Consider the following 57,671-nt stretch of genomic DNA (forward strand, 5'->3'; position numbering starts at 1 on the left):
TCCTGAAAATCAGATTGATAAAGTAAATCAAATCGCCAAAGCAACGGCAGAAAAAGTGGTGGTAGGATTGCCTCAAAATGATGACACAAATGTGGGACCGATGGTGAGTGTAAAACAATTTGAAAGAGTTCAGAATTACATAAAAATAGGATTGGAAGAAGGGGCAACTTTATTAGCCGGAGGAGAAGGCAAGCCTGAAGGATTGGAAGCCGGAAACTTTGTAAAACCGACCATTTTTACCAACGTAAGCAATACAATGAGAATTGCTCAGGAAGAGATTTTTGGCCCTGTGTTGTCCATTATCCCTTATAAGACGGAAGAGGAAGCGATAGAAATTGCAAACGATACACCTTACGGTTTGGCGGCTTACATCAGTTCATCTGATGTTGAAAAAGCTCAGAAAGTAGCTTCGCAGATTGATGCCGGAAGAGTTTGTATCAACGGTTTCAAGCACGATCCGATGGTTCCTTTTGGCGGTTTCAAACAGTCTGGAATTGGTAGAGAATACGGTGTGTATGGTTTGGAAGCTTATCTTGAACCTAAAGCTGTTCTGCAATAATATTTTGTACATTTGATAAAGCGTTGTTTCAAAAAATGACGCTTTGTTTTTTAGCATTCAATTAAAATGGAAAAATCTGATATTGTCTATTCCTGCTATCACGAGGTAAGCCGGAAAGGTGAAAATTTTGTTCCTCAGCACGTCCTTGCTTTTCAAATTTCGGGACAATTTGTGTTATCTGACGGTCAGGAAAAATACATTGCGAAGGAAGGTGATTTTAATTTAATCCGGAAAAACCAGTTGGTGAAATTTACCAAATGTCCGCCCGAAAACGGAAGTTTTGAAAGTCTGAATATTTATCTGAATCAGGAGGTTTTACAGACTATGGCAAAAGAATATCATTTTTCATCCAACCATTCTGAAACTTCAAAACCTATGGTTTCTATAGAAGTGAATGCTGTGCTTCAAAATTACATCACCTCATTGCAGACCATTCTTGAAAATCCGAAACTGTTGACCAAAGATTTTATTGACCTTAAAATTAAAGAGTTATTATTCATTTTAATCGAGATTCAGCCTGAGCTCAAAAATATTCTCTTCGATTTTTCAGAGCCTTTTAAAATTGATTTGGAATCTTTTATGATTCAAAATTATAAATACAACGTCAATCTCGAACGTTTTGCTTATCTCACAGGAAGAAGCTTAGCAACTTTCAAACGCGATTTTGAGAAGATTTTTCACTCTTCACCGCACAAATGGATTTTGCAGAAACGGCTGGATGAAGCTTATTTTTTAATGAGAGAAAAACAGCAGTCGCCTTCGGAAATTTATGTGGATTTAGGCTTTGAAGATCTTTCTCATTTTTCTTATGCCTTTAAAAAGCAGTTTGGATTTAGCCCGAAAAATATCGCAGCAACACTTTAAAGAGTTAATTAATTTTGCTCAGGAAACTGTTTTCTGAAGTGTAACGGAGAAATTCCGGCTTTGGTTTTGAAAATTTTGGTAAAGTGAGAGGGATGTTCAAAACCGAGTTCGTAAGCAATTTCGCTTACCGATTTTGTCGTTCCCAAGAGGGTGTTTTTTGCCTTATCAACCAACTTCAGATGGATGTGCTCTATCGTCGTTTTGCCTGTCAATTTACTGAGCAAATCTGATAGATAGTTGGAAGAAAGATTCAGTTTTTCGGCAAAATATTTTACTTCGGGAATGCCTTTTTCAATCAGATGGTCATCATTAAAAAAATCATTAAGGAGAATTTCAAAACGCTGTGTTATATCGTTTCCTGTTTTGTTGCGGGTGAAAAACTGCCGGTCGTAGAATCGGTCGGAGTAATTCAAAAGCATTTCAATCTGGTTTAAAATTAATCCCTGCGTATGACGGTCGATATTCTGGGAATATTCTTTTTTAATTCTTGCAATCACTTCATCAAGCAGAATTTTTTCATCTTCCGAAATATGAAGCGCCTCATTGCTTTCGTATTGAAAAAAACTGTATTTCTGAATTTTTTTACCTAAATCTGAACCGTAAATAAAATCAGGATGAAATGCCAGAAACCAACCTTCCTCAATCTCTGTATCCGCACTCGGACTCATCACCTGATTCGGAGCGGTAAACATCAAAGTGCCTTCCTGAAAATCATAATTTGAGCGTCCGTATTTTAAACTTCCTTTAAATTTTTTGTAAACAATCGTGTACAAATCAAGGATGTACAGATAGTCTGCGAAATTTTCGTCGGAACGGCTTACGTTTTTCAGATCAATCACCGTAATCAAAGGATGTTTTGGACTTCTGTAATTGTAAAAATGATGAAGGTCTGCAACAGATTTTATGGAAATAAAAGCTTCTGACATTTTTCTGATTTTAGTTAAATTTAAAGATAATATTCATTACACGACATTTTTTACCGCAAAAGTCTCAAAAGAAATATTTGAAAAAATTGAATTCAAAAGTTTACAAAATGTTATGATTAATTTACTTTATCAAAGTTTTGTTAGCTTTTTTAAAGCTTATTCAATATTAAAATCTTTTGTGACTTTTGCGGTTTAAATTACAATGATTAATTCTGCATCAGTTTCAGAAAATCTTCTTCAGAATTTTTGTTTTTCAAATCAATGTAAAACTGTGCATCTTCGCCAATCACATATCTTAATTTGGAAAGTTGATCCGTCGCAGCGCCGAAAATAGTTTCTGCAACTTCTTCTGCGCTTGCTTTCGGAAGATGTTCTGTCCGTTTGGTGAATTTCGGGATAAATGCTACCAGTTCCGTATTATATTCTTCAATCATATTCTGAATCATTTCGATTCCGCTTCTGAAATTGGTGGCAATACTGCCCGGTTCTACGATTTTTACATCAATTCCAAACGGAGAAACTTCAAAATGTAAAGCTTCGGAAAATCCTTCCACTGCAAATTTCGAGCTGTTGTACAAACTTGCAAAAGGTCCCGCTGTAATTCCTCCGAACGAAGAAATATTAATGATTGTCCCTTTTTTCTGAGCTCTCATTATCGGTAAAACGGCTTTCGTCACATTCATCAGACCAAAAACATTCACTTCAAATTGTTTTTGAATCTGTTCAGGATTTGAAGATTCGAAAACGCCCATCAATCCATAGCCTGCACTGTTCAACAAAACATCAATTGAGCCGAATGTTCCTGTTCCTTTTGTTATCGCTTCCTGAATTTGCTGTGGATTGGTGACATCCAGTTTTACCAATAGAACATTTTCAAGAAGATTAAGTTCTTTTTCGTTTTCCGGCGAACGCATTGCAGCGATGACATTCCAGCCGTTTTGCTGAAATAATTTAGCGCTTGCTTTTCCCAATCCCGATGACGCTCCGGTGATCAATACTGTATTTTTCATAATGAATTTGTTTAAAATTTCTCAGGCAAAGTTCCGATAAGCAAACACGAATCGCTTGTCGATTTTACGGAATGTCTTATACATTTCTACGATTTCGGTTGGGTAATTCTGTGCTATTCTTCCGCTGAAATGAACTACACTTTAGGCTTGAAGCAGATTTAACTTTGTATCAACAAAACGAAACAATTTAATAACACTTAAAAATTAAAAAAATGGAAACTTCAACTCAAACATTGGTCAATAAAATTTTAAACGCTCACGGAATTAAAAGTGCTGCGGAATTTCAGACAGTAAAAATCCATACCCAAATCGGTGGCGCGGTGTGGGGAATGAAAGGACACGAAAATGCATTAAGCGATGTACAGTTTGTCGGTTCTTTAAAAGAGCAGAAAAGCATATGGGAAAATATTTTTAAAGAAAACTACACCTCATCTTTTGAACCCGGAAAAGTTCAGTTATTTGACGAAAACGGACAACTTATAGAATCTTTGGAAAATCCGAGGGAATCTTTTAAAGGTCATACGGTGGAAACGCCTTGGACGAAAGCTCAGTTTATTTATTTCTCCAGCTATGCAACCTGGAATTACGCAACGGCTCCTTTTAATTTTCTGGTTCCGGGAGTGGAAATCAATCATCTTGGATTTTGGAATGAAAACGGTGAAATATTGGATAGACTGGAAGTGATTTATCCCGATGGTTTCGCTACGCACAGCAAAAGACAGATCTTTTATTTTAATGAAGACGGGCTTTTAAAACGCCACGATTACTGGCCTGAAGTGTTGGGCGGTTCTTCTGCAACACAGATTATTGAGGACTACAAAGAATTTCAGGGAATAAAAACCGGAACTAAAAGAAATATTTATGTTCTGAATGATGAAGATAACTCTTACAACAAAGATTTTGTACTGGTTTCCATCGATATTCTGGATGTAAAATTTGAAAAATAAATTATAAAAAATAACATTAAAAATCATAAAATGAAAACAATTTCAGTACCTGAAAAAGAACAGCTAAGTTTTGGTGCACAGAGCATTTTAGAATCTGTAGAGAAAAAAATGGGGAAAATTCCTAATCTGTATGCAACCATCGGTTATTCTTCATCCGCTTTAAAATCAATGTTGGAAACCGAATCGTCTCTGGCTCACGATTCATCATTTACCGCAAAAGAAAGAGAAGCTATCAATCTAATCGTTTCACAAGTTAACGAATGTGATTACTGTTTGGCGGCGCACACAACATTAGCGACAATGAGAGGCTTTACAGAAGAAGAAACGCTGGAAATCAGAAAAGGAAGTTTTTCAGAGGGAAAATTAGACGCTGCGATCAAGTTGGCTCAGTCTATTGCCAACAATAAAGGCAACGCAGGAAACGGAGCTTTAGAAAATTTCTTCAACGCAGGCTTTGATGAAAAAGCTTTGATTGAACTGACGGCTTTGGTGGCGTTGAGAAGCTTTACCAACTATGTATTTGCCAACACTCGGATTCCTATTGATTTTCCTTTGGCACAGGCTATTTAAGAAGTGTTTTAATAATAAGTATTTAGTTTTAAGTGGAAGTCTTCCGGATGTATTTTCGGGAGGCTTTTTTAAGCAACAGTGTTCTTGCTAAAGTTCATTTTGATCGTATTACAAAATCATAAAGTTAGAAAACTGACCTTTTGAACAAAGAAAAATTGACCTTTTAAACAAAATAATCACTGCGATTAATTCTCAACTTTGCTTAATAAATTTTAATAATGGAAAATACACAGGCAAACAAAACCGTTTTGGTAACAGGAGGAACCGGATTTTTAGGAATTCATATCATTTTACAGTTATTACATCAAGATTTTAATGTGAAAACTACGCTTCGATCATTGTCTAAAAAGGATGTAATTATTAAAGCATTACAACAAGGCGGAATCGAAGATTTTTCTAATCTTTCTTTCTACGAAGCAAATCTTACCGAAGATAAAAATTGGGATGAAGCGGTTAAAAACTGTGATTATGTACTTCACGTAGCATCGCCCTTTCCTGCTAAAGATCCGAAAGATGAAAACGAACTTATTATACCGGCAAGAGACGGCGCACTTCGTCTACTGAAAGTGTCTCGTGATGCAGGAGTGAAAAGAGTGGTACTCACATCATCTTTTGCAGCTGTTGGTTACAGTATCAATAATGAAAACCATATTTTTACAGAAGAAGACTGGACAGATTCGAATGTAGAACTTCCTGCTTACATCAAGTCCAAAACGATTGCTGAACAATCGGCTTGGGAATTTATCGAAAAACAAGGACATGGTTTGGAGCTATCGGTGATCAATCCTGTTGGAATTTTTGGCCCTGTCATTGGAGGCATTACTTCTGCTTCACTCGATGTTGCCGTTTCCGGAATTCTTAAAGGAAATTTAGAGTACACGCCAACTTTTACAATGGGTGTTGTAGATGTGAGAGATGTTGCTGATATTCATATAAAAGCAATGCTTCATCCTCAGGCTAATGGAGAACGTTTTATTGCCACTTCGGAAGGTGTGATGAGCTTTTATGACGTTGCTGAGTTATTCAAAAAAGAGAGACCTCAATATACATCGGCAATCAAAATCCTTGAACCCATTGGAAGAGAATTTTACAAGGAGATATCTAATAATAAAGCGAGAACTATTCTCCATTGGAATCCAAGAAGCCGTGAAGAAGCACTTTTGGCAAGCGCAGATAGTTTGAATGAAAATTTTTAATTTTGTTTAGTATGAGACTCGTTCCCTAAAGCTGTTTTGGGGTTTATCTAAGTATTGCTTTGTCTTTTCTAAAAAGTAGGTGAATCACTTTTGACTGATTTAAGTTTTTTTTAGATAAAATCAATGTAAAGGAAAGGAACAAAATCAGCGCTAAGTCGTTTCAATAAAATAAATAAGATGAAATTTAATAATATACAATCTTGTCATTTGGGTCCGGAAATTTCTCCAGAGCAATTTATTCCAGAGCATTTCTTTTTGTTTTTACTGAGAGGTTCTATGGTTGCCTACGACGGTTATAAATATTACTCGATGAAACAAGGCGATTATTGTATTGCCAGAAAAAATCATCTCGTACGATATACAAAACATAAAGAAGACGGGCAGTTTGAAAAGGTCATTATTGCTTTTGATGAGGCTTTTTTAAAGAAATTTTTGGAACGACATCCTTATCAGGTCGAAGCTACCGACAATGATGATTCTTTTTTGTTTGTAAAAGAAGATAAGTTTATTAAAAGTTACATCGATTCATTAGAACCATATTATAATGGAAAAGAACAAATTGAAGCGACTTTTGTAGACGTTAAGCGTGAAGAATTGTTGATGATTTTGCTGAAAAATCATTCAAGCTTAAAAGATATTTTCTTCAATTTTAATAGTCCACATAAAGCTGATTTGGAATTGTTTATGAATAGTAATTATAAATTCAATATTAGTCTTGAGCGCTTTGCATATCTTTCAGGACGAAGCTTATCTACCTTTAAAAGAGAATTCAAGACTATTTTTGCTACTTCGCCTGGGAAATGGCTCACTCATCGCAGACTTCAAGAAGCTCGCTATCTTTTGGAGCACGAGCATAAAAAACCCAATGAGATTTATTTCGAACTTGGTTTTGAAGACCTTTCGCATTTTTCGTTTGCTTTTAAAAAACAATTTGGAGACAGCCCGAAGAATATTGTAGATAAGAAAACGATTGTACATTAATTAAAATCAATAGTTCTTATCTCAATATTTTATAAAAAGCTTTCAGAATATTTTTCTGAAAGCTTTTTTGATGATTAATTAAAGATGAACAGTCTAATTTTAAAGCCAAACTGCTATTTTATAATTAATCAGAAAATATTTTTAACGTATTTCTGTGCTATTTTTCAGCTAAAATGGGCTACCCATTCCGTTGGGTTTGATGATAACTTTGCTTCATTAAATAACACTAAAAAATTAAAACAATGAGTAAAATAGTTTTTATCACCGGAGCATCAAAAGGATTCGGGAAATTATGGGCGGAAGCACTTTTGGAAAGAGGAGACAAAGTAGCGGCAACAGCAAGAAACGTTTCTGCATTACAGGATTTGAAAGATAAATACGGAGACAATATTCTTTCTTTAAAGCTGGATGTCAACAATCGTTCAGAAGTTTTTGAAGTAACAGAACAGGTAGAAAAACATTTCGGAAGAATTGATGTTTTGATTAATAATGCAGGTTTTGGTTTATTCGGAACGACGGAAGAAACGACGGAACAACAGGCGAGAGAACAGATGGAAACCAACTTTTTCGGTTCGCTTTGGGTAGCACAGGCCGTTTTACCCGTGATGAGAAAGCAAAAAAGCGGACATATTATTCAGATTTCCAGCTTTTTGGGATTAACGACTTTACCGCTTCTAGGATTGTACAACGCTTCAAAATTTGCAGTGGAAGGCTTAATTGAAACCATCGGTTCTGAAACCGCTCATTTGGGAATCAAAACGACTTTAATTGAACCTAACGGATTTGCAACAGATTGGGCGGGAGCTTCTGCAGTTCAGACTTCTTCGGATATTGCAGATTATAATCCGGTGCGTGAAGCATTTGCGGAAAGTGGAGAAAATCCGGATACCTGGGGAAAACCGGAAGCGACAGTAGAACCTGTTTTAAATCTTATCGACAACCAAAACCCTCCGCAAAGATTATTGTTTGGTAAAATTGCTTATCACGTTGTGAATGAAGTTTACACGAAAAGATTAAATGATATTCAAAACTGGAAAGAAGTGAGTATTGCGGCTCACGGTCATTAATTAAAAGTTCTTTTTGTCATTCTGAAAGGAGCGAAGCGGATTGAAGAATCTCTATTATTCAATTAAAAGTATCTTTCAAATTATGTGGAGATTCTTCCTTCGTCAGAATGACAACTCTTTAAAATTTATACTAAAAATAAAATTGTTTTTTTGTGCTAATGTTCCGCTGATTTGTGAAATTATTTCTAACCAAATATTCTCAACTTTGAATGAGTAAATAACAAACAAAATCTTAATATTTATGAAAACGACAGCCTTAAACGCAGAAACAAAATTTGCAGAAATCAACAACAACAAAATTGCTTACAGACAATTCGGAAGCGGAGCACCATTGTTCTTTGTGAACAGATTCAGAGGAATTATGGATACTTGGGATCCTTTATTTCTGGATTTACTGGCAGAAAAAAATACAATCATTCTTTTTGATTATCCGGGCATCGGAAGTTCAGAAGGAGAGTTGCCTTTGGATATTGTAGAAGTGGCAAATACAGTTCCGGCTTTGGCAGACCATTTGGGAATCGATAAGTTTAATGTGTTGGGTTGGTCGTATGGCGGATTGGTGGCGCAGGCTGTGACTTTTCAGAATCAGGAAAGAGTATTAAAAACTGTTTTAATCGGAACCAATCCTCCGGGAGAAAATGCAATTCCAATTGAGCAGGTGTTTTTTGACCACGCTTTAAAACCGATTAATGATCTGGAAGATGAATATTATCTGTTCTTTGAGCCGGCTTCCGAAAAAAGCAGACAGGCAGCCCAGGAATCTCACGACAGAATTGGGCAGAGATTAGAGCGTTCGTTAATTCCTTCTACGATGGAGATTTTCCAGAGATATATTGCGGGTTCCGGAACAATGAAAGAAGATAAACTGAACTTCAGAGAAGGCTATAAAACCCTGAAATCTCCCGTTTTGGTTATTTCCGGGGACCACGACATCAGCTTTGCAACAGAAAACTGGTTTCCGCTGTTGAGAAATGCACCTACAATGCAGCATATTATTTTAAATGATGCGGGACACGGTCCTCAACATCAATATCCGGAGCTTACGGCAGGATACATCAACCTTTTTTTAGGATAGTATAATTTCTGTTTTAGTTTCGGTAAAATTAATTTAACTTAGATAAAATTAAACCGATGCAACATTACAAAACCCTTACCGAATTACATTTGGGTAATCATTGGGACGCTCCGGAACATCCGCTTTTCAGTATGATTGGCTGTCAGTCGGAGTGCAAATTGGGGAACAGAGAGTTTACCACAGATTGTTATGTGATTGCTTTCAAGAAAATAAAATTAGGGATTTTTATGTACGGCCGCACACCGTATGACCACGACAACGGCTGTCTGTTTTTTGCAAAACCAAGACAGATTATCGAGATGAAAAATCTTGAGTTTGAAGAAAAAGGCTATATGCTGTTGATTCACGAAGATTACCTGAACGGCCACGAGTTGTTCAAGGAAATTGAAAAATACAGCTTTTTTGATTATGAAGTAACGGAAGCTTTGCATCTTTCGCCAAAAGAAGAACAGATTATTTTGGAACTTCACTCGAAAATTCAGAGCGAATATTTTAATAATCCTGATGAATACAGCCGTGATATTATTTTAAGTCATATTTCATCGATTTTAAAATATGCACAGCGATATTACAAACGACAGTTTATCGACCGGGCACAGGTAACCGGAAAGACGGCTTCAAAATTCAATGATGCGTTGAGAAAATACATCAACGAAGGTTTATTGGAGAAAAAAGGACTTCCGAATGTCGCTTTTTTAGCCGACCAGCTTTTTGTGTCGCCAAGATATTTAAGTGATTTATTGAAGCAGGAAACGGGAAAAACCGCAATGGAACTCATTCATATTTTTATGATTTCCGAAGCAAAAAACCTGTTGAGGTTGGGAGAAAAAGGAGTCGCTGAAATCGCTTACGAATTAGGCTTTGAAAATGCTTCTTATTTCACAAGACTATTCAAAAAACAAACGGGAATGAAACCTTTGGAATTCAGGAAGTCGCAGATGAATTAAATTTTAAATAATCATATTTTAGAAAAGACTGTTTCAGAAAATGGAACGGTCTTTTTTTATTTCTGTACTGTAAATCTGTGCTATTCTTCCCCCGAAATGGACTATTTATTAAGCTGTAATGCTTCTACCTTTGACTATCAAAATCATTGAAAATTAAATAACATTAAAAAATACCAACATTATGAAAGCAATTGTATTAAAAGAAGCAGGAAGCGTAGAAAATTTAGAATATGTAGAATTGGAAAAACCAACCATTAAAGAAGGCGAAGTATTAATAAAAGTAAAAGTCATCAGCATCAATCCGGTAGATGTGAAAAGCCGCGCAGGAAAAGGTGTTTATGGAAGAATCAAAACAGAAAATCCATTGATTTTGGGTTGGGATATTTCCGGAATTGTAGAAGAAACTAAAAGTGCAGATTTTAAAGTGGGCGATGAGGTTTTCGGAATGGTCAACTTTCCCGGACACGGAAAAGCATATGCAGAATATATCGCAGCTCCGGCCAATCAACTGGCTTTAAAACCCAAAAATATCTCTTTTGAAGACGCTGCAGCTTCCACTTTGGTTGCGCTTACGGCTTATCAGGCTTTGGTTCACAATGCGAATATTCAGGAAGGGCAAAATGTTTTGGTTCACGCGGCTTCAGGTGGAGTGGGACATATTGCGGTGCAGATTGCCAAACATTTTGGAGCGAAAGTGACGGGAACTTCTTCCGCAAAAAACAAAGATTTTGTCCTGAGTTTAGGCGCAGATTCACATATCGATTATCACGGTTTCGACTGGAAATCAGCAGGCAGAACTTTCGATTTTGTATTGGATACGATTGGCGGAGACAATATCGACCATTCCCTTGAAGTGACGAAAGAAGGTGGTTCCATCATCAGTATTCCGACAGGTTTGAATGAGCAGGTGACATCAAAAGCAGAATCTAAAGGCGTAAAAGGGTATTTCATTCTCGTGCAATCCAGCGGTGAAGATATGAAACAGATTGCTTCTTTACTGGAAAGTGGTGCTATCAAAGCTCACGTCTCAAAAACTTTCCCTTTCGAGCAGATGAGAGAAGCACATCTCGAACAAGAAACAGGGAGAACGGTTGGTAAAATCGTGGTGACTTTGTAACATCAGAATTTTTATTGAGCAACTTATCCGCCTGTGATTTATTCTGAGCTTGTCGAAGGGCTCCGCTTTTTTTTCATTGCGAATCATTGAAGCAATCCGTTGAAAGATTCGCAATCGTAATAACAAAAGTTTATACTTAAATAGTAACTTATCTTCAATTTCTTTAGTTACTTTCATAAATAAAAAAAGTGAATCAATCGATTCACTTTTACTTTCTCTATATTTTTGATTACCCCTCAATAAACTCCAATAAATCTTTATTAATAGTTTCGTGCTCTGTAGTCGGCATTCCGTGAGGAAAACCAGGATAAGTAATTAACTTTCCGTTTTTCAACAGCTTTGCAGATTTTATTGCTGAGTTTTCGATAGGCACAATCTGATCATCTTCACCGTGCATCACCAAAACCGGAATATCAACAGCTTTCAAATCTTCCGTGAAATCTGTTTCAGAGAATGCTTTGATTCCATCATAATGAGCCACAATACCACCCATTAATCCTTGTCTCCACCAGTTTCTTTGGATTCCTTCTTTTACATTGGCGCCTTCTCTGTTGTACCCATAGAAAGGGAATGTAAGATCAAAATAAAACTGGTTTCTGTTGTTCAAAGTCTGATCCCTGATATTGTCGAAAACCTCAATAGGAACTCCGTCCGGATTACTTTCGCTTTTTACCATTACCGGCGGAACAGCGCTGATTAAAACCGCTTTTTTAGCTCTACCATTAGCATATTTGTTCACATAACGGATCACTTCACCGCCTCCTGTAGAGTGACCAATGTGCACTACATCTTTCAAATCTAAAAATTCAACCAATTCCGCCGCATCAGAAGCATATTGCTCAATCGTGTGGTTATAAATATTCTGACTTGATCTTCCGTGACCTCTTCTGTCGTGAGAAATCACTCTGTAACCTCTCTGTAAAAAGAAAATCACCTGTGCATCCCAATCGTCTGAAGATAAAGGCCATCCGTGGTGAAACATCAATACCGGTCCTTCTCCTTGGTCTTTGTAAAAAATCTCTGTTCCGTCTTTTAATTTTAGTGTGCTCATAATTTACTTTTTTTATTGTTGTGATTAATATTTTGTTGTCTTAATTCTTTAGCAAATGTAGGTCGGCTAAATTCAATTTATCTTAACCTAAGTTAAAATCGTTCATTTGATATAAAATTATTTAGGCAGTACAAACTGCTTAAAAGTCTTTTTGTGGTTAATTAACCGCATTCTCCCGTATCACCTGAAACAAATCCATCGCACTGCCGTTGAATTTATTACCGTTAACGAAGAATGAAGGTGTTCCGTTCACACCACTCATAATTCCGCTCTCAAAATCAGAATCTACTTTATCTTCAAGTTCGGCTTTCTGAATATCTGTTTTGAACTGAGAAACATTTAATCCTATTTTTTCAGCAAGCTCAAATAAGAAAATTTCATTCAGAGATCCCTGATTTTCATAGATCGCATCGTGCATTTCCCAAAATTTCCCCTGAAGATTGGCAGCTTCAGCTGCAATGGCGGCAGGTCTTGCGTATTGATGCATTTCCGACAAAGGAAAATTCCTGAAAACAAATTTTACCTGACTTCCGAATTCTTTCATTAATTCTTTCAAAACAGGATAAGCGGCTCCGCAATACGGACATTGATAATCGCCGTATTCTACAATCACAAGGTCGGCGTTGTCGTTACCTTGGGCGTGGTCAGTTATGCTGACTGATGGTTTTAGTGACATAATTATTTTGTGTTAAGATTTTCTAAAGCTTCTAATATTCCGTCTGCGCCGGGATTGATGGCGGTAGGAGACAGGTAGCTCCATTCGATGATGCCATCTTTGTTAATGACGAATAATGCGCGTTTGCATTCTCCTTCCTCATCATCGTAAACGCCGTATTTTTTTGCTGTTTCTCCTTTTGCTTCAAAGTCGGCCAACAATGGAAAATGTAGGTTTCTGGATTGTGAAAAAGCAAGATGACACCATTTGCTGTCCACAGAGATTCCAAAGAGTTCTGCGTCATATTTATGGAAGAACTTCAAAGTTTCGTTGTACAAAGCCATCTGGTCGCTGCAAACCGGACTCCAATCTGCGGGATAAAAAGCGAGGATGACATTTCTTCCTTTAAATTCTGATAAAGTGACTTTCTGGTCTGGTGTTGCAAACAATGTAAAATCGGGAGCAGTAGTACCTTTTTGTAACATAATATTTAGTTTTTTGTGTTATGGAACTGAAATTAATTTACTACAAGTTAGCAATAAAACTGCAGGTAAAAGCAAAATCCAGTTTCCCAATATATTTTGTAAGAACGGAGAGACCACAGCACCTGACAAAAATCCCATCCATAAGAGCAGCAAATGAACTGCATTGGCTTTAGATTGATTTTTTTCATCTCTGTCATTGCTCATCATAAAGATTGCAGTATTTCTTGCAAGGCTGTTCAAAGTGCCTGTTACAAAATCGGTATTTACTTTTTGATGTCCAACGGTTGTTACGATTGTATTCATCATTCCCATCGCAAAACCAAGAATAGCAACTGACGGAATATTACCCATTTGGAAACGGTAGTTGATGAATGTATAAAAAATCAAAATTCCCGAAACAATGTAAAAAGCAATCGTTTTAATGCTGCATTTCTTCCATAATGATAAACAGGTTCCTGCAAAGATTCCAATTAAGAAACTTCCAATTACTGTGACTGATATAATGATGACTCCATATTTTCCACTGAAAAAAGCTGCTCCCAATTGTGTGGTATTTCCACTCATAAAGGAAACATAGGTTTTCCATTTGATCAATCCCGTTGCGTCGATATATCCAGCGATGAAGGCTAAAAAGATGGCCAATTTCTCCTGTACTTTAATTTCGTCGGATGACAGAAGAGATTTTTCCGAAATCAAAACCGTTATTTTTCAGGTTGAATAAATACTTTTTTCGAAGGGAATTTTTCAATTTCGCCTTCCTTCAAACCAAAATTCGTGATGACAACATCTTTCGGATTTCCAGCCAGCCATTCGCTCAGATCAATGGATTCATAAGTTCCGCTATTAAATCCAATTAAAACTTTACAAACCGTATCGCCTGTATTTTTGATGTAATGTCCGGCTCCCATCGGAACATAACCGACATCACCTGCATTGAACTGTTCGGTAACAATCGTTCCTTCCGCTAAGAAAACCGACATTTCTGCCTGTCCGGAAATAAAATACTGCCATTCATCCGCATTCGGATGCCAATGCATTTCTCTTAAAGCACCGGGTTGAAGTTCCAGAATAGAACCAGCCATTGTTTTGCTGATAGGAAATTCTTTACTCGTTACCAATCTCTGCAAACCACCTCCGGGAATGATTCTCGGCTGCTGGGAATGCAATGGATAACGGTGAAGATTGGTTAATTCAATATCAGATTCTTCAGGTCTTGCTGTGGCATTGAAAGATAATTCATCCGGAACAATTCCTGCTGCGAAATAGACTTCTTTTTGTGGTAACGCTGCCACTTCTTCAAGGGTTAAACCTAAGTTCTGAGCGGCAATTTCCGGCGGTACACTGGATACAAAATCTGTAACGCTGAATGTGTGGTCTTCAGAAAAATTACCGTTATCAAAGATCAGAATAAAATGACACTCTTCCGTTCCTGTCGCCTGGATCGAGTGGCCGTACCCTTTTGGGAAATACCATACATCTCCCGGTTCAAAATTATCGGTATAGCTTTTTCCGTCCGGATGAATAATAGTGGTACGAACGGTTCCCGAAATCACATACGCCCATTCTGCGGCATTGGCGTGCCAGTGCAATTCTCTCATACTTCCTGGCTGCAGTCTCATAGAAACTCCGGCAATACCTATTGATGCAGGAAAATCTTTTACAGAAGCACCTCTTGTAGTTCCTCCGTCATTAGTACGTGGGTTTTGTTTTTCTAACTCGTATTTGAAGCTTAAAGTTGAAGTATTCATCATATTATTTTTTAGTGATTATCTCTTGTTCTTAATTTCTATGGTAAAGCTACTTCCAAATCTGGCTTTTTTCAGTTTCTATTCGGTGAATAGGCAAAATCAGTCGTTGAGTTTTATGATATAAAAGACAATGATTTTTTTTTCAGCTCCGTAGGAGCATTCTGTTAATAGAATGACATATTAATTTTGAAGAGTTCCGTAGGAACAACCTGATAATTATTTATTCACAGTTGTTTTTTAAATAAAAAAATCACTGGAAAATTCCAATGATTTTAATAAAATATATGTATTTCTGATTTTAAAAAGGCTGATTGTATTTGCCTGTCAAAGCCTTATTCTCAATACTTTTTGCAAAATTAGGTGTTTCTTCGTGGTTGTGAGCGTCGGAAGCCGCTTGTCTTGAAGCGGCTGCACTTGCAAGATCGATGCCGTGTTCTTTCAGATATTCAAACATTTCCGGAGTTGCTGTTGCGTGAATTTCGTTGGTGTACAAAGTCGTGTTGTCATCAATTTTTGTGGCTTTCAGCTCCCATAAAACCTGGACTTTCGTTCTTCCGTTTTTGGTAATGGAATCGGAGATTGATAACATTCTGCAGTAATCCGGGCGATACACTGTGGCTACATAATGCTGAACCATTAAAGCATCTCCGATTGTTTCAACATTTAGCGAAACTGGTTCGCCGTCGAAAGTGGTAGAAATAGCTGCTCCAATGTGCTGGGTTGAGCATCTCTGATATTCGGCATCGGGTAAGTTTAATAACCAATCTGCGATGTTAACTTTTTCGAATGGTGCATTGATAATAGCGGTTACACTTGAGTGAGACAATGCGTTTTCTGGTGTTTGTAGAATTTCCATAATGTTTTGGTTTTAATTGTTTGTATTAATTGATGATGTAAAGCTACAGGCAACTTAATGGAAAATCAATGGATGTTCGATGAACGGGCGAAAAGTATCGTTGAATCAGTACGATGAAATTTTGTAACCAATTTGGCTACTAAATAAAAAAAATCACTGCATTTCACAGTGGTTTTTAATTAATGATGTAATCAATATTAAGTTTGTTTGAAGTTTTATTTAACCACAAAAGGAACAAAAGATGAGTTAAAACGTTTATTTAAAGTAATAATATAAATGAAAAAGGTCACAATAGCTTTTAAAAATCTTTGATTTTTACTCTTTGAGAACTTTGAATATTCTGATTATTGCTTTATGATGGTCTTTTGTGACTTTTGTGGTTAATTCTGAAATTGGTTTAAACATATTATTTAAAAAGCCATTTTCTAATCAGTTTTGTATAATTCGGCATTACTACGAAAACCATTAGAAAAACAATACATCCTGAAATCAGAAGTCCGTCTGAATAATGATTTGCAGGGATTTTTAACAGCCTTAAAAAGGGGAGAAGTACCAATGGAACCAACAAAGATAATGGATAAATGGCTGACCAGGTTACCAGGAACTGTTTCCATCGCACGGGAACTTTTGTTTCATTTTCAGTTTCAAAAAGAAAATCGAGCCCCGATCTTATTTTGTAATTATCATTTTTTCGGAAAAGTGGATTGGCTTTTTCAATCAGTTTTTTTCTGTCGTCAGATTCCATCCATTTTTTGAGATTTTCAATAGTGTCAAACCGAATAATTACCGTGTAAATAAACGTAAGATGGGGAATCGGGCGCACAATCTGATGGTCAATAAAACCTTCTGAATGCTTTGTGAGCGGAACAATATGCTCCAGCCATTTTTCGTATTCTGCCTCTTTGCCGTCTAAAACGTGATGGGTAATTACGACCGATGCGCCTTGAGTTTCCATACTCTTAATTTTAAATGAATGATATTTAAAAAGCTCTTTTATACTGCCACGGAATCTCAACTTTCAATTCCAATTCTTTCGCGGAATGTAAGGCAAAATAAGGGTCACGCAAATGTTCTCTGGCGATGAAAATCAAATCTGCCTCATCATTCACGATAATATCATTTGCCTGAACAGCTTCGGTAATCATCCCGACCGCACCTGTTGCAATCCCGGTCTGTTGTCTGATAGTTGATGAAAACGGAACCTGATAATTAGGAAAAACACGGTCTTTGCTGACGTTGGCAAATCCACCGCCTGAAGCCGTGATAAGATCGACACCGTTTTCTCTAAGAATTTTTGCGAGAATAATGCTGTCATCCAAAGTCCAAGCATCTGATGTTTGCAGATAATCGACCGCCGAGATTCTCACCAAAAGAGGCATTCCGTCAGGAATTGATCTCCGTACTTCGCCAACAGTTTCTACCAGAAAACGGATTCTGTTTTGCAGACTTCCGCCATATTCGTCATTTCTTTTATTAATGACTGCGGAATAGAACTGGTGGAAAAGATAACCGTGACCGGCGTGCAGTTCTATGGTGTCAAAACCTGCCTCCACAGCTCTGTGTGAAGCTTCTACAAATTTTACTTTCAACTCCTGAATTTCATCAACCGTCAATTCCTCAGGAATTACACCGTTCATTTCTGTAGGCGAAGAGGATTTTACAGTCCAGCCACCTTCTTCTTTAGTAAGTGGCTTCATTTTTTCGTTGGGATGTTTCAGGCTTCCTTTTCCACCGGAATGCCAGAGTTGCATTCCTATTTTTGCATCCTGCTCGTGTACAAAATCGACAATGTTTTTCCACGCATCTTTCTGCTCGTCATTCCAGATTCCGACGTCGCTCAGAGTAGCTAAACCTTCTGGAGATACAGCGGTGCATTCGGTCATTATCAAACCTGCTCCGCCAACGGCTCTTCCACCGAGATGGACAAGATGCCAATTTCCCGGGATGCCGTTTTTTGCACTGTATTGTTGCATTGGTGATACCACGATTCTGTTTTTCAGGGTCAGCTGGCGCAGGGTTAAAGGTGAGAATAAGTTCATTATATTTTATATTTATAGTGATTGTAAAAATAATTTGCTTTCATCAAGTGATTTCAGCAAAATATCTCGTGTTTCTTCCAAAGTCTGTTTCGATATTGGATTTTCTTCGTTGGTTAATTCCAAAATGTTGAGTTTTTCCTCTAATAATGGTAGTAATCCCATTATGGCAATACTTGATTTCAAATCGTGTGCTCTTAATTTCAGCAATTTAAAATCGTTATTTTCATATCCTAATTTCAGTTCCTGCAAATGAACCGGGATTTTATCCAAAAACTGTTGCGTCACTGTTCTTTCAAAATCCTTATCTCCATTGCTGATGGATTTCATATAAGTAAGGTCGATGAACTCATAGCCAGAAGTAGTTTCTGTGTTTTGTGTTTCAATTTTTTTCGCTCCTTTCAATCCGAAATTTGAAATTAGCTTAAATAGTTCTTCCTCATTGACAGGCTTGGAAATATATTCGTTCATTCCACGGCTCATACATCTTTCGCGTTCTCCCGCCAATGCGTGCGCTGTCATTGCGATAATCGGAACATCGAGATTTAATTCTTCACGGATTTTTTGTGTTGCAGCGTAACCGTCCATCTGTGGCATCTGGATGTCCATTAAAACCAGATCACAATCATTATTTTTGAGATATTCTATTGCTTCCAAACCATTGTTTGCAGTGTCGAAATCAATGTTCCATTGCGACAGAAGATGCTTCATCAGACTTTGATTGATCGCGTTGTCATCTACGATCAAAACTTTCAAAGGTATATTGGATCTGTCTTTGAAATACTGTATATCTACTGCAGGAGTTACGTTAATCTGTTCTTTCGCAATGGCATAAGGAATGAAGAAATGGAAAGTCGTGCCTTTTCCCTGTTCGCTTATCACTTCAATATCTCCGTTCTGCAATTGGATTAAACTTTTCACAATGGATAATCCAAGTCCGGTTCCGCCATAATTTCTAGTTGTTGAATCTTCACCCTGGTTGAATCTTTCAAAGACTTCGCTAAGTTTTTCTTTATCGATTCCAATTCCGGTATCTGAAACTTTAAAGCCGACAATGACTTCATTTTCTGTCTGTTGTTTATTGTAAATTTCAACAGTAATGCTACCTTGATGGGTAAATTTAATGGCATTTCCGATGAGATTGACCAAAATCTGAGTGAGTCTCGTTGCATCACCATTCAAAGTGTCGGGAATGGATGAATCTATTTTGCTGGAAATCGTCAATCCTTTTTCTTTGGCGCGCTCCACAAAAAACGTTTCGACAGAATTCACCAATCCGTTGATACTGAATATTCCTTTGGTAATGCGCATCATTCCGGCTTCGATTTTGGATAAATCCAGAATATCATTGATAATGGCCATCAGGTTTTCTCCTGAGCGTTGAATGGATGATACAAATTCTTTTGAAGTTTCATCCAATGGTCTTTTCTGTAAAAGGTTGGTAAAGCCCAAAATTCCGCTCAGAGGTGTTCTGATTTCGTGACTCATATTGGCAAGAAAATTTTCTTTGGTTTCCGCGGCAACAGTTGCTTTTTTCTTAGCTACGTCCAATTCCTGAATTAATAATCGTTGACGTTTGAACTGGCGGAGAATATGATAGCCAACGATAGATCCGCTTAAAATTAAAAGAATCAGCAAGGAAATATCATACAATCTGGCTTTCTGTCCCATTTCCTCATTTTTTTTGCTGAGGTCTACCATATGAAGTTTGCGGCTTTCATAGATTTTTGCGGTGATAGAAGTGATTTCGTTTGATATTTTTCTGGCTCTTGGATTGGCAATGGAAGTCTGATCGTCCATATTTCCGAGGGTATTATAACGAAGCAATAATTTGTCCTTCGTTGTTTTCTTGTCCATCGCGAGAACACTCAACCGGTGAATTAATCTTTCTTCTTCCGCATCGGCATTGTCTTTGGAAAGGGAATCCAAAAAGTTTTCTATCTGGCTGATCTTTTGGTCGATTCCTTCAAGGTGAGTGGTGTCATTGGTGGCAATGGAAGCTCTGATTCGGCTTTCAACACCCAGAATATCACGGTCGATTTCACGCAAATGATTGCTTGAACGTAATTCGTTGAGAAGCTTATTGTTGTTACGGATAAGCTCCTTTGTATTTTGGGCTGAATTGATCTGAACGGCTATCAATAGGAGAGAACCCGCAATAAATGTGAGGATGATAAAATAGCTGAAGCGCTTGTTGTTCATTACTGAGGATATCTTTTTCATAAGTCTATTATATTGACTTTAAAATTATTGTTGACCACCCCGTCAAAAATTCTTCGAATTTTCGCCACCCCTCCAAAAGAGGGGAATTTTTGCATTGCAATTGGAACGGCGAATTGTTGCAGCCCGACTTGAGCGGAGCTCTTTTTGTCATTGCGATTGCGAATAGTTCAACAGATTGCTTCACTTCGTTCGCAATGACAAAAAAGCGGGAGCGGAAGGCGGATTAAGCGGCCCAAATCTTAAAAAACATTCATTCTCGTATTGAGTGCTTTTCGGTAAGCGTCCGCAACGGGAATGAATTTTCCATTAATCATAATTCCGCCGTCCTGAAGCGTATCAATTTTACCGACAGAAACGATGTAAGACCGATGAACTCTGATAAAATGATCTTTCGGTAGACGTTCTTCCGCCGTTTTCATCTTGCCGTGGATAGCAAACATTTTTTCTCTTGTATAGAACTTAACGTAGTCGCCCATTGCTTCTGCATACAAAATATCATCCAGTTTCAGGCGTCTTGTAATATTGGAATCCCGTACGAAAAGAAACTCGTCTTTTGTGATTTCTACATTTTCCTTTCGGCTTTCAAGAATAGCCTGTGCTTTGCTAACTGCCTGTAAAAATCTTGCCGGCATCACAGGTTTTAACAGATAATCTGCGATATTCAATTCGAAAGCTTCGAGTGCATATTCTTTATTAGATGTAGTGAAAATGATGATCGTTTCTTTTCCTGAGAGATTTTTAGTAAGTTCTATCCCTGTCATTTCAGGCATTTCGATGTCTAAGAAAATGAGATCAACAGGATGGGTCTGCAGATAATTGTAAGCTTCAATCGCGTTGGAAAATTCATTGACAATTGTAAGATTCGGAATTTGTTTTGCCAAATGTGATAATGTTGTTCTTGCAATGTCGTTGTCATCGACGATTAAAGCTTTCATAGGGATAGTTATTTATGATTTTACACAAATATAATTATTCCTTTTTTCTTTTCCCAATTATCTGAAATATGAACGGATCATCCAAGCCATTTCTTCGTGGGTTTCCATCAATCCTGTGATGAAATCGCTGGTTCCGTAATCTTTGAATTCTTCGGCAAAAGGGGTGATGTTTCCTCGTAGAAATTCAATGATGCTTTCGTGGTCGCTTAACAGGTCTTTCATATAGCCTAAACCGTCGTTGGTTCTGTCGCTGTATTCTGTAAGATGGGTTAATTCAAGGTAGATTTTCATTGTTGCAGGTGCAAAATGTCCGATTTTTCGCATACGTTCTGCAACACTGTCAATCAGTTCATCCAATTGTTTGTATTGCTCTTCGAAAAAAATGTGATTGGCGTGGAAATTATCTCCGGTGACATTCCAGTGTGCGTTTCTTGTTTTGACATAAAGTACAGTTTCATCAGCTAAAAGTTTTGCCAATTGATCTGCCACAGCTTGTGTGTTTTTTTCTGTAATTCCGATTTTTGTTTTCATAATAGTGAGATTTAAGTTGTTCTTTTTTGATGATGTAAAGTTCGGATGGAATGTTGTGGAATTGAGAGATTTTTCGGTGAATGGGCAAAATGAGTCGTTGAATTGGGTTACAATTTATAAAACCAATATATGCTTGAATGTTCCGAAAAGCTATCATTTAACTCGATTTTTTTGAACGGCTATCATCATATGGGGACTGAATGACAGGAGATATTTATCATTTTCTGTAATTTTGATGAGCTCAGCCAAGGTTTTACTTTTCTTTTCATCCAGCATGCTATTGAAATAATCTTTATCCAACCAAGCAATACCTTCAACCGCATAAAGATTAAGATATTGAAGATCGGGATGAAGAAATTCATCCTCCAGCTGTTTTGGGTTGTGATAATACGCCTCCGCTAAGATCCATGGAAAATCCGCAGGCTGATGATGCACACCGGTGGTTAGCTCTTCCCTGCACATTTCGAAAAACGTTTTCTTATGAATCAAACCGTTTAAAAGGCCTGCTAATGTTGATGCAGTATAATTAATAGCAAATCCGAGAATAATCCCTCCATTTTTAAGTATACGCCTGGCTTCGGAAATAGCCAATGATCTGTCTTCCTTGCGCTGTAGATGATAGAGCGGCCCATGCAATATCACCAGGTCTGCATAATCGTTTTGAAAAGGCAGATCTCTTGCTTCTCCCTGAACAATATGAAATTTCTTTTTTAACTTTTTGTTTCGGTTCTGAGCTATTTTGATATGTTTTGTTATAGGTTCTACCAAATGGACTTCATGTCCTTTTTGGGCCAGCCATTCGGAATATTTACCGGTACCACCGCCGATGTCTATTATTTTTAAAGGGATATTTTGAATATATTTTTCGATCAGGCTTTTTATTCTTTCAAATTCGAATATGCCCATACCTTTGTCGAGTCTTGTTTCTTCCGAAGCTTTATTGTAAAATACTTCTATGTCTCTGCTGATGAGATGCTTACTATTCATAATGTTATTGTATTGAGTGCACAATAGATGCTTTAATGCTGGTCAATATAGCCTGCATCAGATTTATGATCTTTGTGAACGTGAAAAAAATATTGGAACTTAAGGACAAAATTACCTTGCATTAAAATCGAAAGATTTAATGCTTTTAACCCTTAAAGGATCACCTTACGAAAGGGCTAGGTAATATTTAGAATAGTATAACAGACTGCAAATATACGAATACAATTAAGATTACATTTTAATTTTTTTTAATCAGCATTTGGTTTGATGATCTTAAAATAGCAGACTTAAGGGTGTAAATTCCGCTGGGATTGATAAAATATTAGATGTTTTCATAAAGAATATTTGCATATTTTTGTGAAATCAATGACTTCAAAATTAGCAGATTACAGGCGCAAGAAAGGACTAAGCCAGCAGCAGCTCGCAGATGTTTCCGGCGTGAGTGCAAGAACGATACAACGCATCGAAACCGGAAAGGTTGAAGCGCATCCCGCAACGTTAAAGATGCTTGCAGAAGCACTTGAAGTGGAAACTGAAGAACTGACGGTAATTAAGCAATTATCAAAATCTCCTGAAAGCAACAATGATTATAAAGTAAAACCCGTTTTTCACGTGTTAGCTTTAATCGGGCTTTTTTTTCCTATTTTCAATATCATTCTTCCCACTCTTCTTTGGTTTTTAAAAAAAGATGAATCCATAGTTTACGACCTTGAAGGGAAGTTGGCCATTAATTTTCAGATCACAATGTCGCTTCTCTTTGTGCCATCTGTTTTGTTGTTGATCTTTGTATTTCCAGTGGGATTTCCGTTGGTAATGATCATCTATTTCTATACTCTTGTCATGTGTGTCATCAATATTTTCAGAAGCATCAACAAGAAGGATAGCTTCTATCCTTTAAGCTATCGATTTCTAAGATAATTCGCTTTAAAGTCTTTTCCAGAGCTAAGTGGCGTCAACTTGTCGTGAAGAAGTCGTGGTAAGTTATCTTGATTTGCCACTAAATTTGTCACAAATATTTTCCACATGAAAAAACTCTTCACGCTTTCATTCCTGATATGGATGTTACTTTTAAGTGCTCAAAAAAATATAAAAATTAGACAGCTTGATGGTAAAACAATCGATTCTCAAATCCTTCAACAGCGATTGTCACGTTTAGTCGATAGCGCAAAGATTGCTGGTCTGCAGATTGCCATTATTAACCATAACAAGCTAATTTATTCATCAAGCTTTGGTTATAAGGATATTGAAAATAAAAAGAAGCTGAATGACAGTACAGTAATGTATGCAGCTTCATTAACTAAGCCTGTCAGTGCTTATATCTTTATGCGTTTGGTGGATAAAGGAATATTCAGTCTTGATCAGCCTGTTTACAAGTACCTGAAAAAGCCCATAGAGGAATATGCGAAATGGAAAGATCTGGCAGACGATCCTCAGTCTTTCAATCTGATCACACCCAGGATGCTATTGAGCCACAGCTCTGGGCTTCCGGTCCTTCGACAATTATATGGTAACAAAGTCAGCCTTATCGCCAAGCCGGGTGAAAAATTCTATTACTCCAATGAAGGCATTAATCTTTTGGGATTTCTGATAGAGGAATATACAGGAAAGAAGCTTGAAGATATTGCAAGAGAAGAAGTTTTTGGACCACTGCAGATGAGACATACAAGTATGATTTGGGAGAATAAATTTGAGAATAATTTCTCCAATGCCTATTTCAAAGATGGGAAGAAGTATGGTTCGGAAAGAAGGGAAAGTAGCAGAGCGGCAGGTTCTATGTCTACTACAGCGAATGATTATGCAAATTTTATCATCAGCCTGATGAAAAAGAAAGGCTTATCCGATAAAGCTTATTCTGAGCTACTGAAGCCTCAGATTATGGTAAAGAGTAAAAGGGGGTTTGGTCCCTTGAAAGATACCATTACTAATGAAAATAATGAAATTAATCTTGCCTGGGGATTAGGAGTAGGGCTTTTCGATTCGCCTTTTGGTAAAGCCTTTTTTCATACAGGTCATGGGGAAGCCAATCAGAATTATGCTGTGGCATTCCCTGAAATTGGAACAGCCGTCGTTATCCTTAGCAGCAGTGAGAATTTTGAAAAGAACAATGCACAGATCTTGAAACTTTGTATAGGAGATACTTATTCACCATTGAAATGGTTGGGACATCTGGATAGGGATTCGGAATAGAACTAATATCATAAAATTGCTATTAACCTTTAATAAGATATCGAACTAATAACCAATGCTTACGCTTATATACAAAAAAAGAGACAACTATCAAATAGTTGTCTCTCTTAGTACCCAGGACCGGGATCGAACCGGTACTCCTAAGAACTGGTGTTTGAGACCAGCGCGTCTACCAATTCCGCCACCTGGGCTTGTGTTACCTTGTTTCAAATTGGTGTGCAAATATAGGTCAAAAATTATTTATTCAGAAATTTTTTTTGAAGTTTTTTCAAAATTAAAATTCGATTTCCAATCCGTCAAAAGCAAGATGTACATTATCAGGAAGTTCAGTTTCGACTTCTTCGTGAAAACCAAGATGGTGACTAATGTGGATGAGGTAGGTTTGTTTTGGTTTTAGCTCTTCTACCAATTCAAGAACTTCCGGTAATATGAAATGTGAATGATGAGGTTCTGTTTTTCTCAGGCAATTAATTATAAAATAATCAAGGTTTTTTAGTTTCTTTTTTTCCTCAACATCAATTTTACTTGCATCAGTAATATAAGCCAGATTTTTGAATTTAAATCCCAGAATATTAATCTCGGAATGGATTACATCAATCGGCCGGATTTGTACTTCATCAAAAAGCGTAAAAGCATCCTCGATTTCGAATAAGTCAAAACTTGGTGCTCCGGGATATTTGTGCTCAATAAAAGCATAAGGGAAACGGTTTTTAATTTCTGCTGCAACCCGTGAATTGCAATAGATAGGCATTGATGATTTATTTTTAAAAATCAATGGCCGCAGATCATCCAGACCAATAATATGGTCATTATGTTCGTGTGTTATCAAAACCGCATCGATTTGCTCCTCGTTATTCATCAACATTTGTTGGCGAAAATCTGGCCCGCAATCAATTAATATTTTCTTTCCAGAGTCGGATGTAACTAAAGCGGAAGTACGTAAACGTTTATCTTTTTGGTCTTTGGAAAGGCAAACCGGATGATGGCTGCCAATAACAGGAATGCCTTGAGAAGTGCCGGTGCCTAAAAATTTTAAAAGCATTTTTGTTTTTGCTGTTATTTTGGTAAATTTACAAAATAAATCTAATTCTTCGTGATAAAGCCAAAACTTACCCCTAAGCAGAAAGCATTAGCCATTAATTTAGATTCATCCATCTACGGAACTTTTGCGGAGATAGGAGCGGGTCAAGAAACGGTAAGACACTTTTTCCGTGCTGGCGGAGCTTCTCAAACGATTGCAAAAGCAATGTCTGCTTACGATAAGGACTTTTCTGACGCTATCTATGGTAAAGAAATCAAAAACCGATATGTAACGCAAAATCGCTTAAGAAAAATGTTGCGTTATGAGATGGCACTGATTGAAGAAAGAATCCCAAGGGAAAAAAATCCGGGTAAAAAGTTCTTTTCCTACGCCAATACGGTTACGACAATTAATTTTGATAAGACCTCAAAAGGTCACGGTTGGGTAGGCATCAGATACCAAAACAACGAGAGCGAAGATTTTAATGAGATCGTTATTCACGTCAAATTCAAAGAAACCAATGCAACACTCCAGCAGGAGACTCTGGGCAGTCTTGGAGTTAATTTGATCTACGGTGCCTATTTCTATGCGGATAATCCCAGAATTCTTATCGAATCTTTATATGATGATTTGGCAACGGATAGGCTGGAAATCGATATGATAGATTTCAGCGGGCCAGCATTCCAATATGTGGATAATCGTTTGATGAGTCTCCAGCTGGTAAAACTGGGAATGACTGATGCTGTGATTTTCAATTCCGAAGGTAATAATATGTTGCCCGCAGATATTCTTTATAAGAAAAATATTTTTGCAGTACGAGGAAGCTTCCGACCGGTAACAAGAGTTAATATCGATATGTTTGAACACGGATTGGAGATGTTCAACCAAGATAATGCTTGTGATCACGAAAATACGCAGATTCTTTTCGAAATTACGATTTCTAACCTGAGAGCTGCCGGCGATATTGATGAAAGAGATTTCCTGGATAGAGTCGATATCTTGGGAACTCTTGGCTACACCGTAATGATTTCCAATTTCTCCGAATATTACCGTATGGTAGATTATTTCTCCACCTTTACCAATCAGCATATTGGTGTTGCAATGGGCGTTAATAATTTGCTTGATGTTTTTGATGAGGAATATTATAAAAATCTTCCCGGAGGCATTTTGGAAGCTTTTGGTAAGTTCTTCAAAAAAGATATGCGTGTTTACCTGTATCCTTACAAAGATCCGGAAAATGGAGAATTGCTGACATCAGAAAACCTGAAAGTTCACGACAATCTGAAAGAATTATACAAATATTTCAAACTCAATAAGAGAATTGTAGATATTGCCAATTATAATCCAAAATTTTTGGAAATCTATTCCAGAGAAATTCTGAAAAAAATTATCTCTCACGACTTGGGCTGGGAAGAAGAATTACCAAAAGGTGTTGCAGATATTATCAAAGATCGCGGAATGTTTGGCTATAAACAGCTGAGCTTCGAGGGATTAAACTAAACTTTATATGATAAGTGAGCATTAAACAAATATGCTGACGTTTTATACTAAAATATAATCATTACAAAATGGTAGAACTTAAAAAAAGACTTTCCGTCATATTGGAAAGTCCACAAGATACAAATACAAAGCTTCTGAAAATCTGTCAGGTTTTGGACAAAGAAATCGATTACTATAACTGGACGGGTTTTTACTTCAAAAATGGCGACAAAGATGAGTTGGTTTTGGGTCCATACGTTGGAGCTGTGACAGATCACGTTATTATTCCTTTTGGGAAAGGGATTTGCGGTCAGGTTGCGGTTTCCGGAGAAACTTTTGTGGTTCCCGACGTCAACGCACAGGATAATTATTTATCTTGCTCCATCGATACGAAAGCTGAGATTGTAGTTCCGATTTTCAAAAACGGCGAAAACATCGGACAAATCGATATCGACAGCCATAAAATTGATCCATTCACAAAAGAAGATGAAGAATTGCTGAACTGGCTTTGTGAGGAGGTTGCAAAGATTTTGTAATTTATAAAAAACTACAAAAGTCACAAAAGTTTTTAATATTATCTTTTGTGACTTTTGTGGTTTTAAACATTTTTTAGCAATTCTCTATAATATTTCCCACACTTTGCCAAGTGTGTTCCATACCAGGAAAAAGCTTCACCATCCACAATTAATATTTTCTGATTTTGACAGACTTCCCGGATTTCATCAATATGTTGTTCTTTAAAAGGAAAAGGCTCGGACGAAAGAAAAATCAGATCAGCAACCTTCAAATCTTCCAACTGAATTTCTGGATATCGTTTCTGGTTTTTGAACAGATTCTCAAATCCCAGTTCTTCCAAAATCCTCGAAATAAAAGTGTCGCCGCCGACTGTCATATAAGGATTTTTCCAAATCAGATAGGCGACTTTTAAAGGTTTTTCAGATCTAGTAATGTCAAAAGCTTCATAAGTTTTCAGATTGAAAAACTGTGCTTTTTCTTCTTTTCCGAATAGATGCGCTAGTTGTTTCAATAGATAATAATTGTCTTCCAGAGTATCAACATTCGTTACCAAAACTCTGAAATCTTTCATCAATTCCTCAACCTGTTCTTTGACGTTTTCCTCTTTGTTAGCAATGATGAGGTCGGGTTTCAGAGATTTAATTTTATCAAGGTTAAGGTTTTTTGTTCCGCCAATAATCTCGACTTCCCTGACCAAATCTTTTGGATGGATACAAAATTTTGTCCGACCAACAATTTCGTCGGTCGCTAAACCCAAATCAAACAAAGCTTCCGTAATCGAGGGAACTAATGAAATAACTCTCATAAAATAAAACGTTTCGACTCGCTCAGCGTGACAGTAATTAATTTCTCGAGATGTCAGTCTGAGGCTCTCGAAGACCTTAAATATAAAAAAAACTCTCTCAAAAATAAGAATTTCTGAGAGAGTTTAATATTCTGAAATTAATAATGATAAATGAATTGCAGAGTTTTCAAATCATCACATCAACTCATTATCATATCAAATTAATCTTCTTTTTTAGTCGCTTTTTTAGCAGCCGGTTTTTTAGCAGGAGCTTTTTCTTCTTTAGCTTCTTCTGTCTTTTCAGCAGCTTTTTTTGCCGGCGCTTTTTTAGCAGCAGGTTTTTTCTCTGCTTTTTCAGCTTTTTCCTCAGCTTTTGGCTCTTCAGCAACTTCTACAGCTGGAACTTCTGGTTTTAAAAAGCTTTCAGGCGTTATGTAACCCGCTTTTTGAAGCAAGTTGTACCACTGAGCCAATTTTTTGATGTCAGACTCATAAACTCTTTCCACATCATAGTTAGGAAGAGATTCAGCCATAAAAGCTCTTAGTTCTTCGCTGGAAGATTTGTGGTTAATCGTTGGTTTGTAGTCGTATTTTTTTGCAATATTTTCAAAAACTTCGAACAAAGGAACTTCTTTATCAAATGTGAACATTGCGATGTTGTCCAAAAGACTTACCTGGCTGGAGTTCGAGATGCTCGCCTTTTTCTTGGTGCTGATATCCTCAACGATGAATCCGTTCTTAAGCTGGGAAACCAATTTGAAAAGTCCCGGTTTTCCGGAGATTGAAATAATTTTTTCTAACTGCATTTTAATATTTTTCTTTAGTATATTTTATATTTTAAATTGTCTGATGTTCGATGATGGATGTCTGATGTTTTCAAAGTTGTAAACTTCCAGCATCCATCTTCCAGCTACTTAGGAAATCTCATTTTATAACTCACGCTAACGTCTCCGTTTGCAATTTTCTGTAGTTTTCCTTTGACGATTTTTTTCTTCAAAGCGCTTAAGTGATCTGTGAACAATATGCCTTCGATATGGTCATATTCGTGCTGAATCACTCTGGCTCTGATGTCAGAAAATGTATCGGTATGTTTAACGAAATTTTCGTCGTAATATTCTATTTTGATGGTTGATTTCCTCTTCACATCTTCACGAACTTCCGGGATACTCAAGCAACCTTCGTTGAATTTCCATTCCTCGCCGGATTCTTCCAGGATTTTAGCATTGATGAAAACTTTTTTGAAGTCTTTCAGCTCATCCGCGATATCTTCGTAATCCTCATCATCCGCAAGTGGTGAAACATCCACGATGAAAAGTCTGATGTCCAAGCCAATCTGAGGCGCAGCCAAACCAATGCCGTTCGCTCCGTTCATCGTTTCGAACATATTATCGATCAGGGTTTGTAGCTCAGGGTAATCTTTGTCGATATCGTGAGCTTTTTTTCTCAAAACATTGTCGCCAAAGGCTCTAATTGGTAGAATCATCTTTTCTGGTCTAAAAAATTTTGCAACAATATCGTTGCGCTTACTTTGTCAATCAATCCTTTTTCCTGTCTTTGTTTTTTGTTTTTTCCGCTTTGGCTGATGAAAAAAGAAGCCATTTTGGAAGTGAAACGCTCATCCAGGCGATTGATTTTTTTTTCAGGAAATTCCTTCTCGAAAACCAAAATAAATTTCTGAATCTCAGTTTCGATTTCGGACATATTTCCTTTCAAATCTGTAGGAAGTCCTATGACAACTTCGTCCACGCTATTTTCAGAAAAATAAGTTTTCAAAAAATCTACAAGTTTTGGAGTTTCAACTGTCGTCAGTCCGCTTGCAATGATTTGTAAGTCGTCTGTTGCAGCAATTCCTGTTCTTGCTTTTCCGTAGTCTATTGCCAGGATTTGTCCCATAAGTCTGCAAATTTACAAAAATTTTCAGCTTACGAAAATTGGTTTTTTCTTCGTTTAAAAATAAACCCTCCAGAAGTTTGAACTGGAGGGTCTATGACGGATAATTGTAAAAATTATTCTTTTATAATTTTTTTAGAAATAACATTGTTCTCTGTTTTGATTTTTACAACATAATTGCCCTTTTCCAATTTTGATAGATCAATATTCTTGCTATTAGATACTTTCAGAAGCTGCCCGCTCGCATTATAGATTTCGACAGATAAGAAAGATTTTTTGGTGTCTATTATAAGATTTTTTTTAACGGGGTTTGGATATATTGAAACTTCTTCACTAGATGCGTCCTCTGCTGACAGAGTTTCATTGATAGAATAAACCAAATCATCATAATAGACAGCCGGTGAAAATGTTGCCTGACTTCCCTTTTTGTATTCTACAGCAAAACTTTTAACATTAGTCCAATTTAAATCAATGTATATATAACCAGAATTTGGGAAGAAGGTTGAAGGAGGAAGGGACTTGGAGTATAAGACATTTCCGTTGATATCATATCCTTTTAAATTGAAGTATTCTAAATCATTAGTATTACTTATAAAACAATATATCCAGACTCCGTATATATTGATGTTTTTGGTTGTGCTGAGTTTTGAACTATACTCACTGGCGGTTGCGCCGTGTCCTGTTCCGCTTTTAGGATTGTAGTTTCTAATGTTATCCCAGCCGGACATATCCCAGCTCCAATTGTACCCATCTTCTGTCCAGCTTCTTGTGCCAAATGGCTCATCGAAATTGAGGGTTAAATTTTGTCCCTTCGTTTCTATATTTCCAAATATTATTAAACATACAACCAGCAGGAAACTTTTAAGCAGATATATTTTTTTCATATTAATAATTGTTTATTATGCTGTAAATCAGTAGCAATTTAACTTATTAATTTTTAGAATACAAAAAAAATATATATTTTTATTTTAAGTCTTCAACCAGTTTTTTGATTTTATCAATATATTTTCCATAAAAATGCTGAAACCACCAATTTCCTAAAAAATAGAGTGCAAATAATCCAAACAAAATAGAAATGATGAATTTGACAGCTAATAGTCCGTCTGTATATTGATGTGAATAAGGAATCGATTCTGTAATGATGATGATCTCACAAACAAAAAATGGAACAAAACTCAGATAGAACGAAAGGTAATATTGCTTATTCAATTCAAATTGGTGAAATAAATCCTTCAGAGAATCATAAGTTCCTAAAGTCGGATTGTTGATTTCCCTATAAAGTTTAAAGAATTTGCTAAAGAAGAAAACCGTCACCAAAGTCATTGAGGCCACCAGAACTTCGATGTAAAGCCTAAAACGAAATGGTATATTGAAAAACCAAATGGCGATTAAAACTATTGGTAAAAGAATAATGGTTGACCAAAATTCATTGCGCATATTTTTTCTGATTTTTTCCAGAGGCAGATGTATTTCTTTTTGTCTTTCAGTAGAGATTTCCGGTGTTTCGGAAACATCTTCTTTATTCCAAAGTGATTTAAGATTATCTAAGTCCATATCTTTGATAGTTATAGTTGATAGTTGGTCTGAGCTGAGTTGTTGGCTGTCAGGCTGATGCTCTCGAAGCCTCTTTATTAATTAATTCCTTTAACTTTTCTTTCGCACGGTTCAGCTTCACTCTTGCGTTTCCTTCCGAGATTCCCATTTGTTCTGCCATTTCTTTCCCCGAGAAATCTTCCAGGTAATAGAAGATCAGAGCTTTGTCAATCGGGTTCAGTTTTTGGATAGATTCGTACATCACTTTCAGTTTTTGTTCGTCTTCGTGGTTGTATTCGTCTTCTTTTATTTTGTAAAGTGAGACATCATCATTTTGAATGAAGTTCCGTTTTTTCTCAGATTTCAGAAAGATAATTGCTGTGTTAAGCGCAATTCTGTAAAGCCAGGTTGAGAATTCACTTTTACCTTCGAATGTCGAAAAAGACTTCCAGACCTGATAAACAATCTCCTGAAAAAGGTCATTTTGATCATCACGATTATCCATATACATTTTGGAAATCTTGAAGATGATTCCTTTATGTTTATCGATTTTCTCTAAAAATTCTTTCTCAGATGAACCCATTTTTGTTTTAACTCTGTTCGGTTAGTAATGATATCAAAAATTTGTTACAAAAAAAGTAAAGTGAAGGGTGAATCAATGGAAAATTAGCTTAGATGGTTGTTACACGAGTCGAGTAGACTGTTACAGAAGCCAAGTTGATTGTTACAGGAGTCGAGTAGACTATTACAGAGGTCAAGTAGATTGTTACAAGAGTCAAGTAGACTGTCAGAGGTCTCGAGTAGACAATCAGAAGAGTTGAGTAAACAATCAAAGGTATTAAGTAGACAGTCAAAGTAAATTAGAATACTTTCATTGCGTTGTGAACTTCAAAAATATGTTTGATGTTGTATAAAAATCTTTAGGTTCTTTGCGTTAAAATAAAACCAATCAATTTTCATATTTTTGTGAATCAATTATCATTCATCACTTATCATTTATAAATATAATCGATGTCTTTAAAAATTTCAGGACTGACTAAAAAATTCGGAGAGCAAGTTGCGCTTAATGATATCAACATAACGATTGCCAATAACGAGATTATCGGATTACTCGGCCCCAACGGAGCCGGAAAATCCACGCTGATGAAATCCATAACAGGCGTTCTGAAAATTGATGAAGGGGAAATTCTTTTGGACGAAAAAAACGTCTCAGAAAACGAAATCGAATCCAAAAAGAAAATAGGTTTCCTTCCGGAAAATAATCCACTTTATAACGAAATGTACGTGAAAGAATATCTGCAATTCGTTGCGAATCTTCATAATATCAAAAAAGAAAGGGTAGAGCAGGTTATCGATTTGGTTGGGATTACACCAGAAAAATCAAAGAAAATCAGCCAGCTTTCCAAAGGTTACAAACAAAGAGTTGGGTTAGCGCAAGCCATTCTTCACGAACCGGATTTGTTGATTCTCGACGAACCAACGAATGGACTTGACCCAAATCAAATTGTCGAAATCAGAAATGTCATCAAAGAAATCGGAAAAGAAAAAACTGTGATTTTGTCCACACATATTATGCAGGAAGTTGAAGCGCTTTGTTCGCGCGTGATTTTGATTCATCAAGGAAAAATTTTACAGGATTCTCCGATTTCGGAATTTAAAGGAAAATTTGAAAGTCTTGAAGAAGCTTTCCAAAGTTATACGGTTTGATTATCGTTTAAACGCTTCGACTCCGCTCAGCGTGACAATGCTAAATAATCAACTTTGATTTATCGAGATGTCAGTCTGAACGGAGTCGAAGACTTTAAAACTATTTCTTTCATCAATCAACCAACAACAAAATTGAACTTCGCCCAAATCATCCTTCCACTCAATCTTAAAGGAACTTTCACGTACAAAGTTCCAGCAGATTTTTTGGATAAGATTGAAGTCGGAATGCGTGTTTTGGTTCCGTTTCGTGGAAAGAAGATCTATACGGGAATTGTTGCGGAATTATTCAATGATTTTGAAGAAACTTTTGTTCCGAAAGAAATCATCAATCTTTTGGACAATCAACCAATTGTTCCAAAACAACAGTTGGATTTTTGGAGTTGGCTCAGTTCCTATTATCTCTGTAATCTGGGCGAAATTTACCGTTTGGCGTTTCCATCTTCTCTCAAGTTGGAAAGCGAAACTTATGTCAGATTGCTATCCGAAAGAACCATTGACTGGCAAAATCTGGATGCGAACGAAACTTATCTTCTCCAAGCTTTGGAAGTTCGACAAATGTTAAATCTGCAGGAGATTGAAGCTTTCATTCCCAAAAAGGAGATCATCAAAACCATCAATGCGCTGATTGATGAACGATATATTTCTGTGGATGAAAAAATCACTGAAAAATATAAGGCGAAGGAAATTGCTTACCTGAAAGTCAATGATGAAGCTTTGGTTTCAGAGAACTTGGCAATGATTCTTTTGAAACTGGATAAAGCTAAAAAACAAAAAGACCTTTTCCTCAATATCCTTTCAAAACAAATTGATAATCCCGAAAATCCAATCAGGAAATCTTTGGTTTTTGATGAAGGAAATTTTGTCAATCAACAACTTAAATCTTTGATAGAAAAAGGTTGGGTTACAGAATATTATTTGGAAAAAGACAGAATCGATTCTTACGAAGGTGAAATCGAAGAAATTGAAGAACTGACCGAGAATCAGAAAAAATCGATTTCAGAAATCAATAAAGCTTTTGAAGAAGGCAAAAATGTGTTGCTCCACGGCGTGACTTCATCGGGAAAAACACACATTTATCTTGAAAAGATTGAAGACTGTATCAACTCTGGACAAAATGTTCTTTTGCTTTTGCCAGAGATTGCTTTGACCAAACAAATCACAATCCGTATGGAAAAAAAATACGGCAAAAAACTAGGTTTTTATCATAATAAACTGACAGATTTTGAAAGAGTTGAAGTTTGGAAAAAAATCAAGAAAAATGAACTTCAAATCCTCATTGGAACTCGTAATTCTTTGTTTTTACCTTTTGAAAATCTGGGATTAATTATTGTTGACGAAGAGCACGATTCGGCTTACAGACAACGTGACCAGCATTTCTTTTTCAACGCGAAAGATTCTGCGATGATGTTGGCAGAATTTTATCAATCCAAATTGATTTTAGGTTCAGCAACGCCTTCTTTAGAAAGCTATGATCTGGCGATGAAGGATAAGTTGCGTTATGTGGTTCTTAATGAAAGATTTGGAAAAGTGGATTTGCCAAGATTTGAAATCGTTGATATCAAAGAAGCACAAAATCAGAAAAAAATCGTTGGGAATTTCAGTCAAAAAATGATTGACGAAATTAACCTTCAACTCGACCATAAAAAACAAACCATTATTCTTCATAATCGCCGTGGTTATGCCAATGTCATCGAATGTGAAACTTGCGGCCACGTCACTTATTGTAGTAATTGTGATGTGGTAATGACCTATCACAAAGCTTCTAACGAACTCAAATGCCATTATTGTGGCCATCGTTCCGGAAAGCCAACAATTTGCCCAAGCTGTCACGGTGAAAACCTGAATACAAGAGGTGTTGGCGTTGAACAAATCGAAGAAGAAACCAAAAATATCTTCTCTGATTCGGAAGTGGACAGGATGGATGTGGACTCGATGCGAAAGAAATTTGCTTACGAGAAACTCTATGAAAAACTGGAAAACGGTGAGACCGATATTTTGGTCGGTACGCAAATGATTTCTAAAGGTTTAGATTTTGATAATATTGAATTGGTCGCCATTCCAAAAGCAGATTCTCTGATTCACGTTCAGGATTTCCGTGCGGAAGAAAGAGCTTATCAATTGATTACTCAAGTTGCAGGACGAGCAGGACGAACCTCGGGGAATGGAAAAATTCTGATTCAGACTTACAATCCGTCGCATTCGGTTTTTGAATTGATTAAAAATCAGGATGTTAAAGAGATTTATAATTACTTCTTAGATGAAAGGAAAAAGTTTCTTTACCCACCATTTGTGAAATTAATAATGATTGAACTGAAACACAGGAAAGAAGACAAAATAAACAGAGCTTCTCAGTTTTTGGGCTCGATTCTCAGAAAATATATTCCGGAAGAATGCATTCTTGGTCCGGAGAAATCGCCTATAGCAAGGCTTAATAACCTTTATCAGTATCAGATTCTTCTCAAATTCCCCAAAAACAAAAACTACAGAATCTATAAAGAATTGCTTCTGAAATCTTTTGATGAATTTGATGAAATCACAGCCTACAAATCTGTGAAAAAAGATTTATTTGTTGATTTTTAACAATTTTTAACGGCTTTTCAGATTTTTTATTACGGTTAATCCGTAAATCGACGGCAATATTCTCTAACTTTACTTAGTTATGATAATAAGATTAGACAATCTTAAACCTTAATTAATAAAAATTCAATAAAAATTGTAATTGTTTTGAGAATGAATAAAATCAAAAATTATTTTTCAATCATCGCAATTGGTTTTTCCTCATTTGTGTTTTCGCAAGGGAGCGTCGCAGTTTCTACATTTCCACAAGTTGCTGATCAGCAGAATCTTGTAAAGGATATCACCGCAGAAAAGGCGCTGTTGTCTCCGAAAGAGCAAATCGAGTTTAATATCAATAAGATGTTTACAGACCCGGTTCTGAGAAATGCGAATTGGGGATTTGTGGTTTATGACCCCAAAACCGAAAAAATTGTAACGGCTTACAACGAAACAGCACCACTTATCCCAGCTTCTACAACCAAATTATTAACCACAGAAACGGCGTTTTCTTTATTAGGGACAAAGTACAGATGGAACACGCAGTTAGAATATTCGGGAAGTATTGATGTTGATGGTGTTTTGACAGGAAATCTCTACATCGTTGGAAGTGGCGACCCGTCTTTGGGCGGAAATAGAGGAGGAGCGGCAAGTTATGGACAAATTGTTAGCCAATATTTGGATGCGATTCAGCAAAAAGGAATTAAGAAAATTACGGGCGATATCATTATCCAGACTGCGATTTTTAAAGAAAACAAAACATCAGAATTACCTCAAAATATTGTTTGGCTGGAGCAAAAAAATTATTTCCTACCTGTGGGAACGACCAAAGATATTGACCCGAGAAATGAGAAATTGTTGATCAACCAGTCAAATAATCCCTTCAATCAACAGAAAAAATACTTTTATATTTCGCCTTATGCCAACAAATTGGTTTACGCAGATAAATTTGAAGGGGCTTGGGTAACGACAAAAGTGGCTGAACCGCCTGCTTTTTTGGCTAATAAATTGAGAGAAAGCTTGGTTAAAAATAAAATCGCAGTTTCAGGAAAAGTCACACCTAAGATTGTTGACAGAGAGCCTGAACCTAGAGAAATTCTGACGACTTATAAATCACCGACTTTGGCAGAAATCGTTAATTACACCAATCAAAGAAGTGATAATGGTTATGCTGAAGCATTGCTGAAATCAAATGGTTTCCAGAAGTTGGGTGATCAAACGGTAGAATCCGGAAGATTGGCCGTAACTGAGCATCTGCAATCAATCGGTTTTGATTTGAATGGACTGAATTATATGGACGGAAGCGGATTATCAAAAGCACATACTGTGACACCTATTTCTCAGGTTAAATTTTTGGCCAAGATGATGAAGTCGCCCTATTATAAAGAATATTTCGAATCTTTGCCTATCGCAGGACAATCTGGAACTTTGAAGCATATGTTTATGGTGAATTCCAACGGACAAATTTTTGCTAAAACAGGAACATTGAATGGTGTAAAATGCCTGGCAGGTTATATCAAAACCAGAAGTAATAAAACGTTGGCTTTTTCTTTATTGATTAATAAATTTTCAGGTTCTGTAGCTCAGGTCAAAGACAGAATGGAACAGTTGCTGGATCCGACTTTAGATTTGTAATAATCAATCTTTTATAAATTAAAAACTCATCTCGCCGGGATGAGTTTTTTTTGTAGCTTTGAATTGAAAATCACCAGTCTTATGAAAAAGTTTTACTTACTCTTTGTCATTTTATTTTCTAATACTATTTTTTTTAGCCAGTCTTTTAATATTGATAGGAAAGGAATTATCGAATCCGAAAAAAGGACTAATCTGAAGTCTATTTTGGATGTTAACGTCAATCCTAATACATTGAACTATGATTTGCAATATGTCAGATTAGAATTAGATTTGGATCCAACACAACAATACATTTCTGGAACAGTGACATCGCATTTCAAGATGCTGCAGAATTCGCCCGATATTTATTTTGATTTAAAGAACAATCTGACGGTTTCCAATGTAAAATACCACGGCCAGGATTTGACTTTTCAGCAATTGAGTACGGATGAAATTAGAATTAATTTTGCGTCAACATTAACTGCTCAAACAACAGATTCTTTATCTATCACATACAGCGGAATTCCATCAACTGTTGAAAATGCTTTTGTTGCTACGACTACGCCAGCCGGAGATCCGATTTTAGCGACTCTATCAGAGCCATTTGGTGCAAAACAATGGTGGCCTACAAAGCAAAGTATGAACGATAAGATTGAAAAGCTGGATATTAAAATATCCACTCCAGCTCAATACACTGTTGGTTCTAATGGGAAATTGATGTCAGAAACAATTTTAGGGAATGGCAGAAAATTGACGTATTGGCAAACTAATTACCCAATTCCGGCTTATCTTTTTGCTTTAGGAATTTCCAATTATACAAAACTAAATTCTACCATCACAACTACAAATAGTTCTTTTCCTTTCCTCAATTACGTTTATCCGTCTTGGGCAACATCGGGCACGCAGGCTAATCTCAATTGGACAGCAACCAGTATGCAAACATTCGAAGATCATTTTGGATTGTATCCTTATCGCAATGAGAAATATGGACATATGCAGTTCAACTGGGGCGGTGGAATGGAGCATGCTACAATGACGTCAATGGGTTATTATGGATTGGATTTGATTGCTCACGAATTAGCACACCAATGGTTTGGAGACAAGTTGACTTGCGGTGCCTGGAACGATATTTGGCTGAATGAAGGCTTTGCGACAATGGGAGAATACTTGGTTTACGAAAAACTATTGATGACGCCTGCTCAATTTCAAAGTTATTTACAAAACGAAATGGATGAGATTACAAGTGCGCCTAATGGAAGCGTCTATATCCCAGACAGCGACCTAAATTCTGGCAGGATTTTCAACGGAAGATTAACTTATACAAAAGGTGGTTATGTTCTTAGAATGATCAAATGGATTTTAGGCGATGATCAATTCTATGCAATGTTAAAAGCGTATCAAAATAATCCAGCGTTTGCCTATAATTACGTTAAGACAAATGATTTTCGAGATTTTTTGAGCGCATACACAGGAAGAGAGTTTACAGATTTTTTTAATGACTGGATTTATGGAGAAGGTTATCCATCCTATCAAATTAAGTGGAATCAAAATACCACAAGCAAAAAACTAACATTTCAAGTTGGACAGACGAGAAGCTCATCTACAGTTAGTTTTTTTGAATTGCCTTTACCAATCAAAGTTTCAGGCTCTGGAGGACAAACCGCTTATTTTGTTTTGGATCATACTTCCAACAATCAATATTTTACGCAAGATGTGACTTTTGATGTGACAAATGTAGAATTCAATTATGAAAAACAAATCATTACAAAAGGTTCTACGGTGACAAAAGATAACAACCTCGCTGTTAATGACATCAATCAAAAAAACATTAGTGTCTATCCAAATCCAGCTAAAACTTTCATCAAAATTTCCGGTTTACAAAATTCGACAGATTATGAGATTTTCTCAGTTGATGGAAAATTAATTAAGAAAGGAATTTCAAATCCAGATTCAGAAATCAATATTTCTACCTTAGTCAAAGGAACTTACATTTTGAAATTCAATAACCAATCGGTTAAAATTATTAAAGAATAACTCAAAAGTTAATTTATCACAAAAAAGCGCTTTATTACAGCGCTTTTTTTATTTTTGTTAAAATCGAAAATCAATAAAAATGATATCACAAAAATTCCTTGAGAACATCACAAACGAATTAACAAATATAGAGAACGACGGACTTTTTAAGAAAGAAAGAATCATCACATCGCAGCAAAGTGCAGAGATAGAAGTGGGTGGGAAAAAACTTTTGAACTTCTGTGCCAACAATTATTTGGGATTATCAAACCATCCGGAAGTGATGAAAGCGTCGCAAGATACCATCAATTCTCACGGTTACGGGATGTCGTCGGTGCGTTTCATTTGCGGAACTCAGGATATTCATAAAGATTTGGAAGCTAAGATTTCTAATTTTCTGGGAATGGAAGATACCATTCTTTACGCTGCTTGTTTTGATGCGAATGGCGGTGTTTTCGAGCCATTATTTTCAGAAGAAGACGCAATCATTTCTGATGAATTGAATCACGCTTCTATTATTGATGGAGTAAGGTTGTGTAAATCCGCAAGATACCGCTATAAAAACAATAATATGGAAGATCTGGAAGCACAATTGATCGCCGCTTCTGAAAAAAATCACAGATTCAAAATTATTGTGACTGACGGCGTTTTCTCTATGGACGGAATTGTTGCTGACTTAAAAGGTGTTTGTGACTTAGCGGAAAAATATGATGCTTTAGTTATGGTTGATGATTCTCACGCCACTGGATTCATCGGGAAAACAGGACGCGGAACACACGAAGCGAATGATGTTATGGGAAGAGTTGATATCATTACTTCAACTCTTGGGAAAGCTTTGGGTGGCGCTTTAGGTGGTTTTACATCTGGGAAAAAAGAAATCATCGATATGCTGAGACAGCGTTCCCGTCCGTATTTGTTCTCCAATTCATTGGCCCCCGGAATTGTTGGTGCGGCTTCCAAAGTTTTGGAAATGATTTCTAATAATACTTCACTGAGAGATAAGGTGATGGAAAACGCAGAATATTTCCGAAAAGAAATGAAGGCCAAAGGTTTTGATATTCCGGATGGCGACGCAGCGATTGTTCCGGTAATGCTTTATGATGCGAAATTATCTCAGGAAATGGCCGAGAAGCTTTTGTCAGAAGGGATTTATGTCATCGGATTTTTCTATCCGGTTGTTCCAAAAGGAAAAGCGAGAATCAGAGTTCAACTATCTGCAGCACACACCAGAGAACATCTGGACAAAGCCATCGCAGCTTTTGAAAAAGTAGGGAAAGAGTTAGGAGTTATCTAAGTAAAACAAAAGCTTACAAGAATTTGTAAGCTTTTTATTGCACAAAAAAACCAGCAAATTTGATTTGCTGGTTTATATTTTAAGAAGAAAATCTGGATTATTTCTTACCGCCGTAAGCTTTGTCCTTGATTCTTGCTTTCTTACCTCTAAGGTCTCTGAAGTAGTAGATTCTCGCTCTTCTCACTTTACCTTGTCTGTTAACTTCAATTTTCTGAAGTGCAGGCATGTTGATTGGGAAAACTCTCTCTACACCAACATCACCAGACATTTTTCTGATAGTGAACGTTTTAGTAGCACCAGTTCCTCTCAATTGGATCACAGTTCCTTTGAAAAACTGCGTTCTGGTTTTGTTACCTTCTTTAATTTCTGTGTACACAGTGATGGTGTCACCGGCTTTGAATTCTGGGAATTCTTTTTTCGTAATGTACTTGTCCTGTACGTACTTTAATAAATCCATTTTTTATAAAAAAAATTTGTTTTGTCAAGCTAAGCAACATTCACGTCCTTCGTCAGAGGTTGATTAACAGGTTGCAAAAATAAAAATAATTTTCATAACAACAATACAATCTGAGAATTAAATTTAACTTTTTTGGACGTATCCCTCGCCAGCGAATCAGCCGCCGCCCGGGTCGGGCTATCCACTGCAATCTTTTTTCCAACCACAAAGGCCGGCGCAAAAAAGGATTTCCGTTACTATCCCTTACGCAGCTACGCCACTATTCACACTTTCTCATAAAAATCATATTAGCAAATGGAACAGTAATTTCATTAAAAATGTAACTTTGTTTAGACAGAATATAAATTATGGCAAATTGTAGTAGTGGATGTTGCGAGACCGATCAACATCAGGAACATTCCCATCAGCATAATCACAGTGACCACGACCATTCTCATGGCAGTTCAAAAACAGGATTAATCATTAGTCTCATTATATTTTTTTCAGGTTTATTTTTAGATTTCTGGTTAAGAGTCGATTGGTTTACAGGCAATCAATGGCTGCGCTTCGGGTGGTATTTTGCGTCTTATATTTTAGTAGCATTTTTAGTATTCAAAGAAGCATTTGAATTGGCCAGGAAATTAGACTTCTTCAATGAATTTTCCCTGATGGGAATTGCCACCATCGGTGCTTTCGCCATTGGCGAATTTCCGGAAGGTGTTGCGGTAATGCTATTTTATACAATCGGCGAAATGTTCCAGGAATCCGCTGTTAATAGGGCTCGAAATAATATCAAATCATTATTAGACGTTCGTCCAAAAGAAGCCACTGTTTTCCGGGATGGAAATTGGAAAACCATTTCTCCGGAAGATGTCAAAATCGGGGAAAAGATTCGGGTGAAAGTAGGAGAGAAGATTCCGTTGGATGGTGTTTTGTTATCTGAAAAAGCAAGTCTCAATACATCAGCTTTGACAGGCGAAAGCAAACCGTCATCCATCCAGAAATCTGAAGAAGTTCTTGCCGGAATGCTGAACTTAGACCAAGTCGTTGAAATTGAAACGACAAAACTTTTCGAAAACAGCTCAATCGTCAGAATTCTCCAGATGGTTCAGGACGCAAGTTCCAGAAAAGCCAAAACTGAATTATTCATCAGAAGATTTGCAAAGATCTATACACCAATTGTTTTCGTTTTAGCACTTTTGGTAACGCTTGTTCCCTATGTTTTTGTTGAGAATTATATCTTCAGGGATTGGCTTTACAGAGGTTTGGTTTTTCTCGTGATTTCTTGCCCTTGTGCTTTGGTGATTTCTATTCCTTTAGGCTATTTTGGAGGAATTGGCGCTGCTTCCAGAAACGGGATTTTGTTCAAAGGTTCCAACTTTTTGGATATTATTGCGAATGTAACAATGGTTGTAATGGACAAAACCGGAACAATGACAAAAGGTGTTTTCAAAGTTCAGGATATTGTTCCGGAGAACATTTCGAAAGACGATTTTCTATCTATTTTATCATCGGTTGAGAGCCATTCTACACATCCTATTGCAAAAGCAGTTTCAGAGTTTCATCCTTCTGATCAGATTCCCGAATCTGTAGAGGAGCTTTCCGGAAAAGGAATCAAGGCGGTTATCAACCAGCAAAGGATTCTTGCCGGAAATACAAAGCTTCTGAAAACTTTCAATATCAATTATCCGGAATTTTTGGAAGAAATTGTAGAGACAACAGTTGTTTTAGCTATTGATAACGAATATAAAGGTTACATCACAATTTCTGATGAAGTAAAAGATGATTCAGAATTGGCTATCAACAATCTGAAAAATAATGGTATTAAAACGGTGATGTTAAGCGGCGATAAAGATTCTCTGACTCAGAATATTGCAAAAAAACTAGGAATCGATTCTGCTTTTGGAGGCTTGCTTCCGGAAGGAAAAGTTGAAAAACTGGAAAATTTGAAAAGCAATCCGAAAGAAGTTATCGCTTTTGTCGGAGACGGAATCAACGATGCGCCCGTTTTAGCTTTGAGTGATGTCGGAATAGCAATGGGAGGATTAGGTTCCGATGCTGCGATTGAAACAGCGGATGTTGTGATTCAAACAGACCAGCCTTCTAAAATTGCGACTGCCATCAAAATTGGGAAAGCCACCAAGAAAATTGTTTATCAAAATATTGGTTTGGCTTTTGGAGTAAAAATTATTGTTTTAATTCTCGGAGCTGGAGGATTGGCCAATATGTGGGAAGCCGTTTTTGCAGATGTTGGTGTTGCCTTGTTAGCGATTCTCAATGCGGTTAGAATTCAAAATATGAAGTTCGATTAATCTAGTTTTTTTACATAGTTTAATTACGCTCGCAGATTTGGCTGATTTAGCAGATTTTTCATCTGCATAATTTGCGAAATCTGTGAGAACAACATACGTTTTCAGATAATCATTTTAAAAAAGTAATCTGCAAATCATATTCGATCATTCTCAATTATCTTCATAAAATTTAATTTTTCAAAATCATTTGTCCGCTGAGAAAATAATTCTATCTTAGTTGAAAATGAAATTATGTTAAAAACTGCAGTGTTTTGTACACTTTTATTGTCTCAATTTGGGACATCTCAAGGCTTTTTGAAGTCTCAAGGTCAGAAAATTGTCAATGAGAAAGGAGAAAATGTCTATCTGAAAGGTCTCGGACTGGGCGGATGGATGCTGCAGGAAGGTTATATGCTGAAGACGGCGGATTTTGCCGGACCTCAATATCAAATCAAAGAAAAGATTGCAGAAGTGGCCGGCGAAGATGGAAAAAACGAATTCTATAAAGCTTATCTCAAAAACGGAATTACCAAAAAAGACATCGATTCTTTAGCAAAATGGGGATTCAACTCCATCAGACTTCCGATGCATTATAACCTTTATACTTTACCAATCGAAAAAGAACCTGTGAAAGGGCAAAATACTTGGCTGGAAGAAGGTTTCCAAATGACGGATAATCTCCTGAAATGGTGCGAGGATAACAAAGTCTATCTGATTCTCGACCTTCACGCGGCACCGGGAGGGCAAGGCAACGATGCCAATATCTCGGATAACGACAAGTCAAAACCTAATCTTTGGCAAAGCGAAGAGAATCAGAAAAAGACAATCGCGCTTTGGAAAAAACTGGCAGAACGCTATAAAGATAAGGAATGGATTGGCGGCTACGATTTGATTAATGAACCTAACTATCCATTCACAGGAAAAAATCCTAACGGAACTGATGAGATGTCTAATGCGCCACTTTGGATGCTTCAGAAAGATATTACGGAAGCCATTCGCCAGGTTGATAAAAAGCATATCATCATTCTCGAAGGTAACGGTTGGGGAAATAATTACAATGGTTTGCCAAAACTTTGGGATGATAATTTAGTTTTAAGTTTTCACAAATATTGGACAACTAATTCTCAAGATGCCATCCAGAATATTATCGATCTAAGAGAAAAACTAAATGTTCCAGCTTGGTTAGGCGAAACCGGAGAAAATTCCAACGTTTGGTTTACAGAACTGAATCAATTGTTATTAAAAAATAACATCGGTTACGCTTATTGGCCAATGAAAAAGATTGATAATATCGCTGGTGTAACCAATGTGAAAATCACTCCGGATTATCAGAAGTTATTGAATTACTGGAAAAATGGTGGAACTAAACCAACTAAAGATTTTGCCAAGAAAACATTGATGAAGATTGCCGATAATTATAAATTGGAAAATGTAGAAATTAAAAAAGATGTCATCGATGCATTGTTCCGCCAGGTGAATGATGAGAGTACAAAACCTTACAAAAACCATAAAGCGCCGGGAAGAATCTTTGCGACGGAATATGATTTGGGAAGATTTGGAAGTGCTTATTCTGATAACGATTTCCAAAACCTTTGGGTGAGTAATGGAACTCATACAGAATGGAACTCCGGAAATAAAATGAGAAATGACGGCGTTGATATCTACGCTTGTAATGATAAAATCACCAACAAATATTATGTTGGGAAAACTGAAAAAGGAGAGTGGCTGCAATATACTGTGAATAGCAATCTGGCTAAGAAGTATAAGTTGAACATCAGATATAATAATGAATCCGCTCAAGCTTCAGAATTGGTCATCAAAACAGAAAATGGTGATGATTTGGGCAATATAAAATTAGCTCCAACCGGAAAAGTCTGGAAAACAGTTTCTGTAAATAATATCAACTTAACGAAAGGAGAAAACAAACTCAGATTGTACTTTGAAGCTGGAAATGCTAATCTTAATTACTTCGAACTTCAATAAAAAATTAAATTTTAAACAAACCAATAAAACCGAATGTTGAAAAATGTTCGGTTTTTTCTTTATAAGAAAGACTTTGGCTTGATATTGTATAAGGTAATTTGTTGTAATAAATTAATTTGTAAATTAGAAAGAAGAAATTTCGTAACAATAACGATAATTTTTTGACTACTTAATAAAACTAAACTATGAACAAAATCTTTTCTTTAACCTTTCTGTTTTGTTTCTCAATTGTTTTTTCTCAAAGCACGCTGAGTGTTTATAGAGCGGACAATCATAAGCCGATCAAAGGCGCGAAAGTCTATTGTAATAATCAATACATAACAGAGACCGATGAGAAAGGTGTAGCCACTTTCACAACCAAATGTTCCAAGGTTGATGTAGAAATCAACGGGTTTATAGGAGATGAAGTTGTTGTTGACAAAATAATGGAATTGGAACTGGACAGAGAAAACGCCAAAACCCACGAGATAGAAGGCGTAACACTTTCCAACGAAAGCGACCCGAGAGCTTTGGCAATCATAGATAAAGTTTTCCGAAGTTTTAAGGATAATTCTCCTAATGCCTTAGATTCTTATTCCTACAAGTCGTATGAAAAAATGTCTTATGATGTGGATGAGGACAGCATCAGAGAGTACAGAAGGTTCATAGATGCTAGAGAAGACTCTTTATCAAAGCTTCCGAATCGTGATTTTTCCCAGAAAGATAAAAAGAAAAAGGATTCTATAGAAGGTGAACAGATGATGTCGGTCATCAAAGACAGCAAAATGTTTCTTTGGGAACGTGCGATGCAGTTTTTGTATTCTAAAAAATATGGCGAGAAAGTTAATATCCTGGATAACAGAATCTCCGGTTTGAAAAATCCTGTTTATGAGATGCTGGCTCTGAGATCCAACAGAGACAAAATCCCAAGAGAAATTCTTCCCGAAAACAGAAGCCTTTACAGATATTTCTTAACAGACTCTATCGATATTGATGGCAGAGAGAATTTCGTCATCCGTTTCCGTCAGGTGGATTACAAAGTGCCTGTTAACCGTAGAAAATACAACGGTTATCTGTACATCGATAAAGAAACTTATGCCATCAAAAAAATCGAGAGTAATAGCAAAGTAAGAACAGACGGAAGCATCACTTCGGTTTGGATTCCGATTCAAAACAAATGGTTTCTGAAGACCGAGAACCTTAAAATCAAAATGGGATCATCAGAATTTTCGACGGTTAAAAAGAAAGACAACGAAACGGCTGAAGAGAAAAAAGAACGGTTGTCCAAAACCAAAAGATTTGGTAATTATGCTTATATGAAAGCCGATTATTTCGATTTCCAGACGCCTGTAGAACTCAAAGCGTCTCAGTTTAGCGGTTATACAATGGGCGTTCAGAATGCAGATGGAACATTGCTGGATCAATACAGAACCGACAGTCTTACAACCAGGGAAAAGCAGACTTATGTCAAGATTGACAGTCTCGGTAAAAAATATACATTGGACAGCAAGGTCAAGGTTTTGACGGCGTTGTTAAGAGGGAAATTCACAGTAGGACTGGTAGATATTGATCCTTTACAAACCAAATACAACCGCTACGAAGGTTTCAGATTAGGTGCTGGCTTTAAGATGAATGAGCGTTTCAACCGTTACATTTCGCCTGATGTTTATTTGGCTTATGGCTTCAAGGACAGAGATTGGAAATATGGTGCAGGGATCGATTTCCGAACCACTTTGGAAAGAAATTCTTTCTTCAGAATCGAATATTTCCACGATGTGGCCGCTTCGGGAAGGTTCAGCCAAAATCTTTGGAATATGAAGATGTCCATCAATAATACGGGAATGTCTATTCAGAATGATAAATATTATAAGTATGACGGTTTCCGCGCAGGTTATGAAATCGATCTTTCTAATTCTTTAACTTTAAATGTCTCTGCAAAAAGACAGACCGAAGAAGCAGGATTCGATTATCAGTTTATGAATCAGTCCGGTCAGTTTACGACATTCAGCTCGTTGGCAACGATCAAATTCTCTCCGAATAGTAAAAACATTATGACGCCTGCCGGAAAATATACATATGACCAGAACTTTCCGGAGGTCTATTTCAACTATGAACAAGGTTACAAAACTTTGGGCGGCGATTTCAATTACAGCAGACTGGATGTTCTGTACACCCATCAGTTCAGGACTATTTTAGGAAATACCGGGACAAGAGTATATGGTGGTTATTATCTTGGCGAAGCACCAATATGGCACGCTTTCGAGATGGGCGGTTTGGATTCTAATAAGAATACAGGCATCTTATCCAATTTCAATTTCACGACCTATCTTGGGTTCGCTACAATGACTGCTGGGAAATATTTTAATGATAAGTTTGCCGGCTACTTTATCACGCATCGCATTCCTTGGTATTTCAAGAGTTTTGGTAAGAACACGTCCAGTTTTGATGTTATTTATAAAGGTGTGATTGGTAATATGAAAAACCCGGAATATCATCAGTTCGAATTTTCGCCTTTGGATCATCTGTACCAGGAAGTCGGTTTCGAATACAACAACTTTCTGAGTTCCCGTTTTAACTTAGGTTTCTTCTACAGAGTCGGGCATTATGCCAATAACAATTTTAAAGATAATTTTGCAGTCCAGCTCAAGCTTAAACTTCTAGAATTTTAACAATGAACGATCTATTCAAGCAACAGGTGTATGAAGTCACCAGACTAATTCCTAAAGGTCGAGTTTCCACCTACGGCGCTATTGCAAAGGCAGTGGGTTATCCCAATCATTCCCGCCACGTGGGCAATGCGATGGGCAATTGTCCCAAAGATGTTCCGGCGCACAGGGTTATCAGCAGTTCGGGAAAATTATCTGTCCCATCGTTCCGGGAAAGATTGGAAAAAGAAAATGTGGTGGTACAGGAGAATTGGAAGATCAAAGATTTTAAAACCCTCTTTTGGGATCCATTAGCGGAATTATAATTAATAAAATGTCCCTTAGTTACAAGCTAAGGGGTTTTCTTTTTATATAATTAATAACAGGAATTGACTCCGATTTTTAGTGAAATTAATCTAAAAAAATGCCCTTCTGCAAGCCTTATGAATAGGGCATTTGTAGAGGTACTTAAAAACAACTTGATATTTTATACAAAAGGTCAAGTTGTTTTAATCAAAAGATCAAGTTCTTTTTTATAAAACGACTTGTTGTTTTTCATTCTCTTTGTAGATTTTTATCTACAGATTGAAAATATTAATTCAATTTGCTTTTTTGTTTAATTAAAATTTATATTTTTATCTCATAAAATAAATTTAATTTTTAATTAAAAACACAAACAATGTCTATTAAATTTAACGTAGTTCCACGTAAAAATCCGAGAGATTTGGATGCGCCTGCAAAGTATTACGCCAATATCGTGGGTGATGGCAAAACCACTTTGTCTGATCTTGCAAAGCACGCCAGCACAATGTCCACTGTTTCAAAAGCCGATATCCTTGCCGTCTTAGAAAGTACGTTCGAGAAAATAGCGCAGGATGTAGCCGATGGCAAAATCGTGTATGTGGGAGATTATTTCACCTTACAGGCAGGAGGATCCAGTATGGGTGCAGAAACAGAGAAAGAGGTGACAGCCGCCAATATCAAAAGTGTAAAGGCGGTGTTCCGCCCCGGGAAGATGATAAAAGACGCCTTGAAGCTGGCAACGTTCCAGAAGAAAAGTTAGGTGTTTTTTAGTTAATTATTTCCCGTAGATCATATAGTATTGGTTGGTGGATTTACTATCATAATCATTTGTGTTTTTTTTTTTTTACTATTTTGGTCTGCGGGGTTTTTATTTATTATAACACCAATATAAAAGCCATCTCAACTGAGATGGCTTTTATATTGATATTCGTGATAGAACTTATTTGAAAGCTTCAATCGTTTTGTTGATGGCATCAATCTGTTGATTGATGGTTGGGCTGTTCGGATTGTTTTTCAGAACTTCCATTTTCTTATTTAGCCCATCTTTTAGCATCTGTACAATCATCATTTTCACTTGCGGATTGTCCGGCATCTGAGATTTTGCCTGAACCAAAACTTTAGTCACTTTCTCAGTGGCTTTCAGGTTGTCAGAACTCATAATCCAATTGTATCCTTCCTCAGCAGATTTGCCCAAAGTAGGATCCTGGAACTTGATGAAAGGGTAGAAGGCAACAGTTGTTCCGATAGCCGGCATCTGTTTCTCGATTTTATTCTTTACAATGATCGGAAGCAGCTTGGATATCAAATCATCTGAAGCACCGTTCAGGTCAATGTTTTCGATGGATGCAGCTGCTTTTGACGGATCCAGCTCTGCAATTCCTGCCAATGAAGATCCTTTTACGGCATTAGAAACAGCATTCAGACCTTTTTCGTAGATCGAACCGTACTTTGTATTTTTGGTTTTTGCCAATGCTGAGATCGCTGCAGCCTGGACCAAAGTTTTCGGATCGTTAGAGGCTAACTTTTCAACCTCAACAGTCAAAACTTTTGCTTGCTCAGGAATCGTTAAATCGATTTGCTCCAAAGCCTGCTCTCTGATTCTGAAGAAAGGATCTTTCAATGCTGCTGCCAACAATTTGATACCTGCAGGGTTTTTCCCGGCGTCTTCTTTAATATTGCTTAAGGCGATAGATTTGCTCTTGTATTCTTTAGATCCCGTAAACTGAAGGAAACTTTGTTCTGGTGTTTTAGTCTCCGTAACATCTGCGACCAGGATTCCATCAGCATTGATATTGATCAAATCAGGTGTTTTAGAAGAATCAAAAGTGAACGTATTTTTCGCCTTGGCATCTACCCAAACTTGTTTTCTGCTAGGTTTTCCGTTATCATAGACATCAATTGCCAGAGGAAACTCAAAAGGCTGATCCTGAGATTGATTGATAACCACAGTTACTTGCTTTTTAACAGGTTCGTAAGTTGAAGTATAGCTCAATTTCGGATGTCCGCTTCCGAAATACCATTGATTGAAGAACCAATTCAGGTCTTTCCCGGACACTTTCTCAAAAGACAATCTTAACTGATGCGCTTCGGCATTGCCATATTCATACGTTTTTAGATAGTCGTTCATTCCGGCAAAGAAAGCATCATCGCCAAGATAGTTTCTCAACATATGAAGAATTCCGCCACCTTTCTGATAAGTTACCAAGTCGAAAACATCTTCACGGGAAGCATAATTGAATCGTACCAAATCCTTTTTGAAGTCTCCAGGATTGTGAATATAATGATTCACATCTTCCATCTGGTGATAATCGGCTTGATCTTTTCCGTACTTATATTCGTTCCACAGATATTCGGAATAGTTGGCAAAAGATTCGTTAACCGTTAAGTTACTCCAGCTTTCTGCCGTAACCAAATCTCCAAACCAATGGTGGAACAATTCGTGAGCAATGGTGTCTTCCCATTTGTTCTCATCGATGAGTTGTCCAGGTTTCTGAAGAATATCACTTCCGTGAAGTGTTGCAGTAGTGTTTTCCATTGCGCCGGAAACATAATCTCTTCCCGAGATTTGCGCATATTTTGCCCAAGGGTAGTCGTAGCCTAACTTTTTAGAAAAGAACTCAATCATTTCCGGCGTGTTTCCGTAAATCTGTTTTGCATAAGGCTCGTATTCCTTTTCGATGTAATAATCGACAGGAATATTTCTCCATTTATCCTTCACAATTGCGTATTCTCCAACGCCCATAAAGAAAAGGTAAGTTGAATGTCTTTTATCCATCACCCAATGGTCTGTTCTCATATTGCCGGATTCTTTTTGAGAATCTTTCAGAATACCGTTGGAAAGGGTAACATATTTATCAGGAACAGTCATATAGATTTCCTGAGTAGTTTTCTGGTTGGATTTGTCAATGGTTGGAAACCAGGCAGATGAAGATTCTGTTTCTCCCTGCGTCCAGATCTGAGTTGGTTTATCCGGATCTTTGCCTTGTGCATTGATAAAATAAAGCCCTTTTGCGTCATTAATTGCTGCGCTTCCCTCTTGCTTTACTTCATTCGGACGTGCTGTGTATTTGATGTAAACAGTATAATCCTGATTTTTCTGATATGTTTTATCAAGTGTGATTTTCAGCTCATCGTTTTTATAATCGAATTTCAAAGGAGACTTAGAACCGTTTTTATCCAAAGCCACATCGTGAATCAACATCCCTTTGGCGTCAAGAACCAATTCGTTGGTCGCATAGAAAAACGGACTTGCGGTCAGCCATTCTTCACCGTTCATCTGTTCTTTCTGATAGTCGAAACTGACTTTCAGCTTGGTGTGTTTTAGCTCTGTAGTTTTGGTATGAGTTGCTCTGTAAGGAACGTTTCTGCCAGAAGTTTCCGTTTGTGCAAAAACAACATTTGAATTAAAAATTGCACCCAAGAAAAGTGCAGCTATGAATATCTTTTTCATTCTTCCGAATTTATCTCGTTGATTATTTTAAATGTTATAAGTCTTGATTTTTAAAGGATTGTTACAAAAAAAGTGGGAAATTCCCACTTGATTTTATATCGCCACCGGCGCTTTAATCCCCGGATGCGGATCATAATTTTCTAAAGTGAAATCCTCAAAATCAAAATCAAAAATATCTTTGATTTCAGGATTCAGTTTCATTGTTGGTAAAGGTCTCGGTTCTCTTGAAAGCTGTTTCTGAACCTGCTCAAAATGATTGTTATAAATATGAACATCACCAAAAGTATGAACATAATCACCAACTTCAAGTCCTGTCACCTGCGCCACCATCATCAACAAAAGAGCATAACTCGCAATGTTGAAAGGAACTCCCAAGAAAACATCAGCACTTCTTTGATACAGCTGCAGTGATAATTTTCCATCAGCAACATAAAACTGAAACAAAGCGTGACAAGGTGCCAAAGCCATATTCGGAATTTCCGCAGCGTTCCAAGCGGAAACTATTAATCTGCGGGAATCCGGATTTTTTTTGATTTGCTCAATCACTTCAGAGAACTGGTCAACCACTTTTCCGTCGGCTCCGCTCCAGCTTCTCCACTGTGCACCATAAACAGGACCCAAATCTCCGTTTTCATCTGCCCATTCGTCCCAGATTGACACACCGTTATCTTTCAGATATTTAATGTTTGTTTCGCCTTTGATGAACCAAAGCAATTCATAGATAATAGATTTCAAGTGAACCTTTTTCGTCGTTACCAAAGGAAATCCTTTCGATAAATCATAACGCAGTTGGTAACCAAAAACACTACGTGTTCCCGTTCCTGTTCTGTCGGTTTTGTCGGTTCCGTTATCTAAAATATGCTGAAGTAGATCAAGGTAGTTTTGCATTGTGGTTAATTATGAATTACAAAATACGGTAATTTTTACCAGATATTTTCAATTTTTTGATTGATGTTGTTGATCGAAAAGTTTTCACTTTTTCTTTTGCCAATCATGGCTTTTGCTAATGGAGATTCCGGAGAAATACAAATGATTTTTTGATTTTCAAAAGTGATTTCGCCTAAAGAAACTGAGATAAAAAACAAACCTCTTTCTGTTCTTACAATCGCTCCTTTTTCGGCTTTGTCAGAAGTTTTTATGAGAATGGTCTTTATAAAATCCTGTTGCTTCAAAACTTCATTAAGCTGAACCTGTAGATTATTGATCTCCTGCTGAAGCATTTCTCTTCCTGTCTCATACTTATCGCCCATCGAACTTTTGGTATCGTTGCTGGAAGCTCGGGTTTCTGCAATCAGCTTTTCGAAATTCTGGATTTTTTCGGAGAGTTTTTGTCTAACGATTTTTATTAGTTCTAGTTTATCCATCAATATTTTTCACAGTTTTTATTTGATATTTTAAAAAGAATATTTCTGAAATTCCAAAAAGCCACCAAGTAGGAAATCTAAAATAAGTATATAAAAAAGTAAAGCTATCAATTTCTTTAATATTTTTAGTCAAATTTTTTATTTCAAAATCAATAGAGAAAAAGGGAATTATAAATCCAAATAGAAGAAAAATGGACAAATAAAGAATTTTATTACCTTTCTTAATTATTTTATATTTCCAAACTCCAATATTGAAAATTAAAATGACTATTAATAATATATAATCGAATATTCCTAAAAGCATTCCATTATTACTTTATCAAAGTCAATCCTAATTTTTCCGCTTCAGCAATCACAAAACTTCTCGCTTCATCCTTGTCATTTTTGATGTCACCTTCCAGGATAGCTTCTTTCACTTTTTCTTTCAGGATTCCAATTTCTTTTCCCGGTTTCAGGTTGAACATTTCCATAATCTCTTCTCCGGAAATCGGTGGCTGGAAATTTCTTACTTGGTCTTTTTCTTCAACCTCTTTTATCTTTTGAGCTACGTACTCAAAGTTCTTTTTGAAACGAGTTTGTTTAGAATAATTTTTGGTAGTGATATCTGATTTGCAAAGCGTGAAAAGGTCTTCCATATCTTCCCCGGAATCAAAAAGTAATCGTCGCAGTGCCGAATCTGAAGCATCATCCGTAATCAAAGCAATCGGTCGTGCGTGCATTCTCACCAGTTTTTCAACATATTTCTGCTCTGCTCCAAGAGGGAGTTTCAAGCGTTTAAAAATGTTTTTGATTTGTTTTGAACCCACAAACTCGTGGCCGTGAAATGTCCAGCCAATTCCTTCTACAAATTTTTTAGTAGGCGCTTTTCCAATATCGTGAAGTAGAGCTGACCAACGAAGCCAAAGTTTATTTGTGTTCTGCGAAATATTGTCAACCACTTCTAAGGTGTGATAAAAATTGTCTTTATGCGTCTGTCCGTCGATATCTTCGATGCCTTTTAGAGCAATCAATTCTGGAAGAATGTAATTTAATAGTCCGGTTTCTTCTAATAACTTTAAACCTTTCGAAGGTCTGCCGGAAAGCATTATTTTGTTGAATTCCACCATAATTCGTTCCATAGAAACGATTTTCATTCGATCGGCTTCCTCTTTAATGGCTTTGAGTGAATTTTCATCGATTTCGAAATCCAGAGTGGTTGCAAAGCGAATCGCTCTCATCATTCTCAAAGGGTCGTCAGAGTAAGTCTGATGAGGTTCTAAAGGCGTTCTCAGAATTTTATTAGATAAATCCTGCATCCCACCAAATGGATCAATTAATTCCCCGAAATTATCTTTGTTAAGAGAAATCGCCATTGCATTAATTGTGAAATCCCTTCGTTTTTGGTCATCTTCCAAAGTTCCGATCTCTACAGATGGCTTTCTGGAATCCTCGCTGTAGCTTTCTTTTCGGGCACCAACAAATTCAAGTTCCAGATCTTTGTATTTGAACATCGCGGTTCCATATGTTTTGAAAATGGCTACTTTTGTTTTCGGATCAATTTCTTGGGCGATATTTTCAGCGAGTTCTATTCCGCTGGATTCTGTTACGAAATCGATGTCGGTTGGTGCTTTTCTTTGCATCAGGAGATCTCTTACGAATCCGCCAACAGTATATACGGATTGTCCGTTTCTGTCGGCAACTTCAGAAATGATTTTGAAAAGTTTGAGGTTTTTATTTTGGTTGAGATTGATAAACATTTTATTACTTCAAAAAAGAGTATTTAAACGCAAAGTTCACAAAGATTCATTTAACTACTAACTGCTTTTAAGTTCGCAAGTTATTTTACTTAGCAAGAACATTGAAACTCTGGTTTTATTTGTTTGCAAAGATAATTCTTTTGGGAAAAGTTTCTACTATGCGCAGCTGCGTAAGCGATAGTAGTGGATATCCTTTTTTGTCGGCTTGCGAGCCGGCAAAAAAGATAGGAGCGGATAGCGCGGTCTTCATATTTTTTAATTGGGAAATGCTGTTGGGAAAAATATGGAGATACGCCCAAATTTTTGAAAATCAGGACTTTTTGTCTTTTAAGTTTTGTTTAGAGAGTTAAGAATCAGACATTTTGCTATGAAAATAGGTGCGGTATTCTTTTTGAGATTATGATCAATACAAAAAGTAGTTTTTTTTCATAGTTTATTTTTCCGGCGGATGGTCTTGTAAAAGGTCATCCGCCGGTTTTTTTTATTCTCTCAATACTTTAATCTGACTGTTATTCCATACCTTAATTACAGAAGAACCGGAAAATTCTGAAACCTTGTCGTGATTGTCTTCTACTATATAGTCAACCGCATTTTTGATTTCGTTTGAGATATCGCTGAATTTCATTGGGGACTTTTGCCCGCTGAGATTGGCTGATGTTGAAACGAGAGGTTTGTTTAGTTTTGCGATGAGTTTTTTGCAATAATCATTTTTTACGATTCGGATTCCGACGCTTCCGTCTTCTGCTAATAGTTCTTTAGGAAGATTTTTCGGATTTTCATAAACTATTGTTACGGGTTTCTCGCTGAGGTCGATGATTTGCCAAGCCATCTCGGGAACATCCACCAAATCCTGCAATCTTTTCTCGGACTCTACTAATATAATAAGAGATTTGTTTTGCTCTCTTTTCTTAATGTCAAATATCTTTTTAATGGCTTCCGGATTGGTCGCATCACAACCAATTCCCCAGATGGTGTCGGTTGGGTAAAGTAGGGTTCCGCCGGATTGTAAAATTTCTATTGCTTGAGTTAAGTCCATTTAAGTTCAAATTTTGGTGAAAATCAAATATGAATAACTGTTAAGGTTCATAATATGTTGATTTTCATTTATTTGTTGTGTTTTAATAAAATTGATAGATAAAATTATCTATTGCAAATTTAACAATAAATGAACAGATTTTTAAAAAGTATTAACCTGTTAAACTTGATTTAACATAATGTGATTTTTCGTAACGCTTAATTAAAGAATATTTAAAAATTCTTATACATTTCGATTGCTTTCCATATCATTTCTTTGGCAACGAAGAAAAAGGAAAGTAAAAAATGAAAGTAAAAACTATAAGCATCAGTGCTTTGTTTCTTTGTATGCCAATGTCTCTTTTATTGGCACAAACTACCCAAGATACACTAAAGGGTGAAAAGAAAATCGACGAGGTGAAAATCATCGGTAACACTAAAAAAAGTACCGAGGCTAATATCATCACGGCACAGAAAAAATCTGTTGAAGTAATCGAACGAGTAGGTGCCGCTCAGTTGTCTAAGCAAGGAGTCGGAGATGTGGCTACTGCGGTGACAAAAGCTACTGGAACTCTTAAACAAGAGGGAAGTGGGCAGATTTTTGTACGTGGGTTGGGAGATCGTTTTAACGCAACAACTCTTAATGGTCTTGAGATCCCTTCTGAAAATCCAGAATATAAAAATGTTGATCTTGAGATTTTCAAAACGTCAATGATAGAGTATGTTTCTCTTGATAAAGTTTATAATCCTAGATTTTCTGGAGATTTTGGAGGAGCTAATATCAACATAGTTTCAAAAGAACATACCGGAAAACCATACTTTAAAATCGGAATCGGAAGTAGTATTAATATGCAGACTTTTGATAATGGCAAATTCAAACTTCAAGATGGTGGACCAGGATTTTTCGGATTTAAAGAATCAACTTATATCAAAGGAAATCCTAACGCAGCTGGAGCACCATATCCTTTTACTACAAAATGGAACTTTAAAAATGCACAGAACCCGTTTAACTCAAGTATAAACATAGAAGGTGGCAGAACATTTGGGAAACTAGCTCTCTTTGGTTATGCAGGTTTTGATAACTCGTATGAATATAGCGAAGGGCAAGAAGG

54 protein-coding genes and 1 tRNA gene (2 of these 55 cut by a window edge) are annotated in these 57,671 nt (G+C 36.8%); 25 read left to right on the forward strand and 30 right to left on the reverse strand.

Translation table 11 applies throughout. The features are described from left to right. Positions 1-559, forward strand: partial view of an aldehyde dehydrogenase family protein gene (locus BXY58_RS13735; RefSeq protein WP_120214438.1) — the 3' end only. 857 nt of this gene lie to the left of the window's left edge; only the last 559 of its 1,416 coding nucleotides appear in the window; its start codon lies off the left edge, out of view; its stop codon occupies positions 557-559. A 66-nt stretch (positions 560-625) separates the two neighbouring features. Next, positions 626-1,423 carry a helix-turn-helix domain-containing protein gene (locus tag BXY58_RS13740; RefSeq protein WP_120214439.1) on the forward strand — a complete coding sequence of 266 codons (798 nt, stop codon included), beginning with the start codon at positions 626-628 and terminating at the stop codon, positions 1,421-1,423. A gap of 8 nt (positions 1,424-1,431) precedes the next feature. Here the strand turns inward: BXY58_RS13740 and BXY58_RS13745 are convergent, their stop codons facing one another. Both BXY58_RS13745 and BXY58_RS13755 read right to left on the reverse strand, forming a co-directional pair. Beyond that, the gene (locus tag BXY58_RS13745; protein ID WP_120214440.1) at positions 1,432-2,349 is read right to left on the reverse strand and encodes a helix-turn-helix domain-containing protein; all 918 of its coding nucleotides are present in this window, start codon (positions 2,347-2,349) and stop codon (positions 1,432-1,434) included. A 206-nt stretch (positions 2,350-2,555) separates the two neighbouring features. Continuing rightward, entirely contained in the window at positions 2,556-3,359 is an 804-nt protein-coding gene (locus BXY58_RS13755) for an SDR family oxidoreductase (protein ID WP_120214442.1), read from the reverse strand. A gap of 212 nt (positions 3,360-3,571) precedes the next feature. On the opposite strand from BXY58_RS13755, the gene BXY58_RS13760 reads away from it, so the two are divergent. The 8 genes from BXY58_RS13760 (at position 3,572) to BXY58_RS13795 (ending at position 11,259) form a co-directional block, all read left to right on the forward strand. Beyond that, on the forward strand, positions 3,572-4,306 hold the full coding sequence (locus BXY58_RS13760) for a hypothetical protein (RefSeq protein WP_120214443.1): 735 nt from the start codon (positions 3,572-3,574) through the stop codon (positions 4,304-4,306). A gap of 30 nt (positions 4,307-4,336) precedes the next feature. Further along, positions 4,337-4,876, forward strand: coding sequence for a carboxymuconolactone decarboxylase family protein (locus BXY58_RS13765; protein WP_120214444.1), 540 nt, complete (start codon positions 4,337-4,339; stop codon positions 4,874-4,876). 218 nt (positions 4,877-5,094) lie between these two features. Beyond that, positions 5,095-6,072 (forward strand): SDR family oxidoreductase, encoded by a 978-nt coding sequence (locus BXY58_RS13770; RefSeq protein ID WP_120214445.1) that lies wholly within the window; start codon positions 5,095-5,097, stop codon positions 6,070-6,072. Positions 6,073-6,249: 177 nt separating this feature from the next. Then, positions 6,250-7,053, forward strand: coding sequence for a helix-turn-helix domain-containing protein (locus BXY58_RS13775; protein WP_120214446.1), 804 nt, complete (start codon positions 6,250-6,252; stop codon positions 7,051-7,053). Between the two features lie 242 nt (positions 7,054-7,295). Continuing rightward, positions 7,296-8,120 carry an SDR family NAD(P)-dependent oxidoreductase gene (locus BXY58_RS13780; RefSeq protein WP_120214447.1) on the forward strand — a complete coding sequence of 275 codons (825 nt, stop codon included), beginning with the start codon at positions 7,296-7,298 and terminating at the stop codon, positions 8,118-8,120. 241 nt (positions 8,121-8,361) lie between these two features. Next, positions 8,362-9,195 (forward strand): alpha/beta fold hydrolase, encoded by an 834-nt coding sequence (locus tag BXY58_RS13785; protein ID WP_120214448.1) that lies wholly within the window; start codon positions 8,362-8,364, stop codon positions 9,193-9,195. A 56-nt stretch (positions 9,196-9,251) separates the two neighbouring features. Then, complete coding sequence (locus BXY58_RS13790) at positions 9,252-10,142, forward strand: helix-turn-helix domain-containing protein (protein WP_120214449.1); 891 nt, start codon at positions 9,252-9,254, stop codon at positions 10,140-10,142. 181 nt (positions 10,143-10,323) lie between these two features. Next, on the forward strand, positions 10,324-11,259 hold the full coding sequence (locus BXY58_RS13795) for an NADP-dependent oxidoreductase (protein WP_120214450.1): 936 nt from the start codon (positions 10,324-10,326) through the stop codon (positions 11,257-11,259). A gap of 229 nt (positions 11,260-11,488) precedes the next feature. Here the strand turns inward: BXY58_RS13795 and BXY58_RS13800 are convergent, their stop codons facing one another. The 12 genes from BXY58_RS13800 to BXY58_RS13855 form a co-directional block, all read right to left on the reverse strand. Further along, positions 11,489-12,310, reverse strand: coding sequence for an alpha/beta fold hydrolase (locus tag BXY58_RS13800; RefSeq protein WP_120214451.1), 822 nt, complete (start codon positions 12,308-12,310; stop codon positions 11,489-11,491). A gap of 157 nt (positions 12,311-12,467) precedes the next feature. Next, positions 12,468-12,986, reverse strand: coding sequence for a DsbA family protein (locus tag BXY58_RS13805; RefSeq protein ID WP_120214452.1), 519 nt, complete (start codon positions 12,984-12,986; stop codon positions 12,468-12,470). Between the two features lie 2 nt (positions 12,987-12,988). Beyond that, complete coding sequence (locus BXY58_RS13810; protein ID WP_120214453.1) at positions 12,989-13,450, reverse strand: redoxin domain-containing protein; 462 nt, start codon at positions 13,448-13,450, stop codon at positions 12,989-12,991. Positions 13,451-13,468: 18 nt separating this feature from the next. Next, positions 13,469-14,146, reverse strand: a complete 678-nt coding sequence (locus tag BXY58_RS13815; protein ID WP_170144243.1) for a YoaK family protein — start codon at positions 14,144-14,146, stop codon at positions 13,469-13,471. A gap of 5 nt (positions 14,147-14,151) precedes the next feature. After that, positions 14,152-15,201 carry a cupin domain-containing protein gene (locus tag BXY58_RS13820; protein WP_244926049.1) on the reverse strand — a complete coding sequence of 350 codons (1,050 nt, stop codon included), beginning with the start codon at positions 15,199-15,201 and terminating at the stop codon, positions 14,152-14,154. Positions 15,202-15,496: 295 nt separating this feature from the next. Further along, positions 15,497-16,054: a hypothetical protein gene (locus BXY58_RS13825; protein WP_120214455.1), complete on the reverse strand. Its 558-nt coding sequence runs from the start codon at positions 16,052-16,054 to the stop codon at positions 15,497-15,499. Positions 16,055-16,460: 406 nt separating this feature from the next. Next, entirely contained in the window at positions 16,461-17,009 is a 549-nt protein-coding gene (locus BXY58_RS13830) for an antibiotic biosynthesis monooxygenase (RefSeq protein ID WP_170144244.1), read from the reverse strand. A 25-nt stretch (positions 17,010-17,034) separates the two neighbouring features. After that, complete coding sequence (locus tag BXY58_RS13835; protein ID WP_120214457.1) at positions 17,035-18,093, reverse strand: NADH:flavin oxidoreductase/NADH oxidase; 1,059 nt, start codon at positions 18,091-18,093, stop codon at positions 17,035-17,037. A 12-nt stretch (positions 18,094-18,105) separates the two neighbouring features. Further along, positions 18,106-20,313, reverse strand: coding sequence for a hybrid sensor histidine kinase/response regulator (locus tag BXY58_RS13840; protein WP_120214458.1), 2,208 nt, complete (start codon positions 20,311-20,313; stop codon positions 18,106-18,108). A gap of 239 nt (positions 20,314-20,552) precedes the next feature. Further along, entirely contained in the window at positions 20,553-21,248 is a 696-nt protein-coding gene (locus BXY58_RS13845) for a LytR/AlgR family response regulator transcription factor (protein ID WP_120214459.1), read from the reverse strand. Between the two features lie 57 nt (positions 21,249-21,305). Next, positions 21,306-21,779, reverse strand: a complete 474-nt coding sequence (locus BXY58_RS13850; RefSeq protein ID WP_120214460.1) for a Dps family protein — start codon at positions 21,777-21,779, stop codon at positions 21,306-21,308. A gap of 153 nt (positions 21,780-21,932) precedes the next feature. Then, positions 21,933-22,766, reverse strand: coding sequence for a class I SAM-dependent methyltransferase (locus BXY58_RS13855; RefSeq protein WP_120214461.1), 834 nt, complete (start codon positions 22,764-22,766; stop codon positions 21,933-21,935). Positions 22,767-23,132: 366 nt separating this feature from the next. Between BXY58_RS13855 and BXY58_RS13860 the strand changes: the two genes are divergently transcribed. Together BXY58_RS13860 and BXY58_RS13865 are read left to right on the forward strand one after the other, a co-directional pair. Then, positions 23,133-23,684 (forward strand): helix-turn-helix domain-containing protein, encoded by a 552-nt coding sequence (locus BXY58_RS13860; protein WP_120214462.1) that lies wholly within the window; start codon positions 23,133-23,135, stop codon positions 23,682-23,684. 105 nt (positions 23,685-23,789) lie between these two features. Continuing rightward, complete coding sequence (locus tag BXY58_RS13865; RefSeq protein ID WP_120214463.1) at positions 23,790-24,953, forward strand: serine hydrolase domain-containing protein; 1,164 nt, start codon at positions 23,790-23,792, stop codon at positions 24,951-24,953. 111 nt (positions 24,954-25,064) lie between these two features. Here BXY58_RS13865 and BXY58_RS13870 read toward each other — a convergent pair. Then, a tRNA-Leu gene (locus BXY58_RS13870) sits at positions 25,065-25,144 on the reverse strand. Positions 25,145-25,227: 83 nt separating this feature from the next. After that, complete coding sequence (locus BXY58_RS13875) at positions 25,228-25,995, reverse strand: MBL fold metallo-hydrolase (RefSeq protein WP_120214464.1); 768 nt, start codon at positions 25,993-25,995, stop codon at positions 25,228-25,230. Positions 25,996-26,049: 54 nt separating this feature from the next. Between BXY58_RS13875 and BXY58_RS13880 the strand changes: the two genes are divergently transcribed. Further along, positions 26,050-27,474: a TonB-dependent receptor gene (locus BXY58_RS13880; protein ID WP_120214578.1), complete on the forward strand. Its 1,425-nt coding sequence runs from the start codon at positions 26,050-26,052 to the stop codon at positions 27,472-27,474. 68 nt (positions 27,475-27,542) lie between these two features. Continuing rightward, positions 27,543-27,989 (forward strand): GAF domain-containing protein, encoded by a 447-nt coding sequence (locus BXY58_RS13885; RefSeq protein ID WP_120214465.1) that lies wholly within the window; start codon positions 27,543-27,545, stop codon positions 27,987-27,989. Between the two features lie 62 nt (positions 27,990-28,051). Here BXY58_RS13885 and BXY58_RS13890 read toward each other — a convergent pair whose 3' ends face one another. From BXY58_RS13890 to BXY58_RS13920, 7 genes are all read right to left on the reverse strand, one after another. Beyond that, positions 28,052-28,774 carry a helical backbone metal receptor gene (locus BXY58_RS13890; RefSeq protein ID WP_120214466.1) on the reverse strand — a complete coding sequence of 241 codons (723 nt, stop codon included), beginning with the start codon at positions 28,772-28,774 and terminating at the stop codon, positions 28,052-28,054. A 200-nt stretch (positions 28,775-28,974) separates the two neighbouring features. Next, complete coding sequence (locus BXY58_RS13895) at positions 28,975-29,559, reverse strand: DUF5606 family protein (RefSeq protein WP_120214467.1); 585 nt, start codon at positions 29,557-29,559, stop codon at positions 28,975-28,977. 104 nt (positions 29,560-29,663) lie between these two features. Continuing rightward, entirely contained in the window at positions 29,664-30,236 is a 573-nt protein-coding gene (gene def / locus BXY58_RS13900) for a peptide deformylase (protein ID WP_120214468.1), read from the reverse strand. Then, positions 30,233-30,646 carry a Holliday junction resolvase RuvX gene (gene ruvX / locus BXY58_RS13905; RefSeq protein ID WP_120214469.1) on the reverse strand — a complete coding sequence of 138 codons (414 nt, stop codon included), beginning with the start codon at positions 30,644-30,646 and terminating at the stop codon, positions 30,233-30,235. The genes def and ruvX overlap by 4 nt, the downstream gene beginning before the upstream one ends. Before the next feature lie 113 nt (positions 30,647-30,759). Then, positions 30,760-31,527 carry a T9SS type A sorting domain-containing protein gene (locus BXY58_RS13910; RefSeq protein WP_120214470.1) on the reverse strand — a complete coding sequence of 256 codons (768 nt, stop codon included), beginning with the start codon at positions 31,525-31,527 and terminating at the stop codon, positions 30,760-30,762. A gap of 79 nt (positions 31,528-31,606) precedes the next feature. Next, positions 31,607-32,197: a hypothetical protein gene (locus BXY58_RS13915; protein ID WP_120214471.1), complete on the reverse strand. Its 591-nt coding sequence runs from the start codon at positions 32,195-32,197 to the stop codon at positions 31,607-31,609. Positions 32,198-32,246: 49 nt separating this feature from the next. Then, positions 32,247-32,759 (reverse strand): RNA polymerase sigma factor, encoded by a 513-nt coding sequence (locus BXY58_RS13920; RefSeq protein WP_120214472.1) that lies wholly within the window; start codon positions 32,757-32,759, stop codon positions 32,247-32,249. A 428-nt stretch (positions 32,760-33,187) separates the two neighbouring features. Here BXY58_RS13920 and BXY58_RS13925 point away from each other — a divergent pair, with 428 nt between their 5' ends. From BXY58_RS13925 to kbl, 5 genes are all read left to right on the forward strand, one after another. Beyond that, positions 33,188-33,883, forward strand: coding sequence for an ABC transporter ATP-binding protein (locus tag BXY58_RS13925; RefSeq protein ID WP_120214473.1), 696 nt, complete (start codon positions 33,188-33,190; stop codon positions 33,881-33,883). Positions 33,884-34,015: 132 nt separating this feature from the next. Next, positions 34,016-36,463, forward strand: a complete 2,448-nt coding sequence (priA, locus tag BXY58_RS13930; protein ID WP_120214579.1) for a replication restart helicase PriA — start codon at positions 34,016-34,018, stop codon at positions 36,461-36,463. Between the two features lie 150 nt (positions 36,464-36,613). Beyond that, entirely contained in the window at positions 36,614-38,071 is a 1,458-nt protein-coding gene (dacB, locus tag BXY58_RS13935) for a D-alanyl-D-alanine carboxypeptidase/D-alanyl-D-alanine endopeptidase (RefSeq protein ID WP_120214474.1), read from the forward strand. 81 nt (positions 38,072-38,152) lie between these two features. Next, entirely contained in the window at positions 38,153-40,084 is a 1,932-nt protein-coding gene (locus BXY58_RS13940; RefSeq protein WP_120214475.1) for a M1 family metallopeptidase, read from the forward strand. Between the two features lie 79 nt (positions 40,085-40,163). Next, positions 40,164-41,357 (forward strand): glycine C-acetyltransferase, encoded by a 1,194-nt coding sequence (kbl, locus tag BXY58_RS13945; protein ID WP_120214476.1) that lies wholly within the window; start codon positions 40,164-40,166, stop codon positions 41,355-41,357. Between the two features lie 97 nt (positions 41,358-41,454). Here kbl and rplS read toward each other — a convergent pair whose 3' ends face one another. After that, the gene (rplS, locus tag BXY58_RS13950; protein ID WP_120214477.1) at positions 41,455-41,814 is read right to left on the reverse strand and encodes a 50S ribosomal protein L19; all 360 of its coding nucleotides are present in this window, start codon (positions 41,812-41,814) and stop codon (positions 41,455-41,457) included. A gap of 347 nt (positions 41,815-42,161) precedes the next feature. Between rplS and BXY58_RS13955 the strand changes: the two genes are divergently transcribed. The 5 genes from BXY58_RS13955 to BXY58_RS13975 all read left to right on the forward strand — a co-directional run bounded on the left by BXY58_RS13955 (position 42,162) and on the right by BXY58_RS13975 (position 49,754). Next, a complete protein-coding gene (locus tag BXY58_RS13955; RefSeq protein ID WP_120214478.1) occupies positions 42,162-44,105 on the forward strand; it encodes a heavy metal translocating P-type ATPase in 1,944 nt (647 codons plus the stop codon). Positions 44,106-44,336: 231 nt separating this feature from the next. Further along, a complete protein-coding gene (locus tag BXY58_RS13960) occupies positions 44,337-46,067 on the forward strand; it encodes a cellulase family glycosylhydrolase (RefSeq protein WP_120214479.1) in 1,731 nt (576 codons plus the stop codon). A 185-nt stretch (positions 46,068-46,252) separates the two neighbouring features. Further along, on the forward strand, positions 46,253-48,715 hold the full coding sequence (locus BXY58_RS13965) for a DUF5686 family protein (RefSeq protein ID WP_120214480.1): 2,463 nt from the start codon (positions 46,253-46,255) through the stop codon (positions 48,713-48,715). 2 nt (positions 48,716-48,717) lie between these two features. Next, entirely contained in the window at positions 48,718-49,017 is a 300-nt protein-coding gene (locus BXY58_RS13970) for an MGMT family protein (protein WP_120214481.1), read from the forward strand. Positions 49,018-49,370: 353 nt separating this feature from the next. Continuing rightward, the gene (locus BXY58_RS13975; RefSeq protein ID WP_120214482.1) at positions 49,371-49,754 is read left to right on the forward strand and encodes an HU family DNA-binding protein; all 384 of its coding nucleotides are present in this window, start codon (positions 49,371-49,373) and stop codon (positions 49,752-49,754) included. 180 nt (positions 49,755-49,934) lie between these two features. Here the strand turns inward: BXY58_RS13975 and BXY58_RS13980 are convergent, their stop codons facing one another. From BXY58_RS13980 to BXY58_RS14010, 6 genes are all read right to left on the reverse strand, one after another. After that, positions 49,935-52,445 (reverse strand): M1 family metallopeptidase, encoded by a 2,511-nt coding sequence (locus BXY58_RS13980; RefSeq protein WP_120214483.1) that lies wholly within the window; start codon positions 52,443-52,445, stop codon positions 49,935-49,937. 93 nt (positions 52,446-52,538) lie between these two features. Further along, positions 52,539-53,333 carry a thymidylate synthase gene (locus BXY58_RS13985; RefSeq protein ID WP_120214484.1) on the reverse strand — a complete coding sequence of 265 codons (795 nt, stop codon included), beginning with the start codon at positions 53,331-53,333 and terminating at the stop codon, positions 52,539-52,541. A gap of 35 nt (positions 53,334-53,368) precedes the next feature. Then, positions 53,369-53,809, reverse strand: coding sequence for a GreA/GreB family elongation factor (locus BXY58_RS13990; RefSeq protein WP_120214485.1), 441 nt, complete (start codon positions 53,807-53,809; stop codon positions 53,369-53,371). Then, positions 53,802-54,113, reverse strand: coding sequence for a hypothetical protein (locus BXY58_RS13995; protein WP_120214486.1), 312 nt, complete (start codon positions 54,111-54,113; stop codon positions 53,802-53,804). Before BXY58_RS13995 ends, BXY58_RS13990 begins: the two co-directional genes overlap by 8 nt. 7 nt (positions 54,114-54,120) lie before the next feature. Continuing rightward, entirely contained in the window at positions 54,121-55,545 is a 1,425-nt protein-coding gene (locus tag BXY58_RS14000) for a CCA tRNA nucleotidyltransferase (protein ID WP_120214487.1), read from the reverse strand. A 481-nt stretch (positions 55,546-56,026) separates the two neighbouring features. Further along, positions 56,027-56,581, reverse strand: coding sequence for an L-threonylcarbamoyladenylate synthase (locus BXY58_RS14010; RefSeq protein WP_120214489.1), 555 nt, complete (start codon positions 56,579-56,581; stop codon positions 56,027-56,029). Between the two features lie 284 nt (positions 56,582-56,865). On the opposite strand from BXY58_RS14010, the gene BXY58_RS14015 reads away from it, so the two are divergent. Further along, positions 56,866-57,671, forward strand: the beginning of a protein-coding gene (locus BXY58_RS14015; RefSeq protein ID WP_120214490.1) for a TonB-dependent receptor domain-containing protein. The gene runs 1,648 nt beyond the window's last position; only the first 806 of its 2,454 coding nucleotides appear in the window; its start codon is at positions 56,866-56,868; the stop codon falls past the right edge of the window.

The sequence above is a fragment of the Epilithonimonas arachidiradicis genome (assembly GCF_003610695.1).
GTDB classification, from domain to species: domain Bacteria; phylum Bacteroidota; class Bacteroidia; order Flavobacteriales; family Weeksellaceae; genus Epilithonimonas; species Epilithonimonas arachidiradicis.

What these genes read in the sequence shown, in the direction of transcription:
- BXY58_RS13740 (WP_120214439.1), top strand. Translation starts at nt 626, where the DNA reads ATGGAAAAATCTGATATTGTCTATTCCTGCTATCACGAGGTAAGCCGG.
- BXY58_RS13745 (WP_120214440.1), bottom strand. Translation starts at nt 2,349, where the DNA reads ATGTCAGAAGCTTTTATTTCCATAAAATCTGTTGCAGACCTTCATCAT.
- BXY58_RS13755 (WP_120214442.1), bottom strand. Translation starts at nt 3,359, where the DNA reads ATGAAAAATACAGTATTGATCACCGGAGCGTCATCGGGATTGGGAAAA.
- BXY58_RS13760 (WP_120214443.1), top strand. Translation starts at nt 3,572, where the DNA reads ATGGAAACTTCAACTCAAACATTGGTCAATAAAATTTTAAACGCTCAC.
- BXY58_RS13765 (WP_120214444.1), top strand. Translation starts at nt 4,337, where the DNA reads ATGAAAACAATTTCAGTACCTGAAAAAGAACAGCTAAGTTTTGGTGCA.
- BXY58_RS13770 (WP_120214445.1), top strand. Translation starts at nt 5,095, where the DNA reads ATGGAAAATACACAGGCAAACAAAACCGTTTTGGTAACAGGAGGAACC.
- BXY58_RS13775 (WP_120214446.1), top strand. Translation starts at nt 6,250, where the DNA reads ATGAAATTTAATAATATACAATCTTGTCATTTGGGTCCGGAAATTTCT.
- BXY58_RS13780 (WP_120214447.1), top strand. Translation starts at nt 7,296, where the DNA reads ATGAGTAAAATAGTTTTTATCACCGGAGCATCAAAAGGATTCGGGAAA.
- BXY58_RS13785 (WP_120214448.1), top strand. Translation starts at nt 8,362, where the DNA reads ATGAAAACGACAGCCTTAAACGCAGAAACAAAATTTGCAGAAATCAAC.
- BXY58_RS13790 (WP_120214449.1), top strand. Translation starts at nt 9,252, where the DNA reads ATGCAACATTACAAAACCCTTACCGAATTACATTTGGGTAATCATTGG.
- BXY58_RS13795 (WP_120214450.1), top strand. Translation starts at nt 10,324, where the DNA reads ATGAAAGCAATTGTATTAAAAGAAGCAGGAAGCGTAGAAAATTTAGAA.
- BXY58_RS13800 (WP_120214451.1), bottom strand. Translation starts at nt 12,310, where the DNA reads ATGAGCACACTAAAATTAAAAGACGGAACAGAGATTTTTTACAAAGAC.
- BXY58_RS13805 (WP_120214452.1), bottom strand. Translation starts at nt 12,986, where the DNA reads ATGTCACTAAAACCATCAGTCAGCATAACTGACCACGCCCAAGGTAAC.
- BXY58_RS13810 (WP_120214453.1), bottom strand. Translation starts at nt 13,450, where the DNA reads ATGTTACAAAAAGGTACTACTGCTCCCGATTTTACATTGTTTGCAACA.
- BXY58_RS13820 (WP_244926049.1), bottom strand. Translation starts at nt 15,201, where the DNA reads ATGATGAATACTTCAACTTTAAGCTTCAAATACGAGTTAGAAAAACAA.
- BXY58_RS13825 (WP_120214455.1), bottom strand. Translation starts at nt 16,054, where the DNA reads ATGGAAATTCTACAAACACCAGAAAACGCATTGTCTCACTCAAGTGTA.
- BXY58_RS13830 (WP_170144244.1), bottom strand. Translation starts at nt 17,009, where the DNA reads ATGGAAACTCAAGGCGCATCGGTCGTAATTACCCATCACGTTTTAGAC.
- BXY58_RS13835 (WP_120214457.1), bottom strand. Translation starts at nt 18,093, where the DNA reads ATGAACTTATTCTCACCTTTAACCCTGCGCCAGCTGACCCTGAAAAAC.
- BXY58_RS13840 (WP_120214458.1), bottom strand. Translation starts at nt 20,313, where the DNA reads ATGAAAAAGATATCCTCAGTAATGAACAACAAGCGCTTCAGCTATTTT.
- BXY58_RS13845 (WP_120214459.1), bottom strand. Translation starts at nt 21,248, where the DNA reads ATGAAAGCTTTAATCGTCGATGACAACGACATTGCAAGAACAACATTA.
- BXY58_RS13850 (WP_120214460.1), bottom strand. Translation starts at nt 21,779, where the DNA reads ATGAAAACAAAAATCGGAATTACAGAAAAAAACACACAAGCTGTGGCA.
- BXY58_RS13855 (WP_120214461.1), bottom strand. Translation starts at nt 22,766, where the DNA reads ATGAATAGTAAGCATCTCATCAGCAGAGACATAGAAGTATTTTACAAT.
- BXY58_RS13860 (WP_120214462.1), top strand. Translation starts at nt 23,133, where the DNA reads ATGACTTCAAAATTAGCAGATTACAGGCGCAAGAAAGGACTAAGCCAG.
- BXY58_RS13865 (WP_120214463.1), top strand. Translation starts at nt 23,790, where the DNA reads ATGAAAAAACTCTTCACGCTTTCATTCCTGATATGGATGTTACTTTTA.
- BXY58_RS13875 (WP_120214464.1), bottom strand. Translation starts at nt 25,995, where the DNA reads ATGCTTTTAAAATTTTTAGGCACCGGCACTTCTCAAGGCATTCCTGTT.
- BXY58_RS13885 (WP_120214465.1), top strand. Translation starts at nt 27,543, where the DNA reads ATGGTAGAACTTAAAAAAAGACTTTCCGTCATATTGGAAAGTCCACAA.
- BXY58_RS13890 (WP_120214466.1), bottom strand. Translation starts at nt 28,774, where the DNA reads ATGAGAGTTATTTCATTAGTTCCCTCGATTACGGAAGCTTTGTTTGAT.
- BXY58_RS13895 (WP_120214467.1), bottom strand. Translation starts at nt 29,559, where the DNA reads ATGCAGTTAGAAAAAATTATTTCAATCTCCGGAAAACCGGGACTTTTC.
- def (WP_120214468.1), bottom strand. Translation starts at nt 30,236, where the DNA reads ATGATTCTACCAATTAGAGCCTTTGGCGACAATGTTTTGAGAAAAAAA.
- ruvX (WP_120214469.1), bottom strand. Translation starts at nt 30,646, where the DNA reads ATGGGACAAATCCTGGCAATAGACTACGGAAAAGCAAGAACAGGAATT.
- BXY58_RS13910 (WP_120214470.1), bottom strand. Translation starts at nt 31,527, where the DNA reads ATGAAAAAAATATATCTGCTTAAAAGTTTCCTGCTGGTTGTATGTTTA.
- BXY58_RS13915 (WP_120214471.1), bottom strand. Translation starts at nt 32,197, where the DNA reads ATGGACTTAGATAATCTTAAATCACTTTGGAATAAAGAAGATGTTTCC.
- BXY58_RS13920 (WP_120214472.1), bottom strand. Translation starts at nt 32,759, where the DNA reads ATGGGTTCATCTGAGAAAGAATTTTTAGAGAAAATCGATAAACATAAA.
- BXY58_RS13925 (WP_120214473.1), top strand. Translation starts at nt 33,188, where the DNA reads ATGTCTTTAAAAATTTCAGGACTGACTAAAAAATTCGGAGAGCAAGTT.
- dacB (WP_120214474.1), top strand. Translation starts at nt 36,614, where the DNA reads ATGAATAAAATCAAAAATTATTTTTCAATCATCGCAATTGGTTTTTCC.
- BXY58_RS13940 (WP_120214475.1), top strand. Translation starts at nt 38,153, where the DNA reads ATGAAAAAGTTTTACTTACTCTTTGTCATTTTATTTTCTAATACTATT.
- kbl (WP_120214476.1), top strand. Translation starts at nt 40,164, where the DNA reads ATGATATCACAAAAATTCCTTGAGAACATCACAAACGAATTAACAAAT.
- rplS (WP_120214477.1), bottom strand. Translation starts at nt 41,814, where the DNA reads ATGGATTTATTAAAGTACGTACAGGACAAGTACATTACGAAAAAAGAA.
- BXY58_RS13955 (WP_120214478.1), top strand. Translation starts at nt 42,162, where the DNA reads ATGGCAAATTGTAGTAGTGGATGTTGCGAGACCGATCAACATCAGGAA.
- BXY58_RS13960 (WP_120214479.1), top strand. Translation starts at nt 44,337, where the DNA reads ATGTTAAAAACTGCAGTGTTTTGTACACTTTTATTGTCTCAATTTGGG.
- BXY58_RS13965 (WP_120214480.1), top strand. Translation starts at nt 46,253, where the DNA reads ATGAACAAAATCTTTTCTTTAACCTTTCTGTTTTGTTTCTCAATTGTT.
- BXY58_RS13970 (WP_120214481.1), top strand. Translation starts at nt 48,718, where the DNA reads ATGAACGATCTATTCAAGCAACAGGTGTATGAAGTCACCAGACTAATT.
- BXY58_RS13975 (WP_120214482.1), top strand. Translation starts at nt 49,371, where the DNA reads ATGTCTATTAAATTTAACGTAGTTCCACGTAAAAATCCGAGAGATTTG.
- BXY58_RS13980 (WP_120214483.1), bottom strand. Translation starts at nt 52,445, where the DNA reads ATGAAAAAGATATTCATAGCTGCACTTTTCTTGGGTGCAATTTTTAAT.
- BXY58_RS13985 (WP_120214484.1), bottom strand. Translation starts at nt 53,333, where the DNA reads ATGCAAAACTACCTTGATCTACTTCAGCATATTTTAGATAACGGAACC.
- BXY58_RS13990 (WP_120214485.1), bottom strand. Translation starts at nt 53,809, where the DNA reads ATGGATAAACTAGAACTAATAAAAATCGTTAGACAAAAACTCTCCGAA.
- BXY58_RS13995 (WP_120214486.1), bottom strand. Translation starts at nt 54,113, where the DNA reads ATGCTTTTAGGAATATTCGATTATATATTATTAATAGTCATTTTAATT.
- BXY58_RS14000 (WP_120214487.1), bottom strand. Translation starts at nt 55,545, where the DNA reads ATGTTTATCAATCTCAACCAAAATAAAAACCTCAAACTTTTCAAAATC.
- BXY58_RS14010 (WP_120214489.1), bottom strand. Translation starts at nt 56,581, where the DNA reads ATGGACTTAACTCAAGCAATAGAAATTTTACAATCCGGCGGAACCCTA.